The following is a 56,255-nucleotide window of genomic DNA, read 5'->3' as shown; positions in this document are numbered from 1 at the left end:
CACCGTCGGCGGGCTGACGGACGACCTGATCGGGCGGGTCGCGCACCTGGCCACCGCCCTCGGCGCGGGCCCGCCGTCGCCCGACGACGCGGCGGAAGGGGTGTCCGACGGTATGGGTTCCCCCGACCTCTACGGCGGAGGCTTCGAGCGCCCGTTCCGTCGCGCGATCCGGCGGCTCGGCACCGCGGCCGAAAGCGCACCGTCGGACCCGCGCACCGCGACGGACCTCGCGGCCCTGACCCGGGACATCGACGCCGGCGCGCGGGCGCTCGGGCGGGCACTGGGGCTCACCTGAATCGGCCCGACCGAACCGGACATCGGCGCGGACGGGTCGGATACGGTGAGCGAATGTCTTCGAACATCGAATCTCCCGCGGCGCCGCCCCAGCCGAAGGACGCGGCGACCGTCGTCCTCGTCCGCGACGGCGCGGACGGCATCGAGGTCTTCCTGCAACGCCGCGTGCAGCAGATGGCCTTCGCCGGCGGGATGACCGTCTTCCCCGGCGGGGGCGTGGACCCGCGGGACGGCGAGGCCGACCTCGCCTGGCAGGGCCCGGCCGCCCCGTGGTGGGCCGAGCGCTTCGGTGCCACCGAGCGCGACGCGCGCCAGCTGGTCTGCGCCGCCGTGCGCGAGACCTTCGAGGAGTGCGGCGTCGTGCTCGTCTCCGCGGCCGACGGCGGCGCGCCCGACGTGGCGGCCCTCGCGCCCGCCCGCGCCCGGCTCGAGGCCAAGGAGCTCTCCCTCGCCCAGTTCCTCCGCGACGAGGACCTCGTGCTCCGCGCCGATCTGCTGCGGCCCTTCGCGCACTGGATCACGCCGAAGAACGAGAAGCGCCGCTACGACACCCGCTTCTTCCTCGCGGCCCTGCCCGCCGGCCAGCGCGCCGACGACCGCACCAGCGAGGTCGAGGAGGCCGGCTGGCGGACCGCCGCACAGGCCCTCGCGGACTGGTCCGCGGGCCGCTGCTTCCTGCTGCCGCCCACCTGGTCCCAGCTGCGGGCCGTGGCCGAGCACCGCACCGTCGCCGAGTTGCTCGCCGCCGAGCGGGCGATCGAACCCGTGGAGCCCGAGCTGCCGCTCGGCGGCGCGATCGACTCCCTGCAGTTCGCGGAGGCCGCCGAGTACGTCGCGTCGATGCCGTCGAACATCCCGCGCCCGACGCTGTGACGACGGGGCGCGGCACCGGGGCGTAGCCCGCTATTCACCTGCGTTCTCACAGGATTCACCGACCCGCTCGGTCGCGGTTCACCGGCAGGTCGCCTGACCGGCCCACTGTGAGGTCATGAGTACACCGGGAACACTGCTCATCGGCCGGACCCCCGCACGCGAGACCCTGATCCACGGCGCCGAGTACGAGGTGGTGCTCACCACCCGCGCCGACGACGTCGACACGGTGCAGCGGCTGCGCTACGAGGTCTTCGGCTCCGAGCCGGGCTTCGAGGCCTCGATGGCCGGGGTCTCCGACGGCCGCGACGCCGACCGCTTCGACGAGTTCTGCGACCACCTCGTGATCCGGCACAAGCCGAGCGACGCGATCGTCGGCTGCTACCGGATCCTCCCGCCGCCCGGCGCGATCGCCGCAGGCGGCCTCTACCTGGCCACCGAGTTCGAGCTCGGCGCCCTCGACCACATCCGGCCGGAGACGCTCGAGATGGGGCGAGCCTGCGTGCGCGCCGACCACCGCACCGGCGGCGTCCTGTGCCTGATGTGGGCGGGCCTGCTCGCCTACAGCGACCTGCGCGGCATCCGCTACGCGATGGGCGCGGTCAGCGTCCCGATGCAGTACGAGGGGTACGGCCGCGGCGCGACGGTCCGCGCGGTCCGCGAGCTGGTCGACGCCAAGCATCGCGCCCAGTGGGTCGTCACCCCGCGCACCACGGTCGAGGAGATCACCGCGGAGCCCGCCTCCCGCCGGACCTTCCCGCCGCTCGTCACCGGCTACCTGCGGATGAACGCGGAGATCCTCGGCGCCCCGAGCTTCGACCCGGTCTTCGACGTGGCCGACTTCCCGATGATCATCGACCGCACCCGGTTCAACGTGCGGTACCTCGAACGCCTGCAGCAGGCGGCGGGAAGCCTCTAGCCGTGATCCCCGTCGCGGAACTGGCCCGGCATCCCTGGCAGCAGGTCGCCCCGTGCGACGCGGGCTGCTCCGCCGGCGAGCCGCAGGAGGCCGCGGCCTGGCTCCGGGCGGTGCGGTGGGCCGCGCTCGTCACGGTGATGGTGATGGGCCTGCTCGCGCTCGGGCTCACCTACCCGTGCGGCGCCACCACGCGCCGTGTCGTCATTCGCGGCGGTGCGCGGGCGATGCTGTGGTCCCTCGGGATGCGCGTCGAGCCGGTCGGCAACGTGCCGCTGCGCTCCCTCGTGGCCGCGAACCATCAGTCGCTGCTCGACATCGTCGCCATCGCGTCGATCGCGCCCGCCGCCTTCATCGCCAAGGCCGACATCTTCGACGTCCGCCCCGTCGCGGTGCTGATGCGCGCATTCGGCGCGATCCCGCTGCGCCGGGAGCGCCTGCGCGAGCTCCCCGGCACCGTCGACCACGTCGCGGGCCTGCTCCGCGGTGGCCGCACTGTGGCCCTCTTCCCCGAGGGCACCACCTACTGCGGCGTCCACCGAGGCGATTTCCGGCCCGCGTTCTTCCAGGCCGCGATCGACGCCCGCGCCGACGTGGTGCCCGTCTCGCTGCGGTACTCGATCCGGCTGCCCGGCCCGGCGCGCGGCGCGCGGCAGAGCACCGTCGCGGCCTACGTCGGGTCCGATACCGAGATCAGCACGCTCGCCCGTGTGATCGCCGCGCGCGGCGTCGCGGTGCGGGTGCACGCGACCGAGGTGATCGACGCCGGTCAGTGGGTCACCGCGGGCCGCGGGGCCCTCGCGGCGCGGGCCGAGGCGGCCGTCTTCGCCGATGCCGAGTTCCTCGACGCCGCCGCGCCGCTGCCGCTAGCGGCCTGAGCCCGGAAACGGGGAGGACCGCCGATATCGGTGGCGCCGCCGTCGCGCGTATTCTTGGGACGCGATGACTCCCGACCGCGAGAACCCCGTCTACCTCGACCACGCCGCGGACACCCCGATGGTGCCCGAGGCGTTGGCGGCGATGGCGCAGGCCGCGGCCCGGCCGGGCAACGCCTCCTCGCAGCACGGCTCCGGCCGCCGGGCGCGCCGCATCCTCGAGGAATCGCGCGAGTCCATCGCCCGCGACCTGGGCGCCCGGCCCTCCGAGGTGATCTTCACCGGCGGCGGCACCGAGGCGGTCAACCTCGCGGTGAAGGGCCTGTACTGGGCCCGCCGCGCCGAGAACCCCGCCGCGGTCACCGTGATCGCCTCCGCGATCGAGCACCACGCGGTGCTCGACGCGATCGAGTGGCTCGGCGAGCACGAGGGCGCCGTGGTGCGCCTGCTGCCCGTCGACCATCGCGGGCTGGTCGACCCCGCCGACCTGCGCGCCGCGCTCGACGAGGCGGCGGGCACCGTCGCGCTGGTCAGCGTGATGTGGGCGAACAACGAGGTCGGCACGCTGCAGCCGATCGCCGAGCTGGCCGCCGAGTGCGCCCGCGACGGCGTGCCGATGCACTCCGACGCCACCCAGGCCGCGGGGCACGTGCCCATCGACTTCGGCACCAGCGGCCTCGCCGTGCTCACCAACGCCGCGCACAAGTTCGGCGGCCCGCAGGGCGTGGGCACCATGCTCATCGGCCGCAGCGTCGCCCTCGTGCCGCTGGCGCACGGCGGCGGCCACGAGCGGGACCTGCGCTCCGGCACGCCCAACGTCGCGGGCGCCGCCGGCATGGCGGCCGCGCTCACCGTGGCGATCGGCCGGATGGACGAGGAGTCGCCGCGCCGCGCGGCGCTGCGCGACCGCCTCCTCGCGGGCGTCCGCGGCTTCGAGGGCGCCGTGATCAACGGTGGCGCCGCGCACGGCATCCCCGCGCTGCCGGGTATCGCCCACGTCTCCTTCGCCGGCTGCGAGGGCGACTCGCTGCTCATGCTGCTCGACGCCCGCGGCATCGAATGCGCCACCGGCTCCGCCTGCAGCGCCGGCGTCGCGCGGGTCAGCCACGTCCTCGAGGCCATGGGCGCCGATCCCGGCGTCGCGCGCGGCTCGCTGCGCTTCTCCTTCGGCCCCGAGAACACGGAGGCCGACGTCGACGCCGTGCTCGACGCCCTCGCCCAGGTCGTCGACCGCGCCCGCGCCGCGGGGCTCAGCTTCACGGGGGCCCGCTGATGCGCGTGCTGGCCGCGATGAGCGGCGGCGTGGACTCCGCCGTCGCCGCGGCGCGGGCCGTCGAGGCCGGGCACGACGTTGTCGGCGTGCACCTCGCGCTGTCCGAGGCCCCGGGCACCCTGCGCACCGGCTCGCGCGGCTGCTGCTCCAAGGAGGACGCGGGCGACGCCCGCCGCGCCGCCGACGTGCTGGGCATCCCGTTCTACGTCTGGGACTTCGCCGACCGCTTCCGCGAGGACGTGATCGACGACTTCGTCGCCGCCTACGCCGCGGGGGAGACCCCGAACCCCTGCCTGCGCTGCAACGAGAAGATCAAGTTCTCCGCGCTGGCGGAGAGGGCCTACGCGCTGGGCTTCGACGCCGTCGCCACCGGCCACTACGCGCGTCTCGAGGACGGCGAGCTGCGCCGCGCCGTCGACGCCGACAAGGACCAGTCCTACGTGCTCGCCGTGCTCACGGCCGAGCAGCTCTCCCGCGCGCTGTTCCCCGTCGGCGACACCCCGAAGCCCCTGATCCGGGAGGAGGCCGCCCGCCGCGGCCTCGCCCTGGCGGACAAGCCCGACAGCCACGACATCTGCTTCATCCCGTCCGGCGACACCCAGGCCTTCCTCGGCGCCCGCATCGGCGTGCGGCCCGGTGCCGTCGTCGACGGCGAGACCGGCGAGCGCCTCGGCGAGCACGCCGGCGTCCACGAGTTCACCATCGGCCAGCGCAAGGGCCTCGGCCTGCCCGGACCCGCCCGCGACGGCGAGCCCCGCTACGTCACGGCGATCGACGCCGCCACCGGCGACGTCACCGTGGGGCGCGGCGAGCGCCTCGACGTCACGCGCATCGTCGCCGACGGTGCCGTCTGGACCTCCGGGAGCGCACCGTCGGGCCCGGTCGAGGCGATGGTGCAGGTCCGCGCGCACGGCGGGCTCGCCCCGGTCACCGTGTCCGCCGACGGCGACCGGCTGGTCATGGACCTGGCGACGCCGCTCCGCGGCGTGGCCCCCGGGCAGGCCGCGGTGCTGTACGCGCCGGACGCCGAGCGCGGCGACCTGGTCCTCGGGTCGGGAACGATCCGCTCGACCGCGCACGACGCCGCGCATGTCTGATCCCCTCGCGCCGCTGGTCGGGGGAGTGACGGGGATCGGCTCGGTACCGGGCACGGACCCGCGCGAGGCGGCCGCCACCGTCGTCGGCGAGCTCGAGGTGCCCTTCCTGCCCGAGCTCCCGGACCGGGGGATCGGCGCCGACATGATCGGCCGCGGCGCCGGGCTCCTCGTCGACATCGGCTTCGACGTCTCCACCACCGGCTACCGGATCGGCGTCCCCGACGGGCGCGTCGCGCGGCTCACCGCCGACTACCTGGAGCGCGACTTGGACGCCTTCGAGGAGGCCTACGAGGTCGCGCGGCGACGGGGCGGCGGCCTGGTCAAGGCCCAGGTCGCGGGCCCGCTGACCCTCGGGGCCGGGCTGGAGCTGCCGAACGGCCACCGCGTGGCCCGCGACCGCGGGGCGATGCGCGACGTCGCCGCCTCGCTCGCGGAGGGCCTCATCCGGCACGTCGCCGACCTGCGGCGCCGCCTCGGTGCCGACGTGGTGCTGCAGCTCGACGAGCCCTCGCTGTGGTCGGTCGTGCACGGCACGGTTCCCGCGCTCACCAAGCTCGACCCGGTGCGCGCCGTCCCCGCGCCCGAGGCGGCCGAGATCCTCGCGTCCGTCGTCGAAGCCGTCGACGCGCCCGTCCTACTGCACCTCTGCGGCCCGATCGACTGGGACGTCGTGCGCCGCGTCCCCGTCGACGGTGCGCTGCTCGACGCGACCCGCCTGACGGCGGCCGACTACGAGGGCTTCGGCGAGCTCGCCGAGTCTCGGACCGTCGTGGGGCTCGGCCTCGCACCGGCGACACCGGCGCCGCGTCGTCGCTCGCCCGCCGACCTGGCCGCCCCGGCGATCCGCCTCTACGACGAGGTCGGCCTGCCGCGCCGCGATCTCACCCGCGCCACCGTCACCCCCGTGTGCGGTTCGCCCGGTTCGCCCGGAATTCGACCGATTCTCGACGCCTGCAAGGAGATTCGCGCCGTCTTGGCGGAGGCGTCGGCGGAGTAGCCCGTTACACTTCGGCGATGTTCCCGACCACCGGGGCAGTCGATGGTGCAGATACCGCCTGGCTGCTCGCCGCGTTCGCGCTCGTGCTGTTGATGACGCCGGGGCTCGCCCTGTTCTACGGCGGCATGGTCCGCAGCAAGAGCGTCCTCAACATGATGATGATGTGCCTCACCGCCATCCCGGTGGTGTGGCTCCTGTGGGTGGCCTTCGGCTACTCGATGACCTTCGGGCCCGACCGGGGCGGCGTCGTGGGCGACCCGACCACGTTCGCGGGCCTGCGCGGGCTGCTCGGTGCGTTCGGCGCCGACGGCTCGGACGCGGGCGCGGTGCCGCTGGTCGGGCAGGTTCCCGCGCTCCTGTTCGTCGCGTTCCAGGCGGGCTTCGCCATGGTCACCGTCGCCCTGATCGCCGGCGCGGTCGCGGACCGCATGCGGTTCGTCTCCTGGCTCGTCTTCGCCGCCCTCTGGGCGACGCTGGTCTACTTCCCGGTCGCGCACTGGGTGTTCTCGGTGCCGGGGCTGACCGCCGAGCACGGCGGCTGGATCGTCGAGAACCTCAAGGCGATCGACTTCGCGGGAGGTACCGCGGTCGAGATCAACTCCGGCGCGTCCGCGCTGGTCATGGCGCTCCTACTGGGGCGCCGCGCGGGCTGGCCGCGGGATCCGATGCGGCCGCACAACCTGCCCTTCGTCATGCTCGGGGCTGGTCTGCTGTGGTTCGGGTGGTTCGGCTTCAACGCCGGCTCGACGCTGGCGGCGAACGGCTCGGCGGCGCTGATCGTGGTGAACACCCTCGGGGCCGGCGCGGTGTCGATGGTCTCGTGGCTGATCGTCGAGAAGGTGCGGCACGGCAAGCCGACGTCCTTCGGCGCCGCGTCCGGCGTGGTGGCCGGGCTGGTGGCGATCACGCCGTCGTGCTCGGCGGTGACGCCGATCGGCGCGCTCGCGGTGGGCGCCGCCGCGGGCGCGATCAGCTCGTACGCGATCGAACTCAAGTACCGCTGGCGCTACGACGACTCGCTCGACGTGGTCGGCGTGCACCTGGTCAGTGGCGTCGTGGGCATGCTCATGATCGGCCTGGTCGGCAGCGCCTCCGCCCCGGCCGGGCGCGACGGCCTGCTGTACGGCGGCGGCGTCGATCAGCTGTGGCGGCAGGCCGTGGCGGTGGTCGCGGTCCTCGGCTACGCCATGGTGGTCACGCTGGTCATCGGCCTGGTCCTCAAGGCGACCATCGGGCTGCGGGCCGATCCGCAGCACGAGGCCGACGGCCTCGACGACGGGCAGCACGCCGAATCCGCCTACGACCTGCACGTGCGCGGCGGACGGCTCGAACCCGGACGCTGATGCGGCCGCAAAGGTATCGTGCCGCTATGACCGGATCGCACCGTTTCTCCGCCCTCGTCGTCGCCCTGATCGCCGCGGGCGCGCTCGCCGGATGCTCGTCGAACTCGGGCTCGGACGCGGCCTCCACCCCGGCCCCCGCGTCCTCCTCCACCTCGGCGCCCCCGCAGTCGGCCGCGGCGATCCCCGCGCACGTCCCCGGCACGTACGCGAACGGCGACTGGGTCGTCCGGCTCGCCGCCGACGGGACGTGGGAGGAGGACCTGCGCGGCCAGGTCAACGCCTACGGCGGCACGTACACCGTCACCGGCGACCAGGTGCTGCTCCGCGATCGGGGCGGTTCGAGCGAGACCGCCACCCTGCAGGGCGACGAGCTGCGCCTGCCCTCGATCACCCTCACGCGCCGGTAGGCGCGTTTCGCTCTCGGCGATACCTCTCGACTGCCGCACTCGGTCTGAGTAATCATGTAATCATGTAATCAGGACCGACTGAGGAGGTCTCCCATGATGGCAGGACGAGGGCCGCGCGGAGCGGCGCCGGACGCGAAGGATGCGGGCGAATGGTTCGCCGGACGGCTCCCGGAGGGCTGGTTCGACGGTCCGCCGACGGTCACCGTCGACCGCGAGGAGATCGTCGTGGTCGGCGCGCTGCCGGCCGGCGGTGAGGATTCCACCGCGCAGCGGGAGGGCCGCGCCGCGCGGTTCCGCGAGGAGACGCGCGACCAGCGGATGCGGATCGCCGACGAGGCGCAGGAGCGGTACCAGCGGCGCGTCTCCTGGGGCGTGGACACCGGATCCGAGACGATCCTCTACACCCACCAGGCGGTGCCGGTGATGACCCGCCTGCGCCAGCCCGAGCGGCTGGTGCTGGACACGCTCGTCGACGCCGGGGTGGCGCGTTCGCGCGCCGACGCGCTGGCCTGGTGCGTGCGGCTCGTCGGCGAGCACACGGAGGACTGGCTCGGGCAGCTGCGGCAGGCCATGAAGGACGTCGACGACCTGCGGGAGCAGGGGCCGCAGCTCTGATCCGACGTCAGCCCTTGTCGAGGGCGGCGATCGCGCGCTGCGGCGCGATCTGCCGGAAGCTCGCGTCCACCAGCTCGTGCACCTCGTCCCAGTCGACGACACCGATCGTCAGGTCCAGGCCGAGCCAGCCCGCGGACGCCATGTACGCCGGCAGGTAGAAGCGCTCGTCCTGTTCGAGCGCGGTGCGTTCGGCGGGATCGGCGATGAACAGCACGCTGGTGTTGCGCTGCTCGTGCGGCCGCGTGGCGGTCTTCTTCGTGCCGCCGCCGTACACCGCGAACATCTTGCCGCAGCGGAAGGTCGGGCGTCCGTGGGCGATCTTCTCGGTCGCCTCCGGGAACGCGAGCGCGATCTCTCGCACCCGGGCGAGCGCCGGATCGTCGTCGGAGAACATGATCGGATGGGGCATGCCGCCGAGCGTAGCGCTCGGCGGCATGCCCCATCCGCGCGTTCAGTCCCGATCAGGCCGCGTCGGCGGTCTCCAGGGCGTCGGTGTCGACAGTGTCCGCCTCCGGCTCGACGGTGGCTTCCGCCGCCGCCGTCGCGGGCGCCTCGGCGGCGGGCTCCGGAGACGTCTCCGTCTCCGGCGACGCCGTGGATCCGGTCGACGGGGCGTCGGGAGCAACCGTCTCGGACGCCTCGACGGCAGGGGTGCCCGTCGACCCGGACCCCGCCGCGGTGGCGGGATCCGCGGACGCGCCGCCGGAGGTCACCACGGTCTCCTGGGCGTCGTCGGCCGGGGCCGCGAGCGCCGCGGCCACGACCGGGGCCTCGGGCGCGGAGGGCTTCTCAGCGGCCGGCTTTCCGCCGCCGAGCGCCTGCTGCGCCAGCGGGATGAGCGTGCCGATCCGCTCGACGTCGTCCTTGATGGTCACGCTCTTGATCCAGCTGTCGAGGGCGGTGAAGGGCGCGAACGGCATGATCGGCACGGTGCCGAGGCCGAACGGATTGGCCAGCTCGATCAGTCCGACGCTGGGGAGCAGGCTGGGCGCGGCACCGTCGATCCGGGTGATGGTGGGCAGGCCGAGGTAGTTCGGACGCATCGTGCCGTTGACCTCGGCGGCCGGGAACACGGTGAGACGGTATCCCAGCCAGTCCACGGTGATCGGCGCGCGGAGGCCGTAGTCGCTGGTGAGCAGGTACCGCGTGGTGCTGCCCGTCTCGGTGGTGGTGACCTCCTGGGTGAAGCGGACGAAGTCGTTGGTGAGCTTGAGCCGCTTCTCCTCGGAGAACAGCGCATCCAGGACCTCCTTGGCCACTGGATTCTGGAGCAGTGCGGCCAGCTCCGCCGGCGGGACCTTGCTGAGGTCACCGCCCGCGAGAGCGGTCAGCACCTGCAGGGCGCCCGGCGTGAGTCCCCGGCTGAGCAGGTTGCCGCTGCCGAGGAACAGGGAGGTGGGATCCGTGAGGCCCCACGACGTCTGCCGGCTCTGGCCGACGGTGGGGGCCCGCAGGTCCTTGTAGTAGTCGAACAGGCCGAGCGTGTTGGAGCACTCGCCGAGGCCGGACGCCGACGCGGACGTGGAACCGCCGAGGCAACTGACCTCCTTGAGGTCCGGGAGCTTCAGGTTCTGCGCGAGCTCCATCGCGCTGGTGATGGATGTGATGTCGACCCCCGCCGGCAGCATGTTGAACTGCGCCAGCAGGTCGAGCACCTTCGAATTCTTGATCTTGTCGAAGTTCAAGGGGGAGCCGAACCAGTCCAGCCCCAGCGTGCTCGTGTTCATGTTGAGCGCCAGGGCGAGGCCGAGGCTCGCGGTGGCCTGCGACGTCGCGCCGGCCCCGTCCGCGCCGGCGAGCGCGAGGGCGAGCTTGTTCCTCGTCTCCGCGATCGCGGTGCCGCCGTAGCGCGAGAGGGCGAACGAGTAGCCGCTGCCGAGGATCGTCGACGAGCCGGACGGGCCGGGGCTGAACTCGAGCACCGTCGGCTTCGTGTAGTCGTAGGTGCGGCCGGACAGCTGCCCGGCGATCCTCAGTGCCTCGGTGCGCGTCGCGAGGTTGCCGTCGACCGTGCGGTACTTCCAGCCGCCCCAGCAGATGATCGTGGCTCCGCTCTCGCAGTAGCGCTCCTGGACCGGCTTGTACGGCAGCGCGGCGGCCGCGGCGACGTCGGCGAGGGTCTTGTACCGCCCGATCGCGGTGGGATCCATGTCCTTGAGGCCGATCGCGCCGAGGCCGATCGCCATCAGGCCCGTCGGCTTGACGGACAGTGCGCTCAGGATGCCGAAGGGGGTCTGCTCGCCGAGGGGGATGGTGGCGATGACGATCCACTTGTCCGGGCCGAGGTTGATCGTGATCTGATCGGCGACGGCGGCGAGGTCCACCCTCCCGGGGAGCACGATCGCTGCGCCGGTGCCGGTGGACCCGCTGCAATCGGTGCCGGACCCGCCGCCTCCCGTGCCGAGCCCGCCCGTCCGGCACGACGCGACGATCGTCGCGACGGCGGAATTGTCGAGGAGCGTGAGCAACTTCTGGACGTCGATCCCACTGAGGTCGGGATTCTCGCCGGTCAGCTTGGTGATGTCGATGCCGTAGTCGCGGAGGTTGACGCCGCCGATGATGATGTCGCCCTGCTGGCTCGCGGTCCGGGCGGCCGCGGCGGCGGCCGAGGCACCGGGCGCTGCTGTCGCCATCGGCGCACCCACGGTGCCGATGAGCGCGGTGGTCGCCGCCGCGGCGACGAGGCCGGTTCGCCATGCCGAGGTGCGCCGATTCATCCGATGACTGGCGGCGCGGGTCGCGCGGCGAGTGGCGCGGTTCGGCTGCAGGTCCGGCGAAGCAGAAGATTTCCCGATCATCATGTGGGTTTCCTTGTTCTTGAAACTACCCAGGTCAATGGTGGCGACAACGTGTATCTTCCGGGACAGGACGTTAACGCAAAACGTGACTGGTGTCACGTTTTCTCCGATTGACACTCTGTCGAGGATGGACGTCGTCGTGGTGAATCCATCGGACTTCTGTGCGTTCTCGGATTGAAACATGTTCTAATTCGATGATGCGGGAACACGGCGTACGCACGGGAATCGTTCAGTTCACCTCCGACCGGGGCTTGACGCCCCAGCGGCTCGCGCCGCTGATCGAGGCGGCGGGTTTCTCGTCCTACTTCGTGCCGGAGCACGGCCACATCCCCACCCGGCGCGACGCGGCGCACCCTGGCACCGGCACCGCGGAGCTTCCCGACGACCGCTACCTCCGCACCCTCGACCCGTGGACGACGCTGGCGGCCGCGGCCGCGGTGACCGAGCGGATCGAGCTCGCGACGGCCGTCGCCCTTCCCGTGCAGGCCGATCCGATCACGCTCGCCAAGACGATCGCCACCGTCGACCACCTCTCGAACGGGAGGGTCGCGCTCGGCGTCGGCTTCGGCTGGAACCTCGACGAGCTCGCGGACCACGGTGTGCCCGCCGGTCGGCGCCGGACCATGCTCCGCGAGTACCTCGAAGCGATGCGCGCGCTGTGGCGCGACGAGGAGGCGCAGTACGACGGCGAGTTCGTCTCCTTCGGTCCCAGCTGGGCGTGGCCCAAGCCGGCCGGATCGGTGCCCGTGCTCGTCGGTGCGGGCGCCACCGACAAGAACTTCACCTGGATCGCGAAGAACGCCGACGGTTGGATCACCACCCCGCAGGACCGGGGGATCACCGACGCCGCCCGCCGGCTCGCCGAGGTGTGGCGGGAGCACGAGCGCGACGGTGCGCCCCGCATCGTCGCGCTCGACGGCCGTCCCGACGGGGACCGGCTGGCCCGCTGGGGCGAGGCCGGCGTCACCGACGTGCTGTACCCCGCGGTCGACTCCGACGAGGCCGCCGCCGGCGAGTACCTCCGCCGGCTGGCCGACGCCGTCGGCGCAGCGGCCGACTGACCGCGGCCGATTGACCGCGGCCGGCTGACGACAGGAGCGCCGACCGGCGTGGAGCCGCGACGACTCGTCAGTGCCAGCGACTAATCTTCAGGGCATGTCGAAGGAGCTGACCGAGGACGACCGCCGCGCATGGCAGGAACTCGCGGAGGAGGTGCGCGGGCACCAGTTCCGGTACTACGTGCAGGACGCGCCCGTGCTGTCCGACGGGGAGTTCGACGCGCTGCTGCGCCGCCTGCAGGAGATGGAGACGGCGTTCCCGGAGCTCGCCGTCGCGGACTCACCCACCAAGCTGGTGGGCGGCGGCTTCTCCACGGAGTTCACCGCGGTCGACCACCTCGAGCGGATGATGAGCCTCGACAACGTCTTCGACGAGGGCGAGCTGCGCGACTGGATCGCCCGCGTGCAGAAGGACGTCGGCGGCGAGGTCGTCTTCCTCACCGAGCTGAAGATCGACGGCGTCGCCCTGAACCTGGTGTACGAGAAAGGCTCCCTGGTCCGCGGAGCCACCCGCGGGGACGGCCGCACCGGCGAGGACGTCACGCTCAATGCGCGCACCCTGCGGGACGTGCCGCACGTGCTCACCCCGTCGGACGAGTTCCCGATCCCCGAGGTGCTCGAGGTGCGCGGCGAGGTCTTCTTCCGCCTCGCCGACTTCGAGGAGCTCAACGCCGGTCTCGTCGCGGAGGGCAAGCCGCCCTTCGCCAATCCCCGCAACTCCGCCGCCGGGTCGCTGCGCCAGAAGAACCCGCAGATCACGTCCCGGCGGCAGCTCGGAATGATCTGCCACGGGCTGGGCCGGATCCAGGGGGAGTGGTCGCCGTCGTCGCTGCACGACGCGTACCGCGCGCTCGCGGCCTGGGGGCTTCCCGTGTCGGCCCATACGAAGCAGGTATCGGGTGCCGACGCGGTGGTGGAGCGCGTCTTCTACTGGGGCGAGCACCGGCACGACCCGGAGCACGAGATCGACGGCCTCGTGGTGAAGGTCGACGAGATCACGCTGCAGCGCCGCCTCGGCGCCACCTCGCGCGCGCCGCGCTGGGCCATCGCCTACAAGTACCCGCCGGAGGAGGTGACCACGAAGCTGCTCGACATCCGCGTCAACGTGGGCCGCACCGGCCGGGTCACGCCGTACGCCTACATGGCGCCGGTCACCGTCGCGGGCTCGACCGTCGAGTTCGCGACGCTGCACAACCCCTCCGAGGTGGAGCGCAAGGGTGTGCTGATCGGCGACACGGTCACCATCCGCAAGGCGGGCGACGTGATCCCCGAGGTCCTCGGGCCGGTCGTGGACCTGCGGGACGGCTCGGAGCGGGCTTTCGTCATGCCCGTCACCTGCCCGGAGTGCGGGGCTACCCTCGCCCCCTCGAAGGAGGGCGACGCCGACATCCGGTGCCCCAACACGGAGACCTGCCCGGCCCAGCTCCGCGAACGGCTCTTCTACCTCGCCGGGCGCACGTGCTTCGACATCGAGGGGCTGGGCTACGAGGCGGCCTCCGCGCTCACCGCCTCGCCGGTGCTGCACAACGAGGGCGACGTCTTCGGGCTCACCGAGGAAAGCCTGCTGCAGGTCCCGCTGTTCACCAACGACGGCGGCACCCTCTCGGCGAACGCGCTGCGCCTGCTCACCAATCTCGATGTGGCCAAGAACAAGCCGCTGTGGCGCGTCCTCGTTGGCCTGTCCATCCGGCACGTGGGTCCGTCGGCCGCCCGTGCCCTCGCGCAGGAGTTCGGCAGCCTCGACGCGATCGCGGAGGCCGACGTCGACCGGCTCGCCGAGGTCGACGGGGTGGGGCGCACGATCGCCGAGGCCGTGATCGACTGGTTCACCGTCGACTGGCACCGCGAGATCGTCGAGAAGTGGCGCGCCGCCGGCGTGCGCCTCGAGGACGAGCGGGACGAGTCGGTGCAGCGCACCCTCGAGGGCCTGTCCATCGTGGTCACCGGGTCGCTCCAGAACTACTCGCGAGACGAGGCCAAGGAGGCGATCCTGGTGCGCGGCGGCAAGGCCGCGGGAAGCGTCTCGAGGAAGACGGCCTTCGTCGTGATCGGTGACGCGCCCGGTTCCAAGGCCGACAAGGCGGAGCAGCTGGGCGTGCAGATCCTCGATGAGGACGGCTTCACCACCCTCCTGACGGAGGGGCCGGACGCGGTGCGGCCCCCGTCGGCCGAGGAGTCGGTCGCCGAGGGGCCGGCGGCGGAGTGAGTGTCGGGGCATGAGCGCCTCGCCCGCGGTGGGCCGCGCCCTCGACATCCTGCTGCTCCTGGCCGGAAAGCCGGGGCCGGTGTCGGCGGCCGTCCTGGCGCGGGAGCTCGACCTGCCGCGGTCGTCGGTGTACCACATCCTGACGGTGCTGCAGGACCGCGGCTTCGTGGTGCACCTGCCCGAGCAGCAGGGCTACGGGCTGGGCGTCACGGCCTTCGAGATCGGTTCCGCCTACCTGCGGCACGCCCCGCTGGAGCGCCTCGCGCAGCCGATCCTGCACCGGCTGGCCATCCAGCTGGGGCAGGCCGTGCACCTGGGCGTGCTGCACGGCAATGAGACGCTGTACCTGCTCAAGGAGCGGCCCTCGTCGGGCCCGGCGGCCGAGGTCTCGCTCATCACCGACGTCGGCGTGCGGCTGCCGGCGCACCTCACCGCCAACGGCCGCGCGATCCTGGCCGCCCTCCCCGACGCGCAGGTGGCGGCGCTGTACACGCGCTCGTCGGCGCTGGTGAGCCGCACCGGCCGCGGACCGCGCTCGCTCGCGGAGCTGCGGCGACTCCTCGCGGAGACGCGCGAGCGGGGCTGGGCCGACGAGGTGGAGGACGTCTCCCCGGGTCTGCGGTCCGTGGGCGCGGCGGTCTTCGACCACAGCGGGCACCCGGTCGCGGCGCTCTCGACCACGTGGCGCCGGCACCTGGCCCTGCCCGAGCCCGGCACCGTCGGGGAGGTACTGCGGGAGGGCGCGGCCCGGCTGACGGCCCGGATCTCCGGGCGCGCGCCGGAGTAGCCGCGGCTACGCGTCGAAGACGCCCTCGAGCCGGTACCGGGTGCCGGGGTGCAGGAGTCGGGCGACCGAGACGACGCGGTCGCGGGACCAGGTGCGCCGCCGGATCATCAGGCCCGCCTCGTTCTCGCCGAGCTGCAGCAACCGGCGCTGTTCCGCGGTCGGCGTGACCGCCTCCACGACGTGCTCGCCGCGCATGAGCGGGGCGATCTCCATGAGGTAGTCGTGCGGAGTGCGGCGGGTGAAGTCCTGTCGCAGGTAGTTCGGCACCTCCGCGGCGACCACGAGGCGGTCCTCGAGCTGGATCGCCCGGTCGTCCTCGAAGTGCACCAGCACCGAGTGGAAGACGTCGGCGCCCTCGGGGACGTCGAGGTCCGCAGCGGTGCGCGGATCCGCGGATTCCGCTGTCAGGGTGCGCACTTCGGCGCGGTGCCGGTGCCCGCGCGCCGCCACCTCGTCGGCGATGGAGTGCACCTCGAACAGGGCGGAACTCGCCTTCGGCTTCGCGACGAACGACCCGACGCCGGCGGTGCGCACGACGAGGCCCTCCGCGGTCAGCTCGCGCAGCGCGCGGTTCACCGTCATCCGGGACAGGCCGAGCGACGTGGCGAGCAGGGTCTCCGCGGGCAGCTGCTGGCCCTCGGTCCAGTGCCCGCTGGCGATCTGCTCCACGACGAGATCCTTGAGGCGGCGGTACGCCGGTCCGGGGAGTCGCTGCGCACGATAGAGCGAAGCGACCTCCGTGTCCGCAATCGTCACCGTCGAACCTCCTCGGTGAGCACACTACCCGGCGGGCCGCCCGCAGATGGTGTCTCGGATGCGAGACATGACGGTGCCGTGCCTGGCCGCAGTGGGTGGATGCCGTGTGTCATGGATCACGACAGCACTTCCGTCCCCTCGAGAGGACTCGCCTCCATGACTCACGACTTCTCCGCCGGCGCCCGTCCCGTGCGCGCCCCGCACGGCCTCGAGCTCTCCTGCCGCGGCTGGCAGCAGGAGGGCGCGATGCGCATGCTCATGAACAACCTCGACCCCGAGGTGGCGGAGCGCCCGGACGACCTCGTGGTCTACGGCGGCACCGGCCGCGCCGCCCGCAGCTGGGCGGCCTTCGACGCCATCGTGGCCACCCTTAAAACCCTCGCCGACGACGAGACCCTGCTGGTCCAGTCCGGCAAGCCCGTCGGCGTCTTCCGCACGAACGAGTGGGCGCCGCGCGTGCTGCTCGCCAACTCGAACCTGGTGGGCGACTGGGCGAACTGGGAGCACTTCCGGCACCTCGAGGCCGAGGGCCTGATGATGTACGGCCAGATGACGGCCGGCTCGTGGATCTACATCGGCAGCCAGGGCATCCTGCAGGGCACCTACGAGACCTTCGGCGCCGTCGCACGCAAGCGCTTCGGCGGCACCCTCGCGGGCACCATCACCCTCACGGCCGGCGTGGGCGGCATGGGCGGCGCGCAGCCCCTCGCGGTCACCATGAACGACGGTGTCGCGATCTGCGTCGACGTCGACGAGTCGCGCATCGATCGCCGCATCGCCCACGGCTACCTGGACACCAAGGCCGCCACCCTCGACGAGGCGCTGGAGCTGGCGATCGCCAAGCGCAACGCCCGCGAGCCGCTGTCGATCGGCCTGGTGGGCAACGCCGCCGAGGTGTTCCCGGAGCTGCTCGCGCGCAAGGCCCCGATCGACATCGTCACCGACCAGACCTCCGCGCACGACCCGCTGTCCTACCTGCCCGTCGGCATCGCGGTCGAGGACTGGCAGAAGATGGCGGAGAAGGACGCCGCGTACTTCACCGAGGAGTCGCAGAAGTCGATGGCCGCGCACGTCGAGGCGATGGTCGGGTTCAAGGACGCCGGCGCCGAGGTCTTCGACTACGGCAATTCGATCCGCGACGAGGCGCGTAAGGGCGGCTACGACCGCGCCTTCGAGTTCCCCGGCTTCGTGCCCGCCTACATCCGCCCGCTGTTCGAGGAGGGCCTCGGCCCGTTCCGCTGGGCCGCGCTCTCCGGCGACCCCGAGGACATCGCCAAGACCGACAAGGCGATCCTCGAGCTCTTCCCCGAGAACGAGCACCTCAAGCGGTGGATCACCATGGCCGGCGAGAAGGTGCATTTCGAGGGCCTGCCCGCCCGCATCTGCTGGCTCGGCTACGGCGAGCGGCACCGCGCCGGCGTCAAGTTCAACGAGATGGTCGCCGCGGGCGAGATCGGCCCCCTGGCCATCGGCCGCGACCACCTCGACTCCGGCTCCGTCGCCTCGCCGTACCGCGAGACCGAGGCCATGGCCGACGGCACCGACGCCGTCGCCGACTGGCCCCTGCTCAATGCGCTGGTCAACACCTCGTCGGGTGCGTCCTGGGTGTCCATCCACCACGGCGGCGGCGTCGGCATGGGCCGCTCGATCCACGCCGGCCAGGTGTGCATCGCCGACGGCACCGCACTCGCGGCGCAGAAGCTGGAGCGGGTGCTCACCAACGACCCGGGCATGGGCGTGATCCGCCACGCCGACGCGGGCTACGAGTACGCGAACGAGGTCGCCCGCGAGCGCGGCGTCCGCATCCCCATGCAGGAGAACTGATGTCGTCCGGCTGGACCGTCGTCGACGGCATCGGCTCGCTCGTCACCAATGACCCCGAGGCGGGGGAGGGGCGGCTCGGGCTGATCCGCGACGCCGCCGTCGTCATCGGCGACGGTGCCGTCCAGTGGGTCGGCCCGTCGGCCCGCGTGCCCGACGGTGCCGCGGGCACGCGCATCGATGTCGAGGGCCGCGCGGTGCTCCCGGGGTTCGTGGACAGCCACTCGCACACCGTCTTCGGCGGCGACCGGGCGGAGGAGTTCGCGGCCCGGATGACCGGCGCAGCGTACGGCGCCGGCGGCATCCGCACCACGATCGCCGCGACCCGTGCCGCCTCCGACGAGGCGCTGTCGGCCAACGCCGCCCGGCTCGCGGCCGAGGCGCGGGCGCAGGGCACGACCACGCTGGAGATCAAGACCGGGTACGGCCAGACGGTACGCGACGAGTCGCGGAGCCTGGACGTGGCGGCGGGCGTCTCCGACGAGGTGACGCTGCTCGCCGCGCACGTCGCGCCGCCCGAATACGCGGGGCGGCAGGATGATTACGTAGCGATGGTCGTCGATGAGATGATCCCGGCATGCGCGCCCCGGGCGAAGTGGATCGACGTCTTCTGCGAGGAGGGCGCCTTCACGGAGGAGCAGTCCCGCGCGGTGCTCACGGCCGGCATGGCCGCGGGACTGGTGCCGCGCGTGCACGGCAACCAGCTCTCGTACGGCGCGGGCGTGCGGCTCGCGGTCGAGCTGGGCGCCGCCTCGGTGGATCACGTCACCTACACCACCGACGCCGACGTCGAGGCCCTCGCGGGCGGGAGCACCGTGGCGACGCTGTTGCCGGGCGCGGACTTCAGCACCCGCAACAAGTACCCCGACGCGCGGGCGCTGCTCGACGCGGGCGTCACCGTCGCCCTGGCGGCCGACTGCAACCCGGGCACGAGCTACACCACGAGCATCCCGTTCTGCATCGCGCTCGCGGTGCGGGAGATGCACATGAGCCCGGACGAGGCCGTATGGGCCGCCACCGCCGGCGGCGCGGCCGCGCTGCGGCGCACCGACGTCGGGGCCGTGCGCGTCGGCATGCGGGCCGACCTGACGGTGCTCGACGCCCCGTCGCACCTGCACCTGGCCTACCGGCCCGGCGTGCCGCTGGTCTCCCGGGTGTTCTCGGCCGGAGTCGAGCGATGACGGACCGGGCACCGTCGGCCTGGACGGGGCGCGACGACGGTCCCGGCGCGGAGCACCGGCGCTGGCACTCCGCGATGGCTTCCGGCCCGGTCCCAGGAGCGACCGCGCTGATCGGCTTCGCGAGCGACGCCGGCGTGGTGCGCAACCTCGGCCGGCCCGGCGCCGCCGCGGGCCCGGCCGCGCTGCGCGGCGCCCTCGGAACGCTCGCGCTCGCAGCCGATCCGGGGATCACCGACCTCGGCGACGTGGTCGTCACCGGCGACGACGATCTCGAGGCGGGGCAGGCGCGGCTCGGCGCGGAGGTGACGTCGGTGCTCGACGACGGCGGTCTCCCGGTGGTCCTCGGCGGCGGCCACGAGGTCGCCTACGGCAGCTATCTCGGCATCGCGGACTCGCGGCTCGTCGCCGACGGCGCGCGCCTCGGCGTCCTGAACCTGGACGCGCACTTCGATCTTCGTGTCGCGCCGCGGCCCAGCTCCGGCACTCCGTTCCGGCAGATGGCGGAGCGGGAGGCGTCCCTCGGGCGACGACTCGACTACGCCGTCGTGGGGATCTCGCAGCCGGGCAACACCCGAGCGCTGTTCGACGAGGCCGAGCGCCTCGGTGTGCGGTACCTGCTCGACGACGAGTGCGGCGTGCTGTCGATGCCCGCCGTGGAGCGCTTCGTGCAGGAGTTCCTCGGCGGGATCGACGCGCTCTACCTCACGATCGACCTCGACGTGCTGCCCGCGGCCGTCGCCCCCGGCGTCTCCGCGCCCGCGGGCCTGGGGGTACCGCTCGAGGTGATCTCGCGGGTGTGCGACGTGGTGGCCGCGAGCGGCAAGCTCCGCCTCCTCGACGTCGCCGAGCTCAACCCGTCGCTGGATGTCGACAACCGCACGGCCCGCACCGCCGCCCGCCTCATCCACCGCATCGTCACCCGCCGCTGAGAGTCCGTCGCGATGGCATCGCCCCGCTCCAGTCGGAGTGAGGGGCGATCGCGACAGCCATGCGTGCCGCGCATGGCGTGAAATGCGCTGTTCATAGACTGTTTCTCCGAGTGAGGCTATGCGCCAGGCGCATAGCCTCACTCGCGCGTGCCGCGGATCTCGCCCGCACCGGTAGCCGTCCCCCGCGCCGCACCGATTCCCCCGTCCGGCGTTTCGTCCCCCGTCGCACGACGCGCGTCCGGTGGGGGCTCGGCCGTCCCCCGCGCGGCGCCGATTCCCCCATCGAACGCCGGCTCTCCCACGCTGAACGCCGGATCCTCGACGTACGCCTGCTCGCGCGAGCGCGCGAGGCGGCGACGCCTCGCCGCAGCCGAATGGGGCCATGCGCCGCGCGCATGGCCCCACCCTCACATCATGGATCTCACCAGCGGAAACGCGGCCATGCGTGGCACGCATGGCCGCCGCGAGCGACTACACGTGCCGCCGAAGCGCCGCAACTGCCGTGCCCCGCTCCGCCGCGCCCCCGCCCCGCACCGTCGCGCCCTCCGGGCCCAGGCAGCCGGCTCAGGCCAGCTCGCCCGCGACCTGCTCCGCCGCGGCCACGAGCGCGCCGGACGCGGCGAGCTCGACGACGGCCTCGATCTCGGGGGCGAGGTAGCGGTCCGTACCGGGCCCCTCGACGCGGCTGCGGATGAGGTCGCGGACCGCGCCGGTCGGGGCGGCGGGCTGCAGCGGCGCGCGCATGTCGATGGCGCGGGCCGCGGTCAGCGCCTCGATCGCCAACACGCGGGTCAGGCCGTCGATCGCGCGGCGCAGCTTGCGCGCCCCGGACCAGCCCATCGACACGTGGTCCTCCTGCATCGCGGAGGAGGGGATCGAGTCGACCGACGACGGCGCCGCGAGGCGCTTGAGCTCGGAGACGATCGCGGCCTGCGTGTACTGGGCGATCATGTGGCCGGAGTCGACGCCCGGGTCGTCCGCGAGGAACGGATTCAGCCCGTGGTTGCGGGCCTTGTCCAGGAACCGGTCCGTGCGCCGCTCGCTCATGGACGCCACGTCGGCGGCGACGATGGCGAGGAAGTCGAGCACGTACGCGACGGGTGCGCCGTGGAAGTTGCCGTTCGACTCCACTCGGCCGTCGAGGGTGATGACGGGGTTGTCCACGGCGGCGGCCAACTCGTAGCCGGCCACGGTCTCGGCGTGCGCGACGGTGTCGCGGGCGGCGCCGGTGACGATGGGGGCGCACCGCAGCGAGTAGGCGTCCTGCACCACGGTGGTGTCTTCGCGGTGGCTCGCGACGATCGGCGAGCCGTCGAGCAGGCGCGTCATGTTCGCGGCCGCGACGGCCTGGCCGGGCTGCGGCCGCAGGGCCTGCAGATCGGCGGCGAAGACGCGGTTGGTGCCCATGAGGCCCTCGACGCTCATCGCCGCGGTGATGTCGGCGAGCTTGAGCAGGCCGCGCAGGTCGTGGCAGGCCATGACGAGCATGCCGAGCATGCCGTCGGTGCCGTTGATGAGGGCGAGGCCCTCCTTCTCCTCGAGCACCACGGGCTCGATCCCGGCGGCGGCCAGAGCCTCCGCGGCGGGGACGAGCGCACCGTCGGCCGTGCGGACCGTGCCCTCGCCGATCACCGCGAGCGCGCAGTGCGCCAGCGGCGCGAGATCGCCGGAGCAGCCCAGGCTGCCGTACTCGTGCACGACAGGGGTGATGCCGGCGGTGAGCAGCGCCGCGTAGGCCTTCGCGACCTCGGGGCGCACGCCGGTGCGGGCGGTGGCGAGGGTGGAGAGTCGCAGCAGCATGAGGCCGCGGATCACCTCGCGCTCGACTTCCGGCCCGGAGCCGGCGGCGTGCGAGCGGATAAGGCTGCGCTGCAGCTGCTTGCGCAGCTCGGTGGGGATGTGCCGGGTGGCGAGTGCGCCGAAGCCGGTGGACACGCCGTAGACGGGCTCCGGGCTGTCGGCGAGCGCGCGGATGTGCGCGCGGGTCGCGGCCATCGCGTCCAGCGACTCCTGCGACAGCTCCACGGCGGCGCCCTCGCGGGCGACCCGCAGGACGTCCTCGGGGCTGACGGGGCCGAGGCCGACGGTGACGGTGCTCATCAGATCTTCTCCATTTCGATCTTCGGGGTGCGGGGGAGGAGGCGGAACGCGACGGCCAGGATGACCAGCCAGGCCGCGCCGACGTAGAGGGCCACGCGGGTGTCCGCGTGGAAGGCGAGCAGGACGGTGACGAAGACGAGGAAGGCCATCGTGATCAGCTGGCCGTAGGGCCACAGCGGTACGGGGAACTTCAGGCCCGCTTCCTGTTCGGGCGTCATCGAGCGGCGCGCCTTGTACTGCGCGGCCAGGATCATCAGCCAGACGAAGATGGTGGCGAAGGTGGCGATCGAGGCGATCACCGCGAAGACGTTCTCGGGGATCAGCCAGTTCAGGACGACGCCCACGAGCAGCGCTCCGGCCATGATGACCACGGTGAGATACGGGACGCCGTTCCGCGAGACCTTGGTCAGTGCCTGCGGTGCCTGCCCGCGCTGCGCCATGCCGTAGAGCATGCGGCCGGCGCCGAAGACGTCGCTGTTGATCGCGGAGAGCGCCGCGGTGATGACGACGACGTTGAGGACCGCCGCCGCGGGGCCGACGCCCAGCGCCTCGAAGATCTGCACGAACGGGCTGCGGTCCTTGGTGATCTCGTTCCACGGGATGATCGTCATGATCACCGCGAGGGTGAGCACGTAGAACAGCAGGATGCGGATCGGCACCGTGTTGACGGCGCGGGGGATGGTCTTCTCGGGATCCTTCGCCTCACCGGCGGTGATGCCGATGATCTCGCTGCCGCCGAAGGCGAAGATGACGATGGCGAAACAGCCCAGGAAGCCGCCGAGACCGGTGGCGAAGAAGCCGCCGTTCGACCACAGGTTGGACACGCCCTGCGAGGTGTCGTGCAGGCCGAAGCCGAAGATGAGGACGGCGATGCCGCCGGCGATCATCGCGATGATCGCGGCGATCTTGATCAGGGTGAACCAGAACTCGAGCTCGCCGAAGGTCTTGACGCCCACCAGGTTCACGGCGGCGATGAAGAAGATGATCGACAGCACCCAGATCCAGCGCGGTACGTCGGGGAACCAGAAGCCCATGTACACACCGAACGCCGTGACGTCGGCGAGCGCGACGACGATCATCTCGAAGATGTAGGTCCACCCGGTCATGAAGCCCGCGAGGGGGCCGAGGTTCGCGGAGGCGAACTCGCCGAAGGAGCCGGCGACGGGGTTGCGCACGGCGAGTTCGCCGAGGGCGCGCAGCACGATGTAGATCGCGGCACCGCCGATGATGTACGCGACGAGGACCGCGGGCCCGGCGGACTGGATGGCGGACGCGGACCCGTAGAACAGGCCCGTGCCGATCGCGGAGCCGAGGGCGATGAAGCGGATGTGGCGCGCGGACAGGCCGCGGACCAGGGTGGAGCCGAGGTCGCTCACGGGGACTCCTTAGCAGGCGAGCGGAGGTGTGTGGCGGATCACACCCGCTATGTATAGCGCTGTCTATACAAATGCGCAAGGCCCTGGCCTGGGTGAATCCGACATCGCGGCACTTAGCGGACCAGCACCGTCGCCACGATGCCCGCGAGGTAGCCCAGCCGGGCCACCTCGGACGGGCGGAAGTCGGGGCCTCCCGGGCGGCCGACGAGGACCACCTTGCCGATCGCGCCCAGCGGTGCTGCGGCCAGCTTGGTGTCGAGTTGCTGCCAGGCCTCCGGCACCCAGTCCGCCTCGGCGTCGAGTTCGACGGGCCCGCTGAGCGGCAGGAAGTCGAGATGCTCGGGCGGGGTCTCCGGCAGTCCCGACGAGCCGAAGACCGGCCACGGCGTGTCCGCGGTGTTGCTCAGCACCGCGCACCAGCCCACCCGCAGCACGCGCGGCACCTGATCCGCCAGCATCTGCAACTGGTCGTGCCCGGCCCCGGCCACGTGATCGATGAGCTCGAGCTCGCGGTGGGTGTCCAGGACGTCGGCGTACGGGCGGATCGAGTCGACGGTGATGCCGTCCAGGGCCTCCGCCGCGGTGATCAGGGTGTCCGGCAGCGACTGCGGTCCGAGGTCGACGACGATGTCGTCGACGGCGAAGCCCTCGCCGCGCTCCACGACGTCGAGCGAGAGGATGTCGGCGCCCACCGAGCCGAGGGCCACGGCCAGGGAACCCAGGCTGCCGGGACGGTCGGTGAGGCGGACACGCAGGAGGTAGGACACGCCTCCGATTGTGGCACCCGGCCCAGCGTCGCGCTGACCCGCCCGGGCGCGGCCCGTCGCCTGTGACGGCGCGGTCGGGACGTCGCGAACATCACACCGCCTCGGTTGGTGTCGCGGACCGTCGGCCCTGACACTGGTACGCATGCCCCATACCGAGACCCGGTCGGAGGCAGGAGCGGCCCACAAGGCCTCGCTGACCTCCGTCGCCCGACGCATCGCCCCCGGCCGTGAACACGAATTCCTGGCCTGGACCGACGCGGGAATCGCCCTGGCCCGTACCTACCGCGGCTTCCTGGGCGGCGGGTGGGTCCGCTCGGCGGACGACCTCGAGCTCTACTTCGTGATCTACCGCTTCGCCTCGGACGAGGAGCTGGACGACTGGCAGCGCTCCCGGGTGCGCAAGCACTGGCTGGAGCGGTGCGAGGGCCTCGCCGTCGAGACCGCCACGCACCGCCTGTCCGGGATCGAGGGCTGGTTCTCCCCGCAGTCCGACGGTGCCGGCCCCGTCGCGGCCCCCGTGGCGAAGGTTCCGCCGCGGTGGAAGCAGGCCGTCGCCATCTGGCTGGGCTTCTTCCCGCTATCGCTGCTGATCAACTTCCTGGTGCTCCCGCACCTGACGTTCCTGCCCGCGCACGGCTGGGGCCTTGTCGGCCGCACCCTGATCGCGACGCTGATCAACACCCCGCTGATGGTCTTCCTGGTGCTGCCGTGGGTGACCGCGCGGATCAAGCCGTGGCTGGAGCGCCGCTCGCTCACCTGATCTCGAGCTGAGCAAGAACGGTCAAGCGGCGGCGGGTCCGGGCGGTCGATACTGGTTCCCATGTCCGAACCCGCCGATCCGCTGCGCCGACTCCTCGACGCCGTCCTCGCCGATCCGCACGAGAGCCTTGATGCCATGGCCGCGGGCGCGCTCAGCTCGCCGCATCACTTCGCCCGTCAGGTCCGCGCCGGCGCGGGCGAATCGCCCGTCGCCCTGCGCCGCCGGGTGCTGCTCGAGCGCGCCGCCTGGCAACTGCAGCGCGGGTCGACGGTGACCGACGCCGCCTTCGCCGCTGGGTACGAGTCCGTCGAGGGGTTCATCCGGGCCTTCGCCCGCGCCTACGGGCATTCGCCCTCGCAGCTCCCGGCCACGGTCGGGCACTGGCTGCCGTCCCCGAACGGCCTGCACTTCCACTCGCCGACGGTGCTCTACGTCGAGGACGGGCATGAGGAGTCCACGGGGGACGTGCTGGCGCTGCAGGTACAGCACGACGCGGCCGATATCGGTGCGCTCTTGGACGCGGTCGCGGGACTGTCGCCCGAGGAGTACCGGATGGTGCGACTGCCCGGGTCGTCGCCGCGCCACTGGGACGGACCGGACGAGTCCCTCTCCCAACTGATGTGGCACCTCGTGCACAGCACCGAGCCGTGGCTCGCGACGATCGCGGGCGATCCCGAGCCCGAACGCGATCCTGACGCCGACCCGGAAGTTCTTCGCGTGCATCACGAGCGGATCTCGCCGCGGTGGCTGGGGCTGATCCGCGACATCGAGCAACGTGGCGCGTGGGGCGATCGCGTGATCGACGCGCTGTGCGATCCGCCCGAGTCCTTCCTGCTCTCGCAGATCCTCGCGCACGAGCTGACCTTCTCGGCGCACCGACGGCTGCTTGTGCGCTGGATGCTGGCCGACGCCGGCGTCGCCCTCGGCACCCCTGAACTGGATCCCGATCCCATCATCTGGCACCGACGCATCACCGGAGGAGCATCATGACCGCGTACTCGTACTACACCGCGTCCACCCTCGACGGCTTCCTCGCCGACGAGAACGACAGCCTGGACTGGCTGCTCAGCCAGCCCATCGACGACGGCGGGCCGATGAACATCGAGGAATACATGACCGGCGTCGGCGCGATCGTGATGGGCTACACCACCTATCAGTGGGTGGTCGATCGGGTCCAGGCCGGCGACGAACCGTGGTACTACAGCGATTACGCGGTGTTCGTCTTCACCCACCGGGAACTGGAGCCCATCCACCCGGGTGTGCGCTTCGTGGCGGGCACCCCGGCCGAGCTGCGCGCGACGATCGAGGAAGCCGCAGGGGAGAAGGGCGTGTGGGTGGTCGGCGGCGGCGATCTCGCCGCCCAGTTCGCCGAGGCGGGAATGCTCGGCGAGGTGGTCATCAGCTACGCACCCGCCACCGTCGGGTCGGGGCGCCCGTTGTTCCCGCGCGCCTTCGACTTCGAGCTCATCGAGTGGGCCCGCAACAAGGCCTTCCTCTGCGGCCGTTACCGCGTGGTCGGGGCGCGGTCCGCCGCGTCGTAGTCGGCGCGGGCCCGATGCACCGCGGGCATGTTGCTCTCGGCCCAGCGCTTGAGGTGCTGGACCACCACGTAGAGGGACTCGCCCAGCTCGGTGATCGTGTAGGTCACGGTGACCGGAACGGTCGCCTCGACGGCGCGGGAGATGAGGCCGTCGCGCTCCAGGGTGCGCAGGGTCTGGGTGAGCATCTTCTGGCTCACGCCCGCCACCTCGCGGGACAGCTCCGAATACCGCTGCGGCCGTTCGTGCAACGCGCACAGCAGGAGGGTGACCCACTTCGACGACAGCTGGTCCAGCAGCTGCCGGCTGGGGCACTGCGCGAGGAAGGCGTCGTACTCCAGGCGCTCGATCTCGCGTCGCTGGGCGGCCGTCGTGGTCGGCATGGTTGTCCTCCGCGTTCTTAACGCACTCTCGGGTACGTACTTCCCATTGGAGAGTAGCGCTGCGATGGTGATCGAGCAACGCCCCGAACCGCGGGGCGATCGACGGAAGGAACCCATCATGCAGGCAGTCACTGTCGTCCCCGGCGGCGCTCCCGCGCTCGTCGACCTCCCCGTTCCCACGCACCGCGCGGGCGAGGTGCTCGTCCGGGTCGCCGCCGCAGCGGTGAACCCGGTCGACGGCTTCACCGCCGCCGGCGGCCCGCGCGACGCCGGCTGGGTCGGCCCCGACGCCGTGCTCGGCCTCGGCTGGGACCTCGCGGGCGAGGTCGTCGCCGCGGCGGACGGCGTCGCACTCGCGCCCGGCACCCGCGTCGCCGCCCTCGTGGCCGACCCGACCGTCGCCACCTTCGCGGAGTACGTCGCGCTGCCCGCCTCCGACGTCGCGGTCGTCCCGGAGGGGATCGGCACCGTCGACGCGGCGGCGCTGCCGCTCGCGGCGCTCACCTCCGCCCAGTCGCTCGACCTCGCCGGTGAGCCCGCCGGCCGGCTGCTGATCACCGGCGCCGCGGGCGCGGTGGGCGGGTTCGCGGTCGTCCTCGCCGCGCGGGCCGGGTGGGCGGTCACCGGTCTTGCGCGACCCGCTGATGGCGAGGGCATCCGTGCCCTCGGTGCGGTGGCGATCACCGACCTCACCGGCGGGTACGACGCGGCTCTGGACACCGCGGCCCTCGGAGAGCCGGTCGCTGCGACGATCCGGGACGGCGGCGCGTACGTCGGCGTGCTCCCCGGTGCCGAGCCCCGGACCGATCGGATCCGGTCCGCCGCGGTGTCGGTCCGCGCGGACGGCGAGCGTCTCGCCGGCCTGTTCCGGCTCGTCGAGCAGGGCGTCCTGGTTCCCCGGGTGCGGGCCACCGTGCCGCTGGCGCGGTTCGACGAGGCGCTGGCCGCGGCGGCGACGCGCGGCGCGCGGGGCAAGGTGGTCGTCACGGTGCCGTGACCGCCGTGTGCGGGCGCCCGTCCGCGCCGCCTAGGATCTAGGGCATGTCTGCCATCTCCCGGGACGAGGTCGCCCATCTGGCGCGGCTGTCGCGCCTCGCCGTCACCGACGAAGAGCTCGACGTCTTCGCCACGCAGCTCGATTCGATCCTCGAGCACGTCAAGGTGGTGACCGAGGTCGGCGACGCCGACGTCGCGCCGCTCACCCTGCCGGAGGGCAACATGAACGTGAACCGGGCCGACGCCCCGTCGGGCAGCCTGACACCGGAGGAGGCGCTCTCGGGCGCCCCGAACCGCGACGGCGACCGCTTCGCCGTGCCGCGCATCCTGGGGGAGGAGTGACCGTGACCGACCTGCGAGCATCGAACGAGATCACCGGCGCCACTGCCGCCGACCTGGCTGCGAAGATCGCCTCGGGCGAGCTGAGCTCCGTCGAGGTCACCCAGGCGCACCTGGACCGGATCGCCGAGGTCGACGGTGACCTCGGCGCCTTCCTGCACGTCTCCGGCGCGGAGGCCCTCGCGGCCGCGCGCGTCGTCGACGATGCCCGGGCCCGCGGCGAGGAGCCCGCGTCCGCGCTGGCCGGCGTGCCGCTGGCGCTCAAGGACGTCTTCACCACGACCGATGCGCCGACCACCTGCGGCTCCAAGATCCTCGAGGGCTGGACCGCGCCGTACGACGCCACCGTCACCGCGAAGCTGCGCGCCGCCGGGATCCCGATCCTCGGCAAGACCAACATGGACGAGTTCGCCATGGGCTCGTCGACGGAGAACTCGGCGTACGGCGTGACCCGCAACCCGTGGGCCGCCGACCGCACCCCGGGCGGCTCCGGTGGCGGCAGCGCCGCGGCGCTCGCCTCGCACGAGGCGCCGCTCGCGATCGGCACGGACACCGGCGGCTCCATCCGGCAGCCCGCCTCGCTGACGGCCACCGTCGGCGTGCGCCCGACGTACGGCGCCGTCAGCCGCTACGGCCTCGTCGCCTGCGCCTCGTCGCTGGACCAGGGCGGGCCCTGCGCGCGCACCGTCCTCGACACCGCGCTCCTGCACGAGGTGATCGCCGGGCACGACCCGCGCGACTCGACCTCGCTCGACGCCGCGGTGCCCGACGTCGTGGCCGCGGCCCGCGCGGGCGCCTCCGGCGACCTCAAGGGCGTCCGGGTGGGCCTGGTGAAGGAGTTCGGCGCCGACGGCACCGAGGCCGGCGTCCAGGCGTCCTTCGAGAAGGCCGTGCAGCAGCTGCGCGACCTGGGCGCGGAGACCGTCGAGGTCTCGCTGCCGACGCTGCAGTACTCGCTGGCCGCGTACTACCTGATCCTCCCGTCGGAGGTCTCCTCGAACCTCGCCCGGTTCGACGCGATGCGCTACGGCCTCCGGTCGGGCGACGATGGGACGCACTCCGCGGAGGAGGTCATGGCGCTCACCCGCGAGGCCGGCTTCGGCGCGGAGGTCAAGCGGCGCATCATGATCGGCACCTACGCGCTGAGCTCCGGCTACTACGACGCCTATTACGGCAGCGCGCAGAAGGTCCGCACCCTGTTGGCTGCGGACTTCGCCAAGGCGTACGAGCAGGTCGACGTCATCGTCTCGCCGACCACCCCCACCACGGCGTTCAAGCTGGGGGAGAAGGTCGGCGATCCGCTGGCGATGTACCTGTTCGACCTGTTCACGCTGCCGACGAACCTCGCCGGCCACTGCGGAATGTCGGTGCCGTCGGGCCTGTCCAGCGACGACGGACTCCCCGTCGGGCTGCAGATCCTGGCGCCCGCGCAGGCGGACGACCGGCTGTACAAGGTCGGCGCCGCGTACGAGGCCGCCCGCGGCCCCGTCGCCTGACGGTGCCCCGACCCGCCCGGCCGACTACGCGGCCGGGTGGAGGTGAGTGGTGACGCCCAGCATGTTCCACGTGTTGATGGTGCCGACGGCGACGAGCAGGTCGGTGCGGCGCTCCTCGCCGAGGAGACGGCCGGCCTCGTCCCACAGGGCGTCGTCGACCGCGTCGATGCCGCCGGTGAGGCGCTCGACGAAGGCGAGCGCGACGCGCTGCGTCTCGTCGAAGAAGGGGCTCTCCTCCCACGCGGCGATGCCGTAGATGGTGCGGGTGGGCGTGCCCAGCCGCTCGAGGTCGCTCGCGTGCATGTCCACGCAGTACGCGCAGCCGTTGATCTGCGAAGCGCGCAGCTTGACGATGTCGTACAGGACCTTGCCGAGCGACTTCGCCAACCGGCCGTCCAGCGCGACCAGCGCCTTGTAGGTCTCGGGCGACGACGTGGCTCCGGGGGTGCGGCTCATGGTGGATTCCTTCCAATAAACGGATATCTAATGTCCAGGTTTCGGGCCTGGGGTCTCGGGTGGTTGCAAAGGGGGGGGCTTCAGGCGCCGCCGAAGTGGCGCCGGGCGGCGTCGGCGACCCGCCGTGGCGTCGCGGCCGACAGGTCGGCGATGGAGGTCGCGGCCAGCTCCCGCCGCCACGCCAGCTCGGCGCCGCGCATGGCGTGGGCGATGCCGCACGGCTGCGAGAACTCGCTGCGCGGCTTGCCCTCGTTCATCCCGCGCTGCCGGATCTCGGTGCAGGCGAAGGCCGCTGTTCCTCCCTCGATGGCCGCGACGACGTCCATCAGGGTGATCTCGGACGCGGGACGGGCCAGCCGGATCCCGCCCCGGCGGCCGGGGAGGGATTCGGTGATCCCGTTGCGCGCCAAGGCCTGCAGCTGCTTCCCGAGGTAGGCGGCGGGCAGGTCGTAGGATTCGGCGAGTCGCGAGGCGGGGACGGGTGTGATGCCGCCCTCGTCGAGCCAGTGCAGCAGCACGCACGCGTGCGCCGCCCACTCGACGCCCTCGCTCATCCGCATGCCCGCCTCCTTAACCTGGACACAACATATCCGGTTAAGCCGCGGCGGGCAAGCCCTTCCGGGCGACGAGGTCCGCGACCAGCTCCGAGCCCTGCCGCTCGTCGTAGCGGTGCCCCAGCCCGGGCGGCGGGGCGGTGGCACCCAGCAGGTCGACGGTGGCCTGGACGAACGAGAGGACGGGCAGCCACGGCGGCCGCGGCGTGGCGCGGCCGGACCCGGACGCCGCCCGCTCCGGCGGCGCCACGAGGAGACGCGACGACCAGATCCCGACCGGATCGGAGGCGTTGAGCTGCGCGGGGCCGGTCACCGCGACGCCCGCCGGTGTGCCCACCTGGAGGGTCGCGGCGATCGGGACGTGGAGCTCCGCCGCCCGCCGCTGGGCGGCGAGGACGCCCACCGTGCCCAGGCTCTGCCCGTACACGCGGACCGGGGTCGACGGTGCCCGCCGGTGCAGCTCGTCGATCAGGGCCGCCGTGCTCGCCGCGGCGGCGTCGCGATGCAGGACGAAGGACTGCCAGCTCGGCATCTCCGTGTACTGCACCGCCAGGATCGCGCTGTCCCCGTGCATCGCCTCCTCGACCCCGCGCACGAAATGCGGGTCCACCCAGCCGGACCCGGTCGGCACCGCGATCACCACGGCCCGACGGGCGAGTCCGCCCGCGGCGATGAGCCGGTCCACCGCCACCGCGGCCCGGGCGGCGGGGGAGGCGCCGTCGGCGAGCGAGGCGTACGCCCGTACGCCCTGCGACGACGACTCGATCCCCACGAAACGCTCGGCGTACGACGCGCTCTCCGCGGACGTCGCGGTCGCGGGCCAGGCGATCCCGGCGACGACCGCGACCGCCGCAAGCGCTCCCGCGGCGGCCCGCGCCCGGACGGGCCACAGCGCCGCGACCGCCACCGGTGCGGCTGCCACCGCGACCGCGAGTGCGGCGAAGGCCATCGGCCCCACGGGATCCGCGCCGGCGGCAGCCCTGAGGTGGTTCTGCCACAGCACCCATCCGACCAGCGCCGCCGACCCGAGGTACAGCGCGACGCGGCAGCCACCGTCGGACACCGCGCGACGGCGGACGACCGCCCATCCGACCAACGCCCCGATGGCGCCGAACACCAGGCACACCACGAGCTGCACGACGACGGTGCGCGGCAGCTGGTTCGGGAACAGCGCGCACGCCACCCCGACCGCGTAGCCCGTGAGCACCCCGCCTCGGATGCGCGGCGGCGCGATCACAGCCGTTCCCCGCCCGTGAGCCAGCTGGTGACGAGCTCGCCCGCGGACTCGGCGCGCGGCGGACCGTCGTGCTGGCGCCAGGTGTTGGCGCGCACCGCCATCACCGTCAGCCCGGCGACCTCGGTGCAGTGGCGGCGCTGGGCGACGGGGCGCGCGGCGCAGGCGGCGGCGAGCCGGTCGGCGAAGGTGTCGTCGATCCGGTGCCGTGCCCAGCCGCCCAGGGGACGACCGGCGGCGTCGGCGTGCCGCAGCAGGTCGTAGCCCAGGTCGTGCCCCTTGCACGGCGCGTCGAAGTCGGCCGGCAGGCGGACCACCGACGAGCAGTCGCCGTGCGGGTTCACCGCGTATCCCGGCCCGACGGCCGCCGCGTATCCCAGCGTGCGGGGAACGGTGCGTACTTGGTCGGCGGGGTCCAGCGCGGGATCGGTGATCGCGCGGACGGCGACGGCGGTCGCGGCGTCCTCGCGCTCGGCGGTGTCACCTGCGGCGGCGGGGAGGGAGATCCCGAACGAGAGGGGGACGGCGAGGACGGCTGCGGCGGCGAGCATGCGGCGGTTCATGACAGCGACGCTAGGAACGCCGAACGGACGCGCGGATCGGCTGCGCGAGGGGTCCGATATCACCCGGAAGTATGAGGACGCCGAGCGCGCGGTGCCCCTAGCGTTGTCTTCCATGAGGACGACGACGAAGAGGATCGAGCGGGTCGGACGCGCCACGGTGCGCGCCGGCCGGTACCTGGATCAGCAGAGCGCGCTGCACATCAAGGCCCCCGATGGCGCGCTGCACGCCACGCCGCTCGGGATCTTCCTGTCGCGGAAGATCAACTGGCTGTTCCTGCTGGTGGCGCTCATCATGTGGGCGGTCGCGTGGCCCACGCTGAACGAGCAGTTCGCCGTGCCGGCGGCGCTGCTGCCGATCATCAGCGGGTTGTCCGTGCTGCCTATTGCCATCGCCTGGGCGCACCCGCGCGCCGCGTGGGGGATCGTCGCCGCGACGGCCGCGGTCTTCCCGCTGCTGTGGTTCGATGCGAAACAGGACTGGCAATGGAACTGGCAGGTCTCGCTGATCATGGCCATGCTGATCACCAGCTGGATCGCCTTCCTCAAGTGCTCGCCGCTCGACGCCATCGCCATCGCTGCGGCCTCGTCGATGTTGTTCTGGCTCAACGCCCAGGACGGCACGGGCGGTGGCTGGGTCGCGGGGATCCTGGTCTCGCTCGTGATCATCCTGCTGCTGCGGCTGGCGCTGCAGTCCCGCAACCGCCTCGAGGAGCAGACCGAGGTCAGTGAGCTCGAGCGCGGCCGCCGCGCCATCCTCGAGGAGCGCACCCGCATCGCCCGCGACCTGCACGACATCGTCGCGCACCGGATGTCGCTCGTGGTCGTGCAGGCCCAGACCGCGCAGTACCGCGTGCCCGACGTCTCCGAGCGCGCCCGCGTCGAGTTCGACGGGATCGCCGTCTCCGCCCGCGAGGCGCTCAACGAGGTCCGTGCGCTGCTCGGCGTGCTGCGGCTCGACGACGCCTCCGCCGATCTCGCTCCGGCGCCCGGCCTCGGCGGGGTCGACGAGCTCATCGACGGTGCCCGCGCGGCGGGGGTCGTGGTCGAATACCTGCCGCTGCCCGATCCGTCGGCGATCGGCGAGAGCACGGCCCTCGTCGCCTACCGCATCGTGCAGGAGTCGATCGCGAACGCCACCCGGCACGCGCAGGGCGCCGCGATCACCGTCGCGCTGACGCTCGACGCCGGCACGCTCAACCTGAGCATCGAGAACGGCCCGCGCACCTCCGACGCCGATCTCGGGGGACCGGGCCTGGGCCAGGGCATCCCGGGCATGACCGAGCGGGCCCGCACCGTCGGCGGCTCCCTGTCGGCCACGCCGACGGCGGGCGGCGGGTTCGCGGTGCGCGCCTCGTTCCCCGCCCGCCCCGACGGCGCCACCGCCTAGGCTGGGCGCGTGCCCATCACCGTGTTCATCGCCGACGATCAGGCCATGGTCCGGCAGGGCTTCGGCGCCCTGCTGGGCGCGCAGCCGGACATCTCCGTGATCGGGGACGCCCCCGACGGGAAGGCCGCGGTGGCGGAGGTCGCGCGACTGCTGCCCGACGTGGTGCTCATGGACGTCCGCATGCCCGAGATGAACGGACTGCAGGCGGCCGCCGAGATCCTGCGCCGCCACGACGGCGTGCGGGTGCTCATGCTCACCACCTTCGACATCGACGACTACGTCTACGAGGCGCTGCGCGTCGGGGCGTCCGGCTTCATGCTCAAGGACGCGCCTGCGGAGGAACTCGTCCGCGCCGTCCGGGTGGTGCACGAGGGCCAGTCGCTGCTCGCCCCGTCGGTCACCCGGCGCATGATCGCCGAGGTCACCGCGGCCCGGGCGCACCGTCGAACCGCGCCGCCCGAGCTCGCGACGCTCACGCCCCGCGAGCGCGAGGTGCTGGAGGCCGTCGCCGCCGGTCGGTCCAACGCCGAGATCGCCGCGGCCCTGTTCGTCTCCGACCAGACCGTGAAGACGCACGTCAGCAAGGTCCTGCAGAAGCTCGGCCTGCGCGACCGGGCGCAGGCCGTGGTCTACGCCTACGAGACCGGCGTCGTCACCCCGGGGTGAACTCCTCGCGAGTTGCCAGGACGGGCGCGGGCCCAGGCGGCAAGATCGATGCCATGAGCCTGCGCATCGGAGTGTTGACCGGTGGTGGTGACTGCCCCGGCCTGAACGCGGTGATCCGCGCGGTGGTCCGCACCAGCGACTCCCGCTACGGATCCGCCGTCGTCGGATTCCAGGACGGCTGGCGCGGCCTCCTCGAAGACCGCCGGATCCACCTGTCCAACGACGACCGCAACGACCGCCTGCTCACCAAGGGCGGCACCATGCTCGGCACCGCCCGCACCCACCCCGACGTCCTCAAAGCCGGCCTCGACCGCATCAAGGCCACCCTCGACGACAACGGCATCGACGTCCTCATCCCCATCGGCGGCGAAGGCACCCTCACCGCCGCGTCGTGGCTCGCCGACGAAGGCGTCCCCGTCGTCGGAGTCCCCAAGACCATCGACAACGACATCGACTGCACCGACGTCACCTTCGGCTTCGACACCGCCCTGACCATCGCCACCGACGCCATCGACCGCCTGCACTCCACCGCGGAATCACACCAACGCGTGATGCTGGTCGAGGTCATGGGCCGCCACGCCGGGTGGATCGCCCTCAACTCCGGCCTCGCCTCCGGCGCGCACGCCGTCCTCATCCCCGAAGTGCCCTTCGACGTCGAAGAACTGTGCACCATGATCAAACGCCGCTTCCAACGCGGCCACGCCAGCTTCATCGTCGTCGTCGCCGAAGGCGCCAAACCCGCCGACGGCACCATGGAACTGCGGGTCGGCGGCACCGACGAATTCGGCCACGAACGGTTCACCGGCGTCGCCCACCAACTCGGCGTCGAAATCGAAAAACGCATCAACAAAGAAGTCCGCACCACCGTCCTCGGCCACGTCCAACGCGGCGGCACCCCGACCCCGGCCGACCGGGTCCTCGCCACCCGGTTCGGTGTCAACGCCGCCGACGCCGCCCACGCGGGAAAGTTCGGACAGATGGTCTCGTTGCGGGGCGCTCAGATCGGCCTCGTTCCCCTCGCCGAGGCGGTGAAGCAGCTCAAACGGGTCCCGCAGGAGCGCTACGAAGACGCCGCCGAATTCTTCGGCTGACCGGCGAACCGTGTACAGGATTGGCCACCCTGAAGCGATCCTTAAGAGGCGTCGGACAGGATTCCCGGTATGAATCCGAATCCTCCCTCGAACCCGGGCGGCTACCCGGGCCAGGATCCGTCGAACCCGAACGAGCAGACCCAGCTGCGCCCCACCTGGCAGCCGGACGCTCCGATCGGCGGCGCGCCGTCGTACCCGCAGCAGGGCGGCGCACCGTCGTACCCCCAGTACCCCGCGGCGCAGGGCTTCCCCGCCCCCGGCCCGCAGGGTGGCGTGCCCCCGTTCCCGCCGGCACCCGGAGCGCCCGGGACGCCCGGCGGGCCCGGTGCGCCGAAGAAGCCGCGCCCGGCCTGGCTGATCCCCGCCCTCATCGGCGGCGGCGCCATCGCCCTGGTGATCGTGTTGATCGCGGGCATCGCCATCGCCAAGAGCGTCGGCGGAGGGGGCGACACCGGCTCGCCCGGCGCTACCGTCAAGGCCTACTTCGCGGCCCTGCAGGCGGGCGACGCCAAGAAGGCGCTGAGCTACGGCAAGGAGGGACCCGCCTCCACCGAGCTGCTCACCGACGAGATGCTGCGCAAGCAGCGCGAGCTCGCACCGATCAAGGACGTGAAGATCGTCAGCGAGACCGACGGCTTCATGGGCTCGGTGCACCTGACGGTGACGATCGGCGAGGTGTCCTACGACGAGAACCTCAACCTCGAGAAGGTCGGCGACGAGTGGAAGCTGCAGACCGCGGCGGTCCAGCTCAAGCCGTACTCGTCGTACGACTCGGACAAGAAGAACATCACCATTCTCGGCAAGCCCCTGCCCGCGTCGGGTGTCGTCTACGTCTTCCCCGGCGCGCTGGACCTCGGCTCCGCCAATAAGAACCTGGTGCCGCAGCAGGAGAAGATCAGCGTCGGCGACAACAAGGGGCAGGCCCCGGTCGACGGCCTGTCGCGCTACAGCGTGGGCAGCACGTTCAGCATCGCCTTCGGCCTGAGCGACGCCGCCAAGACCTCCGCGCGCGAGCAGATCGCGGCGAAGTACTCCGCCTGCGCCGCCTCGAAGGACCGGTACCCGTCCGGTTGCCCGCAGTCCGACTTCTCCGGCGAGAACGGCACCTACACCTGGACCGCGCCGAACGTCCAGGACATCGACCTCGGCGACACCGTCCGCGACGGGGAGGTCTCCTTCCGCGACAACCGTCCGTGGACCTTCACGGCGACCGGGCGCGACGGTGCGCCGCTCAGGGGATCCGATTCGGGCTACGTCTCGGGCACCGTCACCGTGACCGCCGACGCGGTGGCCGTCTCGGTCCGCTGACCGGCGCCCATTAGGCTGGGGGCATGAGTGCCGAGCTTGCCGATATCGACCTTCCCGAGTACGCGGACGTCGTCGCCCGCTACGAGCCCGTCATGGGCATGGAGGTCCACGTCGAGCTCGGCACGGCCACCAAGATGTTCTGCGGCTGCCGCACCGAGTTCGGTGCCGAGCCGAACACCCAGGTGTGCCCCACGTGCCTCGGCATGCCGGGCGCGCTGCCCGTGGTCAACAGTGAGGCGGTGCGCTCGGCCATCCGCATCGGCCTTGCCCTGAACTGCTCGATCCGGCCGAGCTCGGTGTTCGCGCGGAAGAACTACTTCTACCCGGACCAGCCGAAGAACTACCAGATCAGCCAGTACGAGGACCCGATCGCCTACGACGGCCATCTCGACGTCCCGCTGGAGGACGGCACCACGTGGCGCGTGGAGATCGAGCGCGCGCACATGGAGGAGGACACCGGCAAGTCGACGCACATCGGGTCCGCGACCGGCCGGATCCACGGCGCCTCGCACTCGCTCCTCGACTTCAACCGGGCCGGCGTGCCGCTGGTGGAGATCGTCTCGCGCCCCATCGAGGGCGCGGGGGAGCGCGCGCCCGAGATCGCGCGGGCCTACGTGAGCGCGCTGCGCGACCTGCTCGCCTCGCTCGACGTCTCCGACGTCCGCATGGACCAGGGCTCCATGCGCTGCGATTCGAACGTCTCGCTCAAGCCCGTCGGTGCCACGGAGTTCGGCACCCGCACCGAGACCAAGAACGTCAACTCGCTGCGCTCGGTCGAGGTGGCCGTGCGCTACGAGATGCGGCGCCAGGCCGCGGTGCTCGACGCCGGCGGCGAGGTCGTCCTCGAGACGCGGCACTTCCAGGAGGGCGACGGCACCACTACCGCCGGCCGGCCCAAGGAGACCGCTGACGACTACCGGTACTTCCCGGATCCGGACCTCGGCCCCGTCGCGCCGCCGGCGGAGCTCGTCGAGGAACTGCGGGCGACGATCCCCGAGCTGCCGTGGCTGCGCCGCGCCCGGATCCAGTCCGATTGGGGCCTGTCCGACGAGGTCATGCGCGACCTGGTCAACCTCGGCGCCATCGACAAGATCATCGCCACCGTCGATGCCGGGGCCACCCCCGACGCGGCGCGGTCGTGGTGGGGCAGTTTCCTGCCGCAGCAGGCCAACACCCGCGACGTCGAGCTGGAGGCGCTGGCGATCTCGCCCGCGCAGGTCGCCCGCGTGATCGCCCTCGTCGACGAGGGCAAACTCACCAGCAAGCTGGCGCAGCAGGTCATCGTCGGCGTGCTCGACGGTGAGGGCGAGCCCGACGAGGTCGTCGCCGCCCGCGGGCTCGAGGTGGTCCGCGACGACGGCGCGCTGCAGAAGGCCGTCGACGAGGCGCTCGCCGCCAACCCCGACATCGTCGACAAGATCAAGGCCGGCAAGGTCCAGGCCGCCGGCAAGATCGTCGGCGATGTCATGAAGGCCACACGCGGCCAGGCCGACGCCGCCCGCGTCCGGGAGCTAGTCCTCGCCGCCTGCGAGTGACGTCGAACCGATTCGCCGTATCGCGCCGACGTCGCTGATCACGACGCCCCGGTCGATCGCGCGCTTCGCCGTGTACATCGCCCCGTCCGCCCGGGCGAGCAGCACGTCGACCGCGGTGCGGTCGTGGGCCGTCACCGTCGCGGTGGCGACGCCGATGCTCGCGGTCACGACGGCGCCCCCGGTGACGGGTATCGCCTCGATCGCGCGCCGGAAGCGGTCCGCCGTCGCGCGGTGCTCGGGGGCCGTCCCGCCCACTACCGCGACGGCGAACTCGTCGCCGCCGATCCGGGCGACGACCGCACCGTCGGACACCGTGCGCAGGACGTCGGCGACGCGGACGAGGACGGCGTCGCCGGTGTCGTGACCGAGCTCGTCGTTGACCACCTTGAACTCGTCCACATCGATCAGCATGACGGCGATCGGGACGGGGCCGCGTCCCGTCGCGTGGTCGACGACGCGCCGCCGGCTCGCGCGGCCGAAACCCCGCCGGTTCAGTGCACCCGTCAGAGGGTCGGTGTCCGAATCGGCGGCGTCCTGGGACAGGAAAGCGATGCCGATCTGCACGCAGGCGGGCACCCAGACGGTGACGACCGCGAGCATCACCGCCTTGACCACGGCCATCACCCAGCCGTACTCGGCGACGATCGGCGGCACGAACAGAGCTATCGCCGCGGCGGACACGATCGAGTGGGCGACGAAGTGCCCGGGCGAGAGCATGAACGCTGTGAACACGGCGACCAGGACGATGGCGCTGAGCCCGGCCGCGCCCGCCATGGTCTCGGCATCGGTCCAGGAGACGGCGGCGATCGAGATCGTGGAACTGAGCACGAAGGCGAGTGCGGCATTCTCGCTCGGCGCTGCGCCGAGCTGCCAGCGGACGGCCCAGTACAGGCCCAGGACCGCGCCGGTCACGAGGATGGCCGCCGGTGCCGCGGGAAAGGCAGCGAACTCCCGGGTCTGGTCGTTGAGGAGGAGGGCGGCGGAGATCGATCCGAGCAGCGCGGCGCACACACTGACGACCACGCGGAAGCCGCGGAGCAGGCTTCGACTGGCGAAGTAGTCGATCCGGTCGTCGTAGTCGGGCCCGGAGCGCCACCACGTCGCGCGGACGTACGCGATCCACCGGGCCAGATCCCGCACGGCGACAGCCGTGCGCACCCCGCGGGGCGGCGATGTCTTCACCCAGTGCTCCTGCCGACCGAACGACCGATACCGAAGGGGTGATCGCGGAACAGGGGTTTTCGTTACCGGACGTTCGCGGCGCTCAGAGACTCAGTCGTCGGTGGTGGTCGACTCGCCGTTCGGCATCGGGATCAGCACGACCCGGTCGTCGGTGGGAGCCTGCGGCTGCGGCTTATTGGTCGTCACGCCCTGCGGCGCGTCCTTCGGGCCGATCGCGAGGCGCCCGAAGACGCCGTACTTCGCGCGGTCCAGGACCTGGACCGGCTCGCCGTCGGCGCTGGTCGATCCCTCGGGGAGCTTGACCATCTCGACCTTGCCGGCACGTGACTCGCTGACGAAGACGCCGCCGGGAACCACGGCGCACCCGGCGAGGCCGGGACGATCGGGCCAGCTCCACACCACGGACGCCGGCGAGTTCGGGGTGAGGACGCGGAGGCGGTCCTGGGTGAGCCCCTGGTCGGCGATGAAGAGCGGCCCTCCGGGGGCGCCGCACAGCGACTGCCGGACGCCGCCGTCAGTGGCCAGCACCTTGGGCCGGACCGGCGAGACGGTGCCGGGCGACGGCAGCAGCAGAACCTTCCCGGCGAGCGAACCTGGGTCGCGTGCGGCGTTCGCATCGCCCGCGTTGCCGGTGGCCACGAGGAGATCGCGGCCGGAGAACAGCAGCGAGCCGGCGTTGCCCGTGGGGCCCTTGGGGATGCCGGAGAGGATCACCTTCGGGTCGTCACCGGGCGTCACCCGCACCACGCGGTTGTCGGTGGGGGTGCTCACGTAGGCGTAGAACAACCGGTCCTGGTTGTACGACGGTGACAGCGCGATCGCCGTGAGGCCGCCGTCGCCCGAGGCGTCCACGCCGAGTCGCACGACCTCGCGGTTCGGCAGGTCCGAGGTGGTGTACATGATCGCGCCGCCGCGCTCCGCGACGTAGGCGTGCTCGAATTCGTCGGTGGGGATCAGGTCGGTGGGCTCGGTGAGGCACGTGGCGAGCACGTTCGCGTCCTGGTCGATGCACGGGCCCGGGGCCTTCGGCGCCGCGCTCGGCCGGGCGGGGCCGGTGGGCTTGGTCGTCGTGACCTGGCCCGTGGGCGGGCCGGTGAAGGGCGCGGCCTCGCTGCCGGAGAAGTCGGCGCACCCCGCCAGCAGCGCCGCCGCGGTCGCGACCACGACGGCGCGACGCGCGCCGGAACGCGCGCGCCAGGTCCCCACACTCATGCCGCCACCCTACCGATCGGGCCCCGGACGCGGTTCGCTCCCGGCCCGCGGCGCGTTCGCACTCTAGGGTGGTTTCCGTGAGTGACAAGGACGGAACCGAGAACGCGACCAGCGAGGGTGCGGGCGAATCCCCTTTCGACTTCCGGCCGACGGGCGAGCTGCCCCGGTTCGGTGAGAAGCACCCCACAGGAGGGTTCATCCTGGACCCCCACGACGATTCGGACACGGGCATCGGGCCGGTGCTGCCGCGCTACCGCGACGAGCCGGCGGGCGCGACGCCCGCCTCCGAGCCCGCGGAGGCCCCGGCCGCCGCGGCGAGTGCGCCCACCGCGGCGGTGACCCCGGCACCGTCGGGCGCCGACGAGCCCACCACCTCCGTGCCGGACACCAGCGATCTCGCGGCCGCGATCGCCGCCGCGAACGCGGCCACCGCGGCGATCTCCACGTCCGGGACCCCGGACGCGGCGACGGAGCGCGCCGACCTCTCGAGCGACGAGCGGGACGAGTTCGGCAAGCGCTACAACCGCCGACGGGGCCGCGAGCGCGCCGCGCAGGCACGCGCGGAGGCCGAGGGCATCCCGATCGAGGCCGCGGCCACCGAGGAGATCGCGCCGCCGCCCGGCCGCCGGTTCGGCAAGCCCGTCACCGACGTTCCCGCAGAGCTGGAGGAGGCGCGCAAGGCCGCGCGCCGCGGCACCACCGACCTCGGGCTGCTCGTGCTGCGCGTGGCCGTCGGCGCGATCCTCGTCGCGCACGGCATCCAGAAGCTCTTCGGGATCTGGGGTGGCCCCGGCATCGACGGTTTCGCCGCCTACCTGCAGAACGGCAGCGATCCGTCGCTCGGCTTCGAGCGGTTCACCAAGATCATCGCCATCGCGACGGGCGTCGTCGAGCTCGGCGGCGGCGCGATGCTGATCCTCGGCCTGCTGACCCCGATCGCCGCGGCGGGCGCGGTGGGCGTGATGCTGTCGGCCACGCTGTTCAAGCTGACAACCGCGGGCAACGGCTTCGTCTTCTTCGCCCAGGACAAGGGCGTCGAGTTCGAGCTGCTGCTCCTGTTCGCGTCGGTGGCGATCATCCTCACCGGGCCGGGCAAGCTCTCGCTGGACTTCAACCGGGGCTGGGCGCGACGCCCGCACATCGGCTCGGTCGTGTGGCTGATCATCGCGGTCGCCGCCGCGATCACCGTATGGATCCTGCTCAACGGCGCGAACCCGCTGGTCAAGCAGTAGTCGCAGACGACGAACGCCCGGCCTCCCGTGAGGGAGTGCCGGGCGTTCGTCGTTCGACGGTGCTCCTTACGGCACGTACCGGACCGCGCCCTTGTCGGCCGAGGTCGCCAGCGCGGCATAGGCGCGCAGGGCCGTAGTGACGGTGCGCTGCCGGTCCACGGGCTGCCACGGGCGCTCCGAGGCGTCCATCTTCGCGCGACGACGCGCCAGTTCCTCGTCGTCGACGAGCAGCTCGAGGGCGCGCGTGTGCACGTCGATGCGGATCCGGTCGCCGTCCTCGATCAGGCCGATGGCGCCGCCGGCCGCGGCCTCGGGGGAGATGTGGCCGATGGACAGGCCCGAGGTGCCGCCGGAGAACCGGCCGTCGGTGATCAGGGCGCACACCTTGCCCAGGCCGCGGCCCTTGAGGAACGAGGTGGGATGCAGCATCTCCTGCATGCCCGGCCCGCCCTTGGGGCCCTCGTAGCGGATGACGACCACGTCGCCGGCCTTGATCTGCTTGCCCAGGATCTTCGAGACCGCGTCCTCCTGGGACTCGACCACCACGGCCGGGCCCTCGAAGGTGAACAGTTCCTCGTCGATGCCCGCGGTCTTGAGGATCGCGCCGTCGACGGCGATGTTCCCGCGCAGCACGCAGAGCCCGCCCTCCACGGTGTAGGCGTGCTCGATGTCGCGGATGCAGCCGCCCGCCTGGTCGGTGTCGAGGGTCTCCCACTGGTTCTTGGTGGAGAAGGGCTCCGTGGTGCGGACGCCGCCGGGGGCCGCGTGGAAGAGCTCGAGCGCCTCGTCGGTGGCCTTGCCGGAGCGGATGTCCCAGTCGTCGAGCCACTTGTCGAAGGACTGCTCGTGCACGGTGTGCACGTCGGATTCCAGCAGGCCGCCGCGGCGCAGCTCGCCCAGGATGGCGGGGATTCCGCCGGCCCGGTGCACGTCCTCCATGTGGTAGTCGCTGTTCGGCGACACCTTGGACAGGCAGGGCACCTTGCGGCTGATCGCGTCGATGGTGGACAGGTCGAAGTCGACCTCGCCCTCCTGCGCGGCGGCCAGCGTGTGCAGCACGGTGTTCGTGGAGCCGCCCATGGCCACGTCGAGCGCCATCGCGTTGCGGAACGCGGCGGGGGTCGCGACGTTGCGGGGGAGCACGGACTCGTCGCCGTCGCGGTAGTACCGCTTCGCGGCCTCGACCACGACCGAGCCGGCCCGCTCGAAGAGCGCGCGGCGCGCCGCGTGGGTCGCCAGCGTCGAACCGTTGCCCGGCAGCGCGAGGCCCAGGGCCTCGGTGAGGCAGTTCATCGAGTTGGCGGTGAACATGCCGGAACAGGAGCCGCAGGTGGGGCACGCGGAGCGCTCGACCTCGCTGAGGCCGGCCTCGTCGATCGCGTCGTTCGCGGACGCCGAGATCGCGGTGATGAGGTCGGTCGGGGCCTTGGCGATCCCGTCGACGATGACGGCCTTGCCGGCCTCCATCGGGCCGCCGGAGACGAACACCGTCGGGATGTTCAGGCGCATCGCGGCGTTGAGCATGCCGGGCGTGATCTTGTCGCAGTTGGAGATGCACACCAGCGCGTCGGCGGTGTGGGCGTTCGCCATGTACTCCACGGAGTCGGCGATGATCTCGCGGCTGGGCAGGCTGTAGAGCATGCCGCCGTGGCCCATGGCGATGCCGTCGTCGACGGCGATGGTGTGGAACTCGCGGGCCACGCCGCCGGCGGCGCGCACGGACTCGGCCACGATCTCGCCCATGTCCTTGAGGTGCACGTGGCCGGGCACGAACTGCGTGTACGAGTTCGCGATGGCCACGATCGGCTTGCCGAAGTCGCTGTCCGTGAGGCCGGTGGCGCGCCAGAGCGAGCGGGCGCCTGCGGCGTTGCGGCCGACGGTGGTGGTGCGTGAGCGGAGCGGTGGCATGAGCTTCTCGCCTCGGATCTTCGTATCGTGCGGGCTGGTGGGAGACATGCTCCCCGTGAACAGGAAAAGGCCTGTCCGGCGGGTTTTATTCCGCCGTGACGTCGGGGATCCGGCCGCCGGAGGCGACCGCGACGCGGGGGAGCTGGCTGATGGTGACGGCGGGTAGTCGCACCTCGGAACCGTCGGTGCGGACTGCGTACACCGCACCGTTGCGTCCGATTCTAATGCCTGCCAGTTCGTCCCAGCGGATCGTGGTGGCACTGAGGACCCGCACGGAGCGCACGCCGTCGGGTCCGATGACGGTGCGCACGCGCAGGATCCACAGCGCGAGCAGGATCGGGACGATCAGCAGTAGCCAGCCGAGGATCGCGGCGCCGGTGCCGGCGGTGCTGCCGTCGATGGAGCGGCCCACGGTCCAGGGGCCGACGATGGGGGCGAGGCACACGGCGAACAGGGCGACGCCGAGCAGCGCGATGCGGGGATGCTTGAAGACGACCCGGTCGCCGGCGTCGATCGGCACGGCGGTGTCCGAGGTGTGGTCGGTGGTCACGGTGCGGGTCGTGCCCGTCGTGCTCGGCTGCTTCGCAGGGCTCTCGCTCATAACACGCATTGTCGCACGCGGCAGCAGAATCCCATCTTGTGAGACGGCGGTGCTCACTGGTTTGACGCGAATGCACACCGGGGCCTAGTTTCACTGGTGTGAAACACAGCAACCAGCTTCTCGTAATCGGTCGGCGCGTCAACGCCTGAACCGGTTATCACCGTTTCGCACCAGCATCGACGCGCTACCCTCGCTCAGCTACCGCTGACGGGGGTTTTTTGTTGCCCGGATAGTCTTCGGACGACGTACGCACGTCGATATGTCCATTGAGTAGAGCACCGCTAGAGCACGAGAAGGTCACGTCGTGAGCGCACCTACAGCCCGGCCCCACCCGGGGCAGAAGCCCGGGGCCCGCAAGCCCGGCGCCGGCATCCCCGGCCCGCATTCCGCCGCATCGAAGCAGCACGTCGCCGACGTCGCGCACAGCGCCCTCGAGGGCGCCCGCGTCGTGGCCCCCGAGCGGGTCACCGGCGCGCAGTCGGTGGTCCGGTCGCTCGAGGAGATCGGTGTGGACACGGTCTTCGGCATTCCCGGCGGTTGCATCCTCCCGGTCTACGACCCGCTCCTCGACTCCAAGAAGGTGCGCCACGTCCTGGTGCGCCACGAGCAGGGTGCCGGCCACGCCGCCACCGGCTACGCCCAGGCCACCGGCAAGGTCGGCGTGTGCATGGCGACGTCGGGCCCGGGCGCGACCAACCTGGTCACGCCCCTGGCCGACGCGCAGATGGACTCCGTCCCGATCGTCGCGATCACCGGCCAGGTCGGCCGCCCGCTGATCGGCACCGACGCCTTCCAGGAGGCCGACATCTCGGGCATCACGATGCCCGTGACCAAGCACAACTTCCTCGTCTACGACGCCGCCGACATCCCGCGCGTCATCGCCGAGGCCTTCTACCTGGCCCAGAGCGGCCGCCCGGGCGCCGTCCTCGTCGACATCCCCAAGGACGTGCTGCAGGAGGACACCGTCTTCTCCTGGCCGCCGCAGATCGACCTGCCCGGCTACCGCCCCGTCACCAAGCCGCACGGCAAGCAGATCCGCGAGGCGGCCCGGCTCATCGCCGCGGCGTCCTCACCCGTGCTCTACGTCGGCGGCGGCGTGCTCAAGGCCGAGGCCTCGGAGGAGCTGCTCAAGCTGGCCGAGCTGACCGGGATCCCCGTCGTCACCACCCTGATGGCGCGCGGCGTCTTCCCCGACAGCCACCAGCAGCACATGGGCATGCCCGGCATGCACGGCACCGTCGGCGCCGTCGCCGCGCTGCAGCGCTCCGACCTGCTCGTGACCCTGGGCGCGCGGTTCGACGACCGCGTGACCGGCAAGCTGGACTCCTTCGCGCCCGACGCGAAGGTCATCCACGCCGACATCGACCCGGCGGAGATCGGCAAGAACCGGTTCGCGGACGTCCCGATCGTGGGCGACTGCAAGGAGGTCATCGCCGAGCTCATCGCCGCGATCTCCGAGGACCGCGCCACCATCGCCGCCCCGGACCTCACCACGTGGTGGGAGTACCTGAACGGCATCCGCGCGACCTACCCGCTGGCCTACAACACCCCGTCCGACGGTGCGCTGAGCCCGGAGTACGTGATCGAGCGCCTCGGCGTCGCCGCGGGCCCGGACGCGGTCTACTGCGCGGGCGTCGGCCAGCACCAGATGTGGGCCGCGCAGTTCGTCAAGTACGAGAAGCCGCGCACCTGGCTGAACTCGGGCGGTCTCGGCACGATGGGCTACGCGGTCCCCGCGGCCCTCGGCGCCAAGATGGGCGCGCCCGAGAAGGAGGTCTGGGCGATCGACGGCGACGGCTGCTTCCAGATGACCAATCAGGAGCTCGCCACCGCCGCGATCGAGGGCGCGCCGATCAAGGTCGCCATCATCAACAACGGCAACCTGGGCATGGTCCGCCAGTGGCAGACGCTGTTCTACGACCAGCGCTACTCCAGCACCGACCTGTCCACGCACTCGATGCGGATCCCGGACTTCGTCAAGCTCGGTGAGGCGATGGGCTGCGTGTCCTTCCGCTGCGAGCGCGCCGAGGACGTCGACGCGATCATCGCGCAGGCGCGGGAGATCAACGACCGTCCGGTGGTCATCGACTTCATCGTGGGCGCCGACGCCCAGGTGTGGCCGATGGTGGCCGCCGGCACCAGCAACGACGAGATCATGGCGGCGCGGGACATCCGTCCGCTGTTCGACGAGGACGACGCGGCCGACGAGCCGGCCGTCATCCACGCCGCGATGGAGCGTTCGGAGGAGCAGAAGTGAGCACCACGCATACGCTGAGCGTCCTGGTCGAGGACCGCCCGGGCGTGCTCGCCCGCGTCTCGTCGCTGTTCTCCCGCCGCGGCTTCAACATCGAGTCGCTCGCGGTGGGCGGCACTGAGCTCAAGGGGGTCAGCCGCATGACGATCGTGGTCACGGTCGACGAGCTGCCCCTCGAGCAGGTCACCAAGCAGCTGAACAAGCTGGTCTCCGTGCTCAAGATCGTCGAACAGGATTCGACGACCTCCGTGGCGCGCGAGCTCATGCTCATCAAGGTGCGCGCGGACGCCACCTCGCGGGGCCAGGTCACCGACACCGTCGACCTGTTCCGTGCCAAGATCGTGGACGTCTCGCCCGACTCGGTGACCATCGAGGCCACCGGCACGCCGGACAAGCTCGACGCGCTGCTGGCCGTCCTGGATCCCTTCGGGATCCGCGAGATCGCGCAGTCCGGCGTCATCGCGCTGGGACGCGGTCCGAAGTCGATCACCGCGACCCGCTAACTTCACTACTGCAGAAAACCAAGAAGGGACACCGAACCACAGTGGCAATCGAACTGTTCTACGACGAGGACGCCGACCTCTCCATCATCCAGGGCAAGAAGGTCGCCGTCATCGGCTACGGCTCGCAGGGCCACGCGCACTCGCTGAGCCTGCGCGACTCCGGCGTCGACGTGCGGATCGGCCTCAAGGAGGGCTCGAAGTCGCGCGCCAAGGCCGAGGAGCAGGGCCTGACCGTCGGCACGCCCGCCGAGGTCGCCGCGTGGGCCGACGTGATCATGCTGCTCGCGCCCGACACCGCGCAGGCCGAGATCTTCAAGGCCGACATCGAGCCGAACCTCAAGGACGGCGACGCGCTGTTCTTCGGCCACGGCCTGAACATCCACTTCAAGCTGATCGAGGCCCCGGCCAACGTCACCGTCGCGATGGTCGCCCCGAAGGGCCCCGGCCACCTGGTGCGTCGTCAGTTCGTCGACGGCAAGGGCGTCCCCGCCCTCATCGCCGTGGACCAGGATCCGACCGGCAACGGCCAGGCGCTCGCCCTGAGCTACGCCGCCGCGATCGGTGGCGCCCGCGCCGGCGTCATCAAGACCACGTTCAAGGAGGAGACCGAGACGGATCTCTTCGGTGAGCAGGCCGTGCTCTGCGGCGGCACCGAGGAGCTCGTCAAGGTCGGCTTCGAGGTGCTGGTCGAGGCGGGCTACGCCCCCGAGATGGCCTACTTCGAGTGCCTGCACGAGCTCAAGCTCATCGTGGACCTCATGTACGAGGGCGGCATCGCCCGCATGAACTACTCGGTGTCCGACACCGCGGAGTTCGGCGGCTACCTCTCGGGCCCGCGCGTCATCGACGCCGACACCAAGAAGCGCATGCAGGACATCCTCACGGACATCCAGGACGGCACCTTCGTCAAGCGCCTCGTCGCGAACGTCGAGGGCGGCAACAAGGAGCTCGAGGCCCTCCGCAAGGAGAACGCTGAGCACCCGATCGAGGTCACCGGCAAGAAGCTGCGCGACCTGATGAGCTGGGTCGATCGCCCGATCACCGAGACCGCCTAGGTCTCACCCGCGTCACGTCGAGAGCCCCGTCGGACCCCGAGTCCGACGGGGCTCTTGCATGTCCGGAGGTCCCGCGTTATGCTTCTGAACATGTTCAATGAACACGTTCAGTCGAGGGCGGAGGCGAAGGCCGGCACCCGGGCGCGGGTGCTCGCCGCCGCCGATCGTTCGTTCCGCGCGCACGGCTTCGCGGGCACGGCGGTGCGCGGCATCGCCGCCGATGCCGGCGTGAGCGTCGGGACCGTGATGGGGGTGGGCGACAAGGACGCGCTGCTCATAGCCATCGTCGACGACTGGATCGCGGCCGTGCACGCCGACCGTGAGCCGGCGGCGGAGCTGCCGCCGCTGACGCCGGGGGAGGCGACGGTGCGCCTCGTCGAGGTCGTCCGGCCGTTCGTCACCTACTTCAACGCCGACGGTGACCTCTCCCGCGAGTACGCCGCCGTCCTCGCGCGGGGCAAGCACCGCTCCCGCACCTTCGGCGACCTCGGCGACGAACTGCAGGCCGACTTCGAGCAGGTCTTCGCGGCGACGGGGTGTTCCGACCCGGGCGCCGCGGCCCGCTCCCTCTACTTCGTCTACATCGGCCTGCTGTTCGCCACCTCGGGCGGAGCGGTCACGCGGGAGGCCGCGGCGGAGCGCCTCGTCGAGGCGATCGGACAGATCCTGGGAGAAGGAGCACCGCAATGACCACTGGTTTCATCGATACCCCGCACTGGCCGTGGCTCACCGTCGCGCTCGCCGTCGTGCTGCTCGGCGACGCGCTGATGTCCCTGCGCCCGCCCGCCTTCATCCGCGACTGCCTCGACGGTGTCCGGTTCCCGCGGGACTGGTGGTGGACCCTCGTCGTGATCAAGCTGGTCGCGGTCGGAGGACTGGTCGCCGGCCTGTCCTACCCGGGCGTCGGGGTCGCCGCCAACGCCGGCGTGGTCGTCTACTTCGTGTGCGCGGCGGTCGCGCACGTGAAGGCGGGGTTCCTCGGCTCGACCTTCTGGGTGAACTGCCTCGGCATGCTCGCCTTCTCGACGGGCGTGCTGATCCTGTCCTACGCCTAGTTCGTCGCCGAAGAAACCAGCACTGCTGATTGATAGTGATAGGGTGGACCCGAACGGCTATCACGAAGGCGATGGCTGCGGATGGAAGCGAGACGTGGATGCGACTGGCCCTCACGCACATGGGACGCACGCAGGGGGACCCGTTCCCCGGCCAGGCCGAGTACGAGCAGGCGCTGACCGACCTCTCCGAGGCGTCGGTACGCCGGAACTTCGACCCGTACCTCGACATCGACTGGGACGCGCCGGAGCTGGCGATCGTCCCCGACGATCCGCGCTGGGTCTGCGACTCCCGCTTCGATCCGATCGGCCGTCACCCCTGGTATCAGGCGCAGCCGCTGGCGAAGCAGATCGAGATCGGCATGTGGCGCCAGGCGAACGTCGCGAAGGTGGGCCTGCAGTTCGAGTCCATGCTGATCCGCGGCATCATGCAGTACACGGCGGCCCTGCCGAACAACTCGCCGGAGTTCCGCTACGCCACGCACGAGGCGAAGGAGGAGTGCCAGCACACGCTGATGTTCCAGGAGTTCGTCAACCGCGTGGGCATGGACGTCCCGGGCGGAAGCTGGTTCCTGCGCCGCATTTCGCCGATCGTGCCGCTCTTCGCGACCATGACGCCGCTGTACTTCTACATGATGGTGCTCGGCGGCGAGGAGCCGATCGATCACCTGCAGAAGCAGTTCCTGCGCTCGGGTTCCGAGCAGCACCCGGCGATGAGCTCGATCATGCAGATCCACGTGGCCGAGGAGGCCCGGCATATCGGCTTCGCCCACCAGCTGCTCGAGCACCGCATCCCCACCCGGGGCGCCTTCCCTCGGCTCGTGCTCTCGCTGATGCTGCCGATCACCATGCGCGTGATGGTCACGATGATCATGATGCCGCCCAAGGAGTTCTGGGAGACCTTCGATGTGCCGCGGTCCGTGAAGAAGGACATCTTCTGGCGCTCGGACGAGTCGCAGCAGATGAAGCGCGACGTCTTCGGCGACGTGCGGATGATGGCCGAGAAGTGCGGCCTCATGAACCCGCTGAGCAAGCTCATGTGGCGGATCTGCGGCATCGACGGCCGCATCTCCCGGTTCCGCAGCGAGCCGGCCTACGCCGCGCAGTAGGCCGGTCGCCGGGGAGCGCTACACCGGGCGGTAGAACAGGATCTCGGGCCGCGCGATGGTCCGGCTCATGTCGAGCGTGCCGTCGGTGAGGGCCGCGCCGAGCGCGGCCGCCGCGGCCGCGGGATCGTCGGTCTCGATGCGGTACTCGGCCAGGTAGGCGACGGGGAGCTTGTCCGCCGGCGCGAGCTGCGCGTCGGCGAGGCGGTAGCGCCGCGCGGACAGGACGCCCGGTACGCGCTCGAGGATCTGGGGTACGTGCACCTCGTCGTACCAGGCGTTGTACTCGTCCTCCACCTCGGGCGACGCGGCGGCGGACCGCACCAGCAGCAAGATCTCGGTCATGTGATCTCCGTTCCGGGGCGACGGTGCCCCGATCGTTGGGACTTCGGGACGCTCACCGGCCCAGCCGGTCGAGCGCTCGCGTCGCGGCGTGGAATCCGCACATGCCGTGCGCGGCGGGTCCGGGCGGCGTTGCGGCGGAGCAGATGTACATACCGGGCACGCCGAGGTCGTAGGGCTGCAGGGTGATCCGCGGCCCGAACACCAGCTGGAGCGGGTCCTTCGATCCCGTGTTGATGTCGCCGCCGACGAAGTTGGCGTTGTACCGCGACATCTCCGTCGTCGAGCACACGGCGGTGCCCACGATGCGCTCCCGGAAGCCGGGGGCGAAGCGCTCGATCTGCGCGATGATCGCCTCGGTGGCGTCGCCGGCGTAGCCGCTCGGCACGTGGGCGTAGGACCAGACGGGGTGGACGTCGCCGACGCTCCGCGACGGGTCGGCGAGGTACTGCTGGCCGACCAGGACGAAGGGCCGCTCGGGCATCCGCCCTGCCGCGATCGCCTTCTCGGTCGAGGCGATCTCCGCGAACTCGCCGCCCAGATGCACGGTGCTGGAGCGGCGGGCGTCCGGGTTGGTCCACGGCACGCCGCCCTCCACGGCGAAGTCCACCTTGAAGGCGCCGGGCCCGTACCGGAAGCGCCCGAAGGCGCGGCGCACCCGGGCCGGGAGGCGGTCGCCGAGGACCGCCGCCACCTGGCGCGGATCGAGGTCGAACAGCGTCACGTCGGCGGCGGGGAGGTTCGCCGCGGTCACCCGCACCCCGGTCTCCACGCGCCCGCCCAGGTCCTCGAACTCGGCGAGCAGGGCGGCGGCGATCGCTCCGGAGCCGCCCTCGGCCACCTGCCAGCCGAAGGCGTGGCCGGCCGTGAGCATGCCCTTCCCGATCGCCGAGCTCATCGGCTCGTGCAGGGGCCGGAAGGCGTGCGCGGCCACGCCGCCCCACAGCCCCCGCGCCTGCGGGGTGCGGAAGGCGCGGGCGAGCGCCGCGGCAGGCAGGGGAGTGGGCGCACCGAATCCGGCCAGCGCCACCGGGTGCCGCGGCACCCGCAGCAGCGGCCCCAGCATCGACGGGCCGATCTTGTCGAAGTTCCGCACCGGCCGGCCGAACAGGGCCCGCCACGCGGCACCGTCGGGCCCCAAACCTTCGGCCGTGTCCCCGACGGTGCGCCGCAGCACCCCCGCCGTCCCGTCGTCGAGCGGGTGCACGCACTCGAGTTCGGCGGAGCGCCAGCGCAGCCCGCGCCGGGCGAGGTCGATCGTGGCGAGGAAGGGGGAGCCGACGGCCATGGGGTGGATCGCCGCGCAGTGGTCGTGGATCAGGCCGGGCACGATCGCCTCGAAGGATCGCAGGCCGCCGCCGACGGTGTCGGCGGCCTCCAGCAGGGTCGTCTCGACGCCCGCGCGGGCGAGGGTGATCGCGGCGGCGATCCCGTTGGGCCCGCCGCCGACGACGGTGCCGGTGGTCATGCCCGCGAGCCTAGCCCGGTGCCGAGCGGGAAGCGGGCGTGGTCTGCTGACCAGGTGATATCGCACGCGACGGGGCCGTCCGGCAGCCACGGCTGCGTCGTCACGCACTCCGTGACGCTCCACCGGCCGCGCGCCACCACGCCCAGGGCCGCGTCGATGATCTTGAAGTCCTGGCTGAACCGGGTGACCGGTTGCGACTCGGCCCAGACCACGATCAGCTCGCCGGGCTCGAACCCCGCCTGCTCCTGCACCGCGGCGATGAGAGTCTCATCGTGCAGGTGGCCGTCGCCGAAGTTGAAGCCGATCATGGTGTTGCACACCAGCTCGCCCTCGCGGAGGGTGCGCTGCTCGACATCGGGCACGTGGCTCAACAGGGTCGAGAACAGGCCGCGGCCGTTGCTGTGCAACGCCCGCCAACCGAGGCCCATGTTCATGAGCGTCTCGGCCCACTCGCGGGAGACGCCGGTGGCGACGAACTGGTCGACGGTGTTCGTCGTCTGCCGCTGCACCCGGTTCAGCTTCTCCTCGGCGCCGGGCGCGAAAGCCCACATGCCGGTCGCCCAGTTGCCGGCGTACTGGCGCAGCGACGGCAGGAAGGAGACCTTGTCGGGCCGGATGTTGCCCAGCACGGGGAAGAAGAGGAGTGCGGCGAGCACGACCAGGATCAGCCACGACGGAGACATGTCGAGCACCGAATAGCCGTCCTGCGCGGGGAACCCGACGAACAGGAACAACGCGGTGTACGCGAACAGCAGGTTCCACTCCAGGGGGACCGCCAGCGGGAACGTGGAGATGATGAAGAGGTGGTAGCACACCATGAAAACGGCGCACACCACGGTGACGGTCCGGTTCATGGAGAACAGCAGGATGAGGGGCGCGACGATCTCCACGAACGTGCCCAACCCCTCGGCCATGAACCGGGCGAGGCGCGACGGCAGCAGGTCGTGCGGGGCGTTGCGGTAGTGGGCGCGCCGGAGGCCCTTGAAGGGCATGCACGGCGAGTTGGACACCATCACGGGGATGACGTTGATGAAGTGCTTGCCGATCTTCGACATGCCGGCGCCCACCCAGACAACCACGATGAGCAGCTTGAGCCCGACGATCATCGTGGCGAAGGACAGGAGCGGCAGCAGCCCGAACATGATCAGTGCGGGCATGTACTGCTCGCCGCGCGCGGCCAGGAAGATCGTCTTGTCCCGCAGGCCGATCAGGACCAGCAGGGCGACGGGGGCGATCATCAGCCATGGCGCCACCAGCTCGTACGGCGACGAGTCGGTCACGATCACGCCGGGGAGCGCGATGCCCAGCACCAGCGAGGCGAGCAGCAGCCAGTACAGGCCGACGTCGAGCGCGGTGCGCCGCGTCCCGGTGGTGCCCGGGACCCAGGTGTAGGGGCGCAGCCGGATCGTTCCGGTGCGGGCCCAGAACCGGATTCCACCGGTCATCGGCTTGATCTTGAAGGTCAGCGGGCCCCACGCGCCGGCGACGCCGATGGCCTCGAGCAGGGTGGTCCACAGCACCAGCTTCTGGTACACGATGGGCTGGTTCCACCAGGTCGAGACCTCCCAGAAGTGCAGGCCCGAGGTGGCGGTGGCGAAGAGCACGCCGCCGAAGGCGTACAGCACCAGCAGCTTCACGACGTAGATGACGAAGGCGACCTTCTGGGTGCCGAAGCCGTGGTCCACCCAGCGCTGGGTGGCGAAGCGGAGGCGGTCCTGGAGCGGGCGGGTGATGAACTCCGCCGGATCGACCTCGGGGAGGTCGGGTTTCATGAATCCCATGAGAGAAGTCCTTCCGGGGGAATCGGATCAGGCGGTGGGGGCGGCGGCGTCGAGGCGACGCAGGGCGGGCTTGTCGATCTTGCCGACGGGGTTCTTCGGCAGCGCGTCGAGCACGGTGATCGCGACGGGCTGCTTGTACTTCGCGAGCTGCTCGCGGGCGTGCGCGGCGAGGGCGTCGATGTCGAGCCGCACGCCCGGCGCGGCCGAGACGTAGAGCACGGGCAGCTCGCCGTACTTGGCGTCCGGCCGGCCGATCACCGCGGCCTCGGCGACTCCGGTCACGCCGTACACCGCGGTCTCGATCTCCTTGGGGTAGATGTTCTCCCCGCCGCGGATGATCATGTCCTTCGCTCGGTCCACGAGACGGAGGTAGCCGTCCTCGTCGAGGATGCCCACGTCGCCGGTGTGCAGCCACCCGTCGACGATCGTCTTCGCGGTCTCCTCGGGCCTGCCGAGGTAGCCGCGCATGATGTTCGGTCCCGCGAGCAGCACCTCGCCCGGCTCGCCGACGGGGACGTCGGCACCGTCGGGCCCGGCGATCCGGACCCGCTGGCCGGGCAGCGCCACCCCCACGCTGCCCACCTTGCGCACCCCGTCGAGCGGGTTGCACGTCGCGGCGCAGGTGCACTCGGACAGGCCGTAGCCCTCGATCAGGGGGAAGCCGAAGCGGGCCTCGAAGCCCTCCAACAGTTCCCGGCTCGCGGGCGCGGCCCCGCACACGCCGAAGCGCACCTTCGGCAGGTCGGGCCGCACCTCGGGCGGCAGTCCCGCCAGCATCGTGTAGATCGTGGGAACCGCGGAGAAGTACGTCGCGCCGGTCTCCTCGAGAACCTGGAAGAAGGTGCGCGGGTCGAATCGGCCCGCGATGGTCACGCGACCGCCGCCGCGTAGGGGATTGAGCGTCGAGACCACGATGGCGTTGACGTGGAACAGCGGCAGGATCAGCAGGCTGTGATCGTCGGCGTCGAAGTCGAAGGCCGCGGAGGACATCTCGCTCATCGCGACCAGGTTCGCGTGGTCGAGCATCACGCCCTTCGGGCGCCCCGTCGTGCCGGAGGTGTAGATCAGCAGCGCGAGGTCCGACGGCGCGGCCACCGGCTCCGTGGTGTCGGGCGCGTGCCCGAGCAGCGCGTCGGCGGCGATCACCGCGACCCCGGCCGGCGCGCCGGTATCGGTGACCAGGACCGCCGCGCCCGCATCCTGCACCTGGTACTCGACCTCGGGCTGCGCGAGGTACGGATTGATCGGGGTCGCGGCCGCGCCCAGGTGCCAGGACGCGAACAGCGTGACCACGAGCAGCGCCGTGTTCGGCAGCTTCACCGCGACCACGTCCCCGGGGCCGACGCCGGCCGCGCGCAGGGCGGCGGCGGCGCTCCGCACGGCACCGTCGAAGGCGGCGTTGTCGAGGTCGACGGCGTCGTCGGCGACCGCGGGCGCGTGCGGGGCCGCGGCGGCACGCGCCGCGGGCAGGTGGGCGAAGGTGGTGAAGTCGTGCGTCACGGTGGCTCCTAGTCCGGTGGGTGCATCCACGGTAGGTCGCCCGTGACCGGGGTCACATCGTCCACCGGCGACGAGATGTGACCGCACATTCGTCCTCACAGGACGAATTCGTCGATGACCGGGCCGGAATCGTCGCTAAGATTTGGTGATGGAACCCGACGCGCCGCGCAGGCTGATCGCCCGGCTGCTGAGCGCGGCGTCCCGGCGCGCGGTGTCGGACGCCATGACCGAGCGGATCGCCGCGGACCTCCCCGACCTGCGAGCCGACGACGCGATCCTCGGCGCGT

54 protein-coding genes (2 of these 54 only partly in view) are annotated in these 56,255 nt (G+C 71.8%); 35 read left to right on the top strand and 19 right to left on the bottom strand.

The features are described from left to right. The 10 genes from WFK95_RS23480 to WFK95_RS23435 form a co-directional block, all read left to right on the top strand. Positions 1-295 carry the 3' portion of a hypothetical protein gene (locus WFK95_RS23480; protein WP_224648302.1) on the top strand. It extends 95 nt beyond the left edge of the window, so only the last 295 of its 390 coding nucleotides appear in the window; its start codon lies beyond the left edge, outside the window; the stop codon is at positions 293-295. 53 nt (positions 296-348) lie between these two features. Beyond that, entirely contained in the window at positions 349-1,167 is an 819-nt protein-coding gene (locus WFK95_RS23475; RefSeq protein ID WP_336672147.1) for an NUDIX hydrolase, read from the top strand. Between the two features lie 115 nt (positions 1,168-1,282). Then, on the top strand, positions 1,283-2,083 hold the full coding sequence (locus tag WFK95_RS23470) for a GNAT family N-acetyltransferase (RefSeq protein WP_224648298.1): 801 nt from the start codon (positions 1,283-1,285) through the stop codon (positions 2,081-2,083). A gap of 2 nt (positions 2,084-2,085) precedes the next feature. Next, positions 2,086-2,958 (top strand): lysophospholipid acyltransferase family protein, encoded by an 873-nt coding sequence (locus WFK95_RS23465; protein WP_336672146.1) that lies wholly within the window; start codon positions 2,086-2,088, stop codon positions 2,956-2,958. 64 nt (positions 2,959-3,022) lie between these two features. Then, positions 3,023-4,228, top strand: coding sequence for a cysteine desulfurase family protein (locus tag WFK95_RS23460; RefSeq protein ID WP_224648294.1), 1,206 nt, complete (start codon positions 3,023-3,025; stop codon positions 4,226-4,228). Beyond that, positions 4,228-5,325 (top strand): tRNA 2-thiouridine(34) synthase MnmA, encoded by a 1,098-nt coding sequence (mnmA, locus tag WFK95_RS23455; RefSeq protein WP_336672145.1) that lies wholly within the window; start codon positions 4,228-4,230, stop codon positions 5,323-5,325. The genes WFK95_RS23460 and mnmA overlap by 1 nt, the downstream gene beginning before the upstream one ends. Then, on the top strand, positions 5,318-6,322 hold the full coding sequence (locus WFK95_RS23450) for a hypothetical protein (RefSeq protein ID WP_336672144.1): 1,005 nt from the start codon (positions 5,318-5,320) through the stop codon (positions 6,320-6,322). The genes mnmA and WFK95_RS23450 overlap by 8 nt, the downstream gene beginning before the upstream one ends. 17 nt (positions 6,323-6,339) lie before the next feature. Beyond that, a complete protein-coding gene (locus tag WFK95_RS23445; RefSeq protein ID WP_224648288.1) occupies positions 6,340-7,665 on the top strand; it encodes an ammonium transporter in 1,326 nt (441 codons plus the stop codon). 26 nt (positions 7,666-7,691) lie between these two features. Then, positions 7,692-8,072, top strand: a complete 381-nt coding sequence (locus WFK95_RS23440) for a hypothetical protein (protein WP_336672143.1) — start codon at positions 7,692-7,694, stop codon at positions 8,070-8,072. A gap of 93 nt (positions 8,073-8,165) precedes the next feature. Beyond that, entirely contained in the window at positions 8,166-8,687 is a 522-nt protein-coding gene (locus WFK95_RS23435) for a hypothetical protein (protein ID WP_224651710.1), read from the top strand. A gap of 7 nt (positions 8,688-8,694) precedes the next feature. On the opposite strand, the gene WFK95_RS23430 is transcribed toward WFK95_RS23435, so the two are convergent. Together WFK95_RS23430 and WFK95_RS23425 are read right to left on the bottom strand one after the other, a co-directional pair. After that, positions 8,695-9,096: an MmcQ/YjbR family DNA-binding protein gene (locus WFK95_RS23430; RefSeq protein ID WP_224651708.1), complete on the bottom strand. Its 402-nt coding sequence runs from the start codon at positions 9,094-9,096 to the stop codon at positions 8,695-8,697. A 52-nt stretch (positions 9,097-9,148) separates the two neighbouring features. Beyond that, positions 9,149-11,488, bottom strand: a complete 2,340-nt coding sequence (locus tag WFK95_RS23425; protein WP_336672142.1) for a hypothetical protein — start codon at positions 11,486-11,488, stop codon at positions 9,149-9,151. Positions 11,489-11,682: 194 nt separating this feature from the next. On the opposite strand from WFK95_RS23425, the gene WFK95_RS23420 reads away from it, so the two are divergent. The 3 genes from WFK95_RS23420 to WFK95_RS23410 all read left to right on the top strand — a co-directional run bounded on the left by WFK95_RS23420 (position 11,683) and on the right by WFK95_RS23410 (position 15,536). Beyond that, positions 11,683-12,546 carry a TIGR03619 family F420-dependent LLM class oxidoreductase gene (locus WFK95_RS23420; RefSeq protein WP_336672141.1) on the top strand — a complete coding sequence of 288 codons (864 nt, stop codon included), beginning with the start codon at positions 11,683-11,685 and terminating at the stop codon, positions 12,544-12,546. Positions 12,547-12,640: 94 nt separating this feature from the next. Next, positions 12,641-14,749 carry an NAD-dependent DNA ligase LigA gene (ligA, locus tag WFK95_RS23415; RefSeq protein ID WP_336672140.1) on the top strand — a complete coding sequence of 703 codons (2,109 nt, stop codon included), beginning with the start codon at positions 12,641-12,643 and terminating at the stop codon, positions 14,747-14,749. Between the two features lie 10 nt (positions 14,750-14,759). Continuing rightward, positions 14,760-15,536, top strand: a complete 777-nt coding sequence (locus WFK95_RS23410; RefSeq protein WP_224651695.1) for an IclR family transcriptional regulator — start codon at positions 14,760-14,762, stop codon at positions 15,534-15,536. Between the two features lie 6 nt (positions 15,537-15,542). On the opposite strand, the gene hutC is transcribed toward WFK95_RS23410, so the two are convergent. Beyond that, positions 15,543-16,292 (bottom strand): histidine utilization repressor, encoded by a 750-nt coding sequence (gene hutC, locus WFK95_RS23405; protein WP_336672139.1) that lies wholly within the window; start codon positions 16,290-16,292, stop codon positions 15,543-15,545. A 156-nt stretch (positions 16,293-16,448) separates the two neighbouring features. Here hutC and hutU point away from each other — a divergent pair, with 156 nt between their 5' ends. The 3 genes from hutU to hutG are packed head-to-tail and all read left to right on the top strand — an operon-like array spanning position 16,449 to position 20,223. Next, positions 16,449-18,116 (top strand): urocanate hydratase, encoded by a 1,668-nt coding sequence (hutU, locus tag WFK95_RS23400; protein WP_336672138.1) that lies wholly within the window; start codon positions 16,449-16,451, stop codon positions 18,114-18,116. After that, a complete protein-coding gene (gene hutI / locus WFK95_RS23395; RefSeq protein WP_336672137.1) occupies positions 18,116-19,294 on the top strand; it encodes an imidazolonepropionase in 1,179 nt (392 codons plus the stop codon). Before hutU ends, hutI begins: the two co-directional genes overlap by 1 nt. Continuing rightward, entirely contained in the window at positions 19,291-20,223 is a 933-nt protein-coding gene (hutG, locus tag WFK95_RS23390) for a formimidoylglutamase (RefSeq protein WP_336672136.1), read from the top strand. The genes hutI and hutG overlap by 4 nt, the downstream gene beginning before the upstream one ends. Before the next feature lie 564 nt (positions 20,224-20,787). Here the strand turns inward: hutG and hutH are convergent. The 3 genes from hutH to WFK95_RS23375 all read right to left on the bottom strand — a co-directional run bounded on the left by hutH (position 20,788) and on the right by WFK95_RS23375 (position 24,466). Further along, positions 20,788-22,323, bottom strand: a complete 1,536-nt coding sequence (hutH, locus tag WFK95_RS23385; RefSeq protein WP_224651683.1) for a histidine ammonia-lyase — start codon at positions 22,321-22,323, stop codon at positions 20,788-20,790. Next, a complete protein-coding gene (locus tag WFK95_RS23380; protein WP_336672135.1) occupies positions 22,323-23,699 on the bottom strand; it encodes an amino acid permease in 1,377 nt (458 codons plus the stop codon). Before WFK95_RS23380 ends, hutH begins: the two co-directional genes overlap by 1 nt. A 113-nt stretch (positions 23,700-23,812) precedes the next feature. After that, a complete protein-coding gene (locus WFK95_RS23375) occupies positions 23,813-24,466 on the bottom strand; it encodes an amino acid-binding protein (RefSeq protein WP_224651679.1) in 654 nt (217 codons plus the stop codon). Between the two features lie 142 nt (positions 24,467-24,608). Between WFK95_RS23375 and WFK95_RS23370 the strand changes: the two genes are divergently transcribed. Genes WFK95_RS23370 through WFK95_RS23360 form a run of 3 tightly spaced genes read left to right on the top strand, consistent with a single transcriptional unit; the run spans position 24,609 to position 26,767 of the window. Continuing rightward, positions 24,609-25,226: an antibiotic biosynthesis monooxygenase gene (locus WFK95_RS23370; protein ID WP_336672134.1), complete on the top strand. Its 618-nt coding sequence runs from the start codon at positions 24,609-24,611 to the stop codon at positions 25,224-25,226. Between the two features lie 60 nt (positions 25,227-25,286). Next, complete coding sequence (locus WFK95_RS23365) at positions 25,287-26,216, top strand: helix-turn-helix transcriptional regulator (RefSeq protein WP_224651675.1); 930 nt, start codon at positions 25,287-25,289, stop codon at positions 26,214-26,216. Continuing rightward, on the top strand, positions 26,213-26,767 hold the full coding sequence (locus WFK95_RS23360; protein ID WP_224651673.1) for a dihydrofolate reductase family protein: 555 nt from the start codon (positions 26,213-26,215) through the stop codon (positions 26,765-26,767). Before WFK95_RS23365 ends, WFK95_RS23360 begins: the two co-directional genes overlap by 4 nt. Here WFK95_RS23360 and WFK95_RS23355 read toward each other — a convergent pair. Then, positions 26,731-27,147, bottom strand: coding sequence for a winged helix-turn-helix transcriptional regulator (locus WFK95_RS23355; RefSeq protein WP_224651671.1), 417 nt, complete (start codon positions 27,145-27,147; stop codon positions 26,731-26,733). The genes WFK95_RS23360 and WFK95_RS23355 overlap by 37 nt on opposite strands. A 118-nt stretch (positions 27,148-27,265) precedes the next feature. Between WFK95_RS23355 and WFK95_RS23350 the strand changes: the two genes are divergently transcribed. From WFK95_RS23350 to gatA, 3 genes are read left to right on the top strand one after another with little or no spacing between them, the layout of a single operon-like run. Then, on the top strand, positions 27,266-28,144 hold the full coding sequence (locus tag WFK95_RS23350; protein ID WP_336672133.1) for a zinc-binding dehydrogenase: 879 nt from the start codon (positions 27,266-27,268) through the stop codon (positions 28,142-28,144). Positions 28,145-28,188: 44 nt separating this feature from the next. Then, on the top strand, positions 28,189-28,485 hold the full coding sequence (gatC, locus tag WFK95_RS23345; RefSeq protein ID WP_224652084.1) for an Asp-tRNA(Asn)/Glu-tRNA(Gln) amidotransferase subunit GatC: 297 nt from the start codon (positions 28,189-28,191) through the stop codon (positions 28,483-28,485). Continuing rightward, a complete protein-coding gene (gene gatA / locus WFK95_RS23340; RefSeq protein ID WP_374201380.1) occupies positions 28,482-29,978 on the top strand; it encodes an Asp-tRNA(Asn)/Glu-tRNA(Gln) amidotransferase subunit GatA in 1,497 nt (498 codons plus the stop codon). Before gatC ends, gatA begins: the two co-directional genes overlap by 4 nt. A 24-nt stretch (positions 29,979-30,002) precedes the next feature. Here the strand turns inward: gatA and WFK95_RS23335 are convergent, their stop codons facing one another. The 4 genes from WFK95_RS23335 to WFK95_RS23320 form a co-directional block, all read right to left on the bottom strand. After that, a complete protein-coding gene (locus WFK95_RS23335) occupies positions 30,003-30,434 on the bottom strand; it encodes a carboxymuconolactone decarboxylase family protein (RefSeq protein WP_336672132.1) in 432 nt (143 codons plus the stop codon). A gap of 80 nt (positions 30,435-30,514) precedes the next feature. Continuing rightward, complete coding sequence (locus tag WFK95_RS23330; protein ID WP_336672131.1) at positions 30,515-30,994, bottom strand: RrF2 family transcriptional regulator; 480 nt, start codon at positions 30,992-30,994, stop codon at positions 30,515-30,517. A 34-nt stretch (positions 30,995-31,028) separates the two neighbouring features. After that, positions 31,029-32,225, bottom strand: a complete 1,197-nt coding sequence (locus WFK95_RS23325; protein ID WP_336672130.1) for an alpha/beta-hydrolase family protein — start codon at positions 32,223-32,225, stop codon at positions 31,029-31,031. Beyond that, the gene (locus WFK95_RS23320) at positions 32,222-32,785 is read right to left on the bottom strand and encodes a hypothetical protein (RefSeq protein ID WP_336672129.1); all 564 of its coding nucleotides are present in this window, start codon (positions 32,783-32,785) and stop codon (positions 32,222-32,224) included. Before WFK95_RS23320 ends, WFK95_RS23325 begins: the two co-directional genes overlap by 4 nt. Before the next feature lie 112 nt (positions 32,786-32,897). Here WFK95_RS23320 and WFK95_RS23315 point away from each other — a divergent pair, with 112 nt between their 5' ends. The 5 genes from WFK95_RS23315 (at position 32,898) to gatB (ending at position 38,772) form a co-directional block, all read left to right on the top strand. Then, entirely contained in the window at positions 32,898-34,172 is a 1,275-nt protein-coding gene (locus WFK95_RS23315) for a sensor histidine kinase (protein WP_336672128.1), read from the top strand. Between the two features lie 9 nt (positions 34,173-34,181). Beyond that, positions 34,182-34,838, top strand: coding sequence for a response regulator (locus tag WFK95_RS23310; RefSeq protein ID WP_224652092.1), 657 nt, complete (start codon positions 34,182-34,184; stop codon positions 34,836-34,838). Positions 34,839-34,897: 59 nt separating this feature from the next. Next, the gene (locus tag WFK95_RS23305) at positions 34,898-35,929 is read left to right on the top strand and encodes an ATP-dependent 6-phosphofructokinase (protein WP_336672174.1); all 1,032 of its coding nucleotides are present in this window, start codon (positions 34,898-34,900) and stop codon (positions 35,927-35,929) included. Between the two features lie 69 nt (positions 35,930-35,998). Next, entirely contained in the window at positions 35,999-37,237 is a 1,239-nt protein-coding gene (locus tag WFK95_RS23300) for a hypothetical protein (RefSeq protein ID WP_336672127.1), read from the top strand. Positions 37,238-37,260: 23 nt separating this feature from the next. Beyond that, the gene (gatB, locus tag WFK95_RS23295) at positions 37,261-38,772 is read left to right on the top strand and encodes an Asp-tRNA(Asn)/Glu-tRNA(Gln) amidotransferase subunit GatB (protein ID WP_336672126.1); all 1,512 of its coding nucleotides are present in this window, start codon (positions 37,261-37,263) and stop codon (positions 38,770-38,772) included. Here the strand turns inward: gatB and WFK95_RS23290 are convergent. After that, the gene (locus WFK95_RS23290; RefSeq protein WP_336672125.1) at positions 38,749-39,954 is read right to left on the bottom strand and encodes a GGDEF domain-containing protein; all 1,206 of its coding nucleotides are present in this window, start codon (positions 39,952-39,954) and stop codon (positions 38,749-38,751) included. The two genes, gatB and WFK95_RS23290, sit on opposite strands and share 24 nt — an antisense overlap. A 90-nt stretch (positions 39,955-40,044) precedes the next feature. Next, positions 40,045-41,166, bottom strand: a complete 1,122-nt coding sequence (locus WFK95_RS23285; RefSeq protein WP_336672124.1) for a PQQ-dependent sugar dehydrogenase — start codon at positions 41,164-41,166, stop codon at positions 40,045-40,047. A 77-nt stretch (positions 41,167-41,243) separates the two neighbouring features. Between WFK95_RS23285 and WFK95_RS23280 the strand changes: the two genes are divergently transcribed. After that, positions 41,244-42,398, top strand: a complete 1,155-nt coding sequence (locus tag WFK95_RS23280) for a DoxX family protein (RefSeq protein WP_224646736.1) — start codon at positions 41,244-41,246, stop codon at positions 42,396-42,398. Positions 42,399-42,464: 66 nt separating this feature from the next. Here WFK95_RS23280 and ilvD read toward each other — a convergent pair whose 3' ends face one another. Further along, complete coding sequence (gene ilvD / locus WFK95_RS23275; protein WP_336672123.1) at positions 42,465-44,306, bottom strand: dihydroxy-acid dehydratase; 1,842 nt, start codon at positions 44,304-44,306, stop codon at positions 42,465-42,467. A gap of 85 nt (positions 44,307-44,391) precedes the next feature. Beyond that, on the bottom strand, positions 44,392-44,907 hold the full coding sequence (locus WFK95_RS23270; protein ID WP_224646740.1) for a PH domain-containing protein: 516 nt from the start codon (positions 44,905-44,907) through the stop codon (positions 44,392-44,394). Positions 44,908-45,211: 304 nt separating this feature from the next. Here WFK95_RS23270 and WFK95_RS23265 point away from each other — a divergent pair, with 304 nt between their 5' ends. The 6 genes from WFK95_RS23265 to WFK95_RS23240 all read left to right on the top strand — a co-directional run bounded on the left by WFK95_RS23265 (position 45,212) and on the right by WFK95_RS23240 (position 50,880). Beyond that, complete coding sequence (locus WFK95_RS23265; RefSeq protein WP_224646741.1) at positions 45,212-47,164, top strand: acetolactate synthase large subunit; 1,953 nt, start codon at positions 45,212-45,214, stop codon at positions 47,162-47,164. Continuing rightward, positions 47,161-47,664 (top strand): acetolactate synthase small subunit, encoded by a 504-nt coding sequence (ilvN, locus tag WFK95_RS23260; RefSeq protein ID WP_013127475.1) that lies wholly within the window; start codon positions 47,161-47,163, stop codon positions 47,662-47,664. The genes WFK95_RS23265 and ilvN overlap by 4 nt, the downstream gene beginning before the upstream one ends. An 8-nt stretch (positions 47,665-47,672) precedes the next feature. Continuing rightward, positions 47,673-48,719 carry a ketol-acid reductoisomerase gene (gene ilvC, locus WFK95_RS23255; protein ID WP_224646823.1) on the top strand — a complete coding sequence of 349 codons (1,047 nt, stop codon included), beginning with the start codon at positions 47,673-47,675 and terminating at the stop codon, positions 48,717-48,719. 90 nt (positions 48,720-48,809) lie between these two features. Next, complete coding sequence (locus tag WFK95_RS23250; RefSeq protein WP_336672122.1) at positions 48,810-49,409, top strand: TetR/AcrR family transcriptional regulator; 600 nt, start codon at positions 48,810-48,812, stop codon at positions 49,407-49,409. Continuing rightward, entirely contained in the window at positions 49,406-49,774 is a 369-nt protein-coding gene (locus tag WFK95_RS23245; protein WP_224646744.1) for a DoxX family protein, read from the top strand. Before WFK95_RS23250 ends, WFK95_RS23245 begins: the two co-directional genes overlap by 4 nt. 98 nt (positions 49,775-49,872) lie before the next feature. Next, positions 49,873-50,880 carry an AurF N-oxygenase family protein gene (locus WFK95_RS23240; protein WP_336672173.1) on the top strand — a complete coding sequence of 336 codons (1,008 nt, stop codon included), beginning with the start codon at positions 49,873-49,875 and terminating at the stop codon, positions 50,878-50,880. A gap of 18 nt (positions 50,881-50,898) precedes the next feature. Here WFK95_RS23240 and WFK95_RS23235 read toward each other — a convergent pair whose 3' ends face one another. The 4 genes from WFK95_RS23235 to WFK95_RS23220 are packed head-to-tail and all read right to left on the bottom strand — an operon-like array spanning position 50,899 to position 55,968. After that, on the bottom strand, positions 50,899-51,222 hold the full coding sequence (locus tag WFK95_RS23235; protein WP_336672121.1) for a hypothetical protein: 324 nt from the start codon (positions 51,220-51,222) through the stop codon (positions 50,899-50,901). A gap of 52 nt (positions 51,223-51,274) precedes the next feature. Continuing rightward, positions 51,275-52,687: a phytoene desaturase family protein gene (locus tag WFK95_RS23230; RefSeq protein ID WP_336672120.1), complete on the bottom strand. Its 1,413-nt coding sequence runs from the start codon at positions 52,685-52,687 to the stop codon at positions 51,275-51,277. After that, positions 52,684-54,468, bottom strand: a complete 1,785-nt coding sequence (locus WFK95_RS23225; protein WP_224646751.1) for a DUF3556 domain-containing protein — start codon at positions 54,466-54,468, stop codon at positions 52,684-52,686. The genes WFK95_RS23230 and WFK95_RS23225 overlap by 4 nt, the downstream gene beginning before the upstream one ends. A gap of 27 nt (positions 54,469-54,495) precedes the next feature. After that, complete coding sequence (locus WFK95_RS23220) at positions 54,496-55,968, bottom strand: class I adenylate-forming enzyme family protein (protein WP_336672119.1); 1,473 nt, start codon at positions 55,966-55,968, stop codon at positions 54,496-54,498. A gap of 148 nt (positions 55,969-56,116) precedes the next feature. Here WFK95_RS23220 and WFK95_RS23215 point away from each other — a divergent pair, with 148 nt between their 5' ends. Further along, positions 56,117-56,255, top strand: partial view of a helix-turn-helix domain-containing protein gene (locus WFK95_RS23215; RefSeq protein WP_336672118.1) — the start only. The gene runs 1,082 nt beyond the window's last position; 139 of the gene's 1,221 nt are visible here — the first part of the coding sequence; its start codon is at positions 56,117-56,119; the stop codon falls past the right edge of the window.

This window comes from Tsukamurella sp. USMM236, assembly GCF_037148755.1.
In the GTDB taxonomy this organism is placed as follows: domain Bacteria; phylum Actinomycetota; class Actinomycetes; order Mycobacteriales; family Mycobacteriaceae; genus Tsukamurella.
The sequence above is the reverse complement of the archived record's forward strand: the minus strand, read 5'-3'. Positions and strand labels throughout refer to the sequence as shown.

Bases quoted from the DNA above. Each gene is read 5' to 3' on its own strand.
- WFK95_RS23300 (WP_336672127.1), top strand. From the start codon at position 35,999: ATGAATCCGAATCCTCCCTCGAACCCGGGCGGCTACCCGGGCCAGGAT.
- WFK95_RS23230 (WP_336672120.1), bottom strand. From the start codon at position 52,687: ATGACCACCGGCACCGTCGTCGGCGGCGGGCCCAACGGGATCGCCGCC.
- WFK95_RS23330 (WP_336672131.1), bottom strand. From the start codon at position 30,994: ATGCGGATGAGCGAGGGCGTCGAGTGGGCGGCGCACGCGTGCGTGCTG.
- WFK95_RS23350 (WP_336672133.1), top strand. From the start codon at position 27,266: ATGCAGGCAGTCACTGTCGTCCCCGGCGGCGCTCCCGCGCTCGTCGAC.
- WFK95_RS23425 (WP_336672142.1), bottom strand. From the start codon at position 11,488: ATGATGATCGGGAAATCTTCTGCTTCGCCGGACCTGCAGCCGAACCGC.
- WFK95_RS23270 (WP_224646740.1), bottom strand. From the start codon at position 44,907: ATGAGCGAGAGCCCTGCGAAGCAGCCGAGCACGACGGGCACGACCCGC.
- WFK95_RS23360 (WP_224651673.1), top strand. From the start codon at position 26,213: ATGACCGCGTACTCGTACTACACCGCGTCCACCCTCGACGGCTTCCTC.
- WFK95_RS23225 (WP_224646751.1), bottom strand. From the start codon at position 54,468: ATGGGATTCATGAAACCCGACCTCCCCGAGGTCGATCCGGCGGAGTTC.
- WFK95_RS23475 (WP_336672147.1), top strand. From the start codon at position 349: ATGTCTTCGAACATCGAATCTCCCGCGGCGCCGCCCCAGCCGAAGGAC.
- WFK95_RS23470 (WP_224648298.1), top strand. From the start codon at position 1,283: ATGAGTACACCGGGAACACTGCTCATCGGCCGGACCCCCGCACGCGAG.
- WFK95_RS23335 (WP_336672132.1), bottom strand. From the start codon at position 30,434: ATGAGCCGCACCCCCGGAGCCACGTCGTCGCCCGAGACCTACAAGGCG.
- mnmA (WP_336672145.1), top strand. From the start codon at position 4,228: ATGCGCGTGCTGGCCGCGATGAGCGGCGGCGTGGACTCCGCCGTCGCC.
- hutU (WP_336672138.1), top strand. From the start codon at position 16,449: ATGACTCACGACTTCTCCGCCGGCGCCCGTCCCGTGCGCGCCCCGCAC.
- WFK95_RS23370 (WP_336672134.1), top strand. From the start codon at position 24,609: ATGCCCCATACCGAGACCCGGTCGGAGGCAGGAGCGGCCCACAAGGCC.
- WFK95_RS23315 (WP_336672128.1), top strand. From the start codon at position 32,898: ATGAGGACGACGACGAAGAGGATCGAGCGGGTCGGACGCGCCACGGTG.
- WFK95_RS23460 (WP_224648294.1), top strand. From the start codon at position 3,023: ATGACTCCCGACCGCGAGAACCCCGTCTACCTCGACCACGCCGCGGAC.
- ilvD (WP_336672123.1), bottom strand. From the start codon at position 44,306: ATGCCACCGCTCCGCTCACGCACCACCACCGTCGGCCGCAACGCCGCA.
- WFK95_RS23435 (WP_224651710.1), top strand. From the start codon at position 8,166: ATGATGGCAGGACGAGGGCCGCGCGGAGCGGCGCCGGACGCGAAGGAT.
- WFK95_RS23410 (WP_224651695.1), top strand. From the start codon at position 14,760: ATGAGCGCCTCGCCCGCGGTGGGCCGCGCCCTCGACATCCTGCTGCTC.
- hutH (WP_224651683.1), bottom strand. From the start codon at position 22,323: ATGAGCACCGTCACCGTCGGCCTCGGCCCCGTCAGCCCCGAGGACGTC.
- WFK95_RS23235 (WP_336672121.1), bottom strand. From the start codon at position 51,222: ATGACCGAGATCTTGCTGCTGGTGCGGTCCGCCGCCGCGTCGCCCGAG.
- WFK95_RS23430 (WP_224651708.1), bottom strand. From the start codon at position 9,096: ATGCCCCATCCGATCATGTTCTCCGACGACGATCCGGCGCTCGCCCGG.
- hutI (WP_336672137.1), top strand. From the start codon at position 18,116: ATGTCGTCCGGCTGGACCGTCGTCGACGGCATCGGCTCGCTCGTCACC.
- WFK95_RS23240 (WP_336672173.1), top strand. From the start codon at position 49,873: ATGCGACTGGCCCTCACGCACATGGGACGCACGCAGGGGGACCCGTTC.
- WFK95_RS23440 (WP_336672143.1), top strand. From the start codon at position 7,692: ATGACCGGATCGCACCGTTTCTCCGCCCTCGTCGTCGCCCTGATCGCC.
- WFK95_RS23355 (WP_224651671.1), bottom strand. From the start codon at position 27,147: ATGCCGACCACGACGGCCGCCCAGCGACGCGAGATCGAGCGCCTGGAG.
- hutG (WP_336672136.1), top strand. From the start codon at position 19,291: ATGACGGACCGGGCACCGTCGGCCTGGACGGGGCGCGACGACGGTCCC.
- WFK95_RS23250 (WP_336672122.1), top strand. From the start codon at position 48,810: ATGTTCAATGAACACGTTCAGTCGAGGGCGGAGGCGAAGGCCGGCACC.
- WFK95_RS23245 (WP_224646744.1), top strand. From the start codon at position 49,406: ATGACCACTGGTTTCATCGATACCCCGCACTGGCCGTGGCTCACCGTC.
- WFK95_RS23450 (WP_336672144.1), top strand. From the start codon at position 5,318: ATGTCTGATCCCCTCGCGCCGCTGGTCGGGGGAGTGACGGGGATCGGC.
- WFK95_RS23320 (WP_336672129.1), bottom strand. From the start codon at position 32,785: ATGAACCGCCGCATGCTCGCCGCCGCAGCCGTCCTCGCCGTCCCCCTC.
- gatC (WP_224652084.1), top strand. From the start codon at position 28,189: ATGTCTGCCATCTCCCGGGACGAGGTCGCCCATCTGGCGCGGCTGTCG.
- gatB (WP_336672126.1), top strand. From the start codon at position 37,261: ATGAGTGCCGAGCTTGCCGATATCGACCTTCCCGAGTACGCGGACGTC.
- WFK95_RS23365 (WP_224651675.1), top strand. From the start codon at position 25,287: ATGTCCGAACCCGCCGATCCGCTGCGCCGACTCCTCGACGCCGTCCTC.
- WFK95_RS23285 (WP_336672124.1), bottom strand. From the start codon at position 41,166: ATGAGTGTGGGGACCTGGCGCGCGCGTTCCGGCGCGCGTCGCGCCGTC.
- ligA (WP_336672140.1), top strand. From the start codon at position 12,641: ATGTCGAAGGAGCTGACCGAGGACGACCGCCGCGCATGGCAGGAACTC.
- WFK95_RS23445 (WP_224648288.1), top strand. From the start codon at position 6,340: ATGTTCCCGACCACCGGGGCAGTCGATGGTGCAGATACCGCCTGGCTG.
- WFK95_RS23420 (WP_336672141.1), top strand. From the start codon at position 11,683: ATGCGGGAACACGGCGTACGCACGGGAATCGTTCAGTTCACCTCCGAC.